Annotated in this window: 54 protein-coding genes, 1 tRNA gene and 1 pseudogene (2 of these 56 only partly in view); 28 read left to right on the top strand and 28 right to left on the bottom strand. The window is 38.8% G+C overall.

Annotation, left to right across the window (positions count from 1 at the left end):
• Positions 1-594, bottom strand: partial view of a signal peptide peptidase SppA gene (gene sppA, locus H5160_RS01325; RefSeq protein ID WP_182736095.1) — the beginning only. It extends 1,272 nt beyond the left edge of the window; 594 of the gene's 1,866 nt are visible here — the first part of the coding sequence; its start codon is at positions 592-594; its stop codon lies off the left edge, out of view.
• 219 nt (positions 595-813) lie between these two features.
• Between sppA and H5160_RS01320 the strand changes: the two genes are divergently transcribed.
• The 7 genes from H5160_RS01320 to H5160_RS01290 all read left to right on the top strand — a co-directional run bounded on the left by H5160_RS01320 (position 814) and on the right by H5160_RS01290 (position 6,176).
• A complete protein-coding gene (locus H5160_RS01320; RefSeq protein WP_182693919.1) occupies positions 814-2,775 on the top strand; it encodes an FAD-dependent oxidoreductase in 1,962 nt (653 codons plus the stop codon).
• Positions 2,776-2,868: 93 nt separating this feature from the next.
• Positions 2,869-3,552 carry a DoxX family protein gene (locus H5160_RS01315; RefSeq protein WP_182693918.1) on the top strand — a complete coding sequence of 228 codons (684 nt, stop codon included), beginning with the start codon at positions 2,869-2,871 and terminating at the stop codon, positions 3,550-3,552.
• Positions 3,553-3,681: 129 nt separating this feature from the next.
• The gene (locus tag H5160_RS01310; RefSeq protein ID WP_182736470.1) at positions 3,682-4,230 is read left to right on the top strand and encodes an NAD(P)H nitroreductase; all 549 of its coding nucleotides are present in this window, start codon (positions 3,682-3,684) and stop codon (positions 4,228-4,230) included.
• Between the two features lie 203 nt (positions 4,231-4,433).
• Positions 4,434-4,811, top strand: a complete 378-nt coding sequence (locus tag H5160_RS01305; protein ID WP_024596649.1) for a hypothetical protein — start codon at positions 4,434-4,436, stop codon at positions 4,809-4,811.
• 144 nt (positions 4,812-4,955) lie between these two features.
• Positions 4,956-5,046: transfer RNA gene (locus H5160_RS01300), tRNA-Ser, on the top strand.
• 53 nt (positions 5,047-5,099) lie between these two features.
• A complete protein-coding gene (locus H5160_RS01295; RefSeq protein WP_182736469.1) occupies positions 5,100-5,486 on the top strand; it encodes a hypothetical protein in 387 nt (128 codons plus the stop codon).
• 69 nt (positions 5,487-5,555) lie between these two features.
• Complete coding sequence (locus H5160_RS01290; protein ID WP_002962890.1) at positions 5,556-6,176, top strand: FKBP-type peptidyl-prolyl cis-trans isomerase; 621 nt, start codon at positions 5,556-5,558, stop codon at positions 6,174-6,176.
• 361 nt (positions 6,177-6,537) lie between these two features.
• Here the strand turns inward: H5160_RS01290 and H5160_RS01285 are convergent, their stop codons facing one another.
• Positions 6,538-8,907: a TonB-dependent receptor domain-containing protein gene (locus H5160_RS01285; RefSeq protein WP_182736468.1), complete on the bottom strand. Its 2,370-nt coding sequence runs from the start codon at positions 8,905-8,907 to the stop codon at positions 6,538-6,540.
• A gap of 215 nt (positions 8,908-9,122) precedes the next feature.
• Entirely contained in the window at positions 9,123-9,512 is a 390-nt protein-coding gene (locus H5160_RS01280) for a YkgJ family cysteine cluster protein (protein ID WP_182736467.1), read from the bottom strand.
• A gap of 280 nt (positions 9,513-9,792) precedes the next feature.
• Between H5160_RS01280 and H5160_RS01275 the strand changes: the two genes are divergently transcribed.
• Positions 9,793-9,972, top strand: coding sequence for a hypothetical protein (locus H5160_RS01275; protein WP_002961145.1), 180 nt, complete (start codon positions 9,793-9,795; stop codon positions 9,970-9,972).
• Positions 9,973-10,171: 199 nt separating this feature from the next.
• Complete coding sequence (locus H5160_RS01270; protein WP_002961147.1) at positions 10,172-10,600, top strand: hypothetical protein; 429 nt, start codon at positions 10,172-10,174, stop codon at positions 10,598-10,600.
• A 258-nt stretch (positions 10,601-10,858) separates the two neighbouring features.
• Here H5160_RS01270 and H5160_RS20350 read toward each other — a convergent pair whose 3' ends face one another.
• The 4 genes from H5160_RS20350 to H5160_RS01260 form a co-directional block, all read right to left on the bottom strand.
• The gene (locus H5160_RS20350) at positions 10,859-11,269 is read right to left on the bottom strand and encodes a hypothetical protein (protein WP_259416312.1); all 411 of its coding nucleotides are present in this window, start codon (positions 11,267-11,269) and stop codon (positions 10,859-10,861) included.
• 96 nt (positions 11,270-11,365) lie between these two features.
• Complete coding sequence (locus H5160_RS20345) at positions 11,366-11,575, bottom strand: alpha/beta fold hydrolase (protein WP_259416310.1); 210 nt, start codon at positions 11,573-11,575, stop codon at positions 11,366-11,368.
• Entirely contained in the window at positions 11,562-11,732 is a 171-nt protein-coding gene (locus tag H5160_RS20340; protein ID WP_259416308.1) for a hypothetical protein, read from the bottom strand. Before H5160_RS20340 ends, H5160_RS20345 begins: the two co-directional genes overlap by 14 nt.
• Positions 11,733-12,293: 561 nt before the next feature.
• The gene (locus H5160_RS01260) at positions 12,294-12,704 is read right to left on the bottom strand and encodes a hypothetical protein (RefSeq protein WP_182736466.1); all 411 of its coding nucleotides are present in this window, start codon (positions 12,702-12,704) and stop codon (positions 12,294-12,296) included.
• A 285-nt stretch (positions 12,705-12,989) separates the two neighbouring features.
• Between H5160_RS01260 and H5160_RS01255 the strand changes: the two genes are divergently transcribed.
• Both H5160_RS01255 and H5160_RS01250 read left to right on the top strand, forming a co-directional pair.
• Complete coding sequence (locus tag H5160_RS01255; RefSeq protein WP_182736465.1) at positions 12,990-13,463, top strand: hypothetical protein; 474 nt, start codon at positions 12,990-12,992, stop codon at positions 13,461-13,463.
• Between the two features lie 27 nt (positions 13,464-13,490).
• Positions 13,491-14,078: a DUF1287 domain-containing protein gene (locus tag H5160_RS01250; RefSeq protein ID WP_182736464.1), complete on the top strand. Its 588-nt coding sequence runs from the start codon at positions 13,491-13,493 to the stop codon at positions 14,076-14,078.
• Between the two features lie 35 nt (positions 14,079-14,113).
• Here H5160_RS01250 and yfaE read toward each other — a convergent pair whose 3' ends face one another.
• The 5 genes from yfaE to ubiG form a co-directional block, all read right to left on the bottom strand.
• Complete coding sequence (gene yfaE / locus H5160_RS01245; RefSeq protein ID WP_182736463.1) at positions 14,114-14,386, bottom strand: class I ribonucleotide reductase maintenance protein YfaE; 273 nt, start codon at positions 14,384-14,386, stop codon at positions 14,114-14,116.
• A complete protein-coding gene (nrdB, locus tag H5160_RS01240; RefSeq protein WP_002961159.1) occupies positions 14,386-15,516 on the bottom strand; it encodes a class Ia ribonucleoside-diphosphate reductase subunit beta in 1,131 nt (376 codons plus the stop codon). The genes yfaE and nrdB overlap by 1 nt, the downstream gene beginning before the upstream one ends.
• Before the next feature lie 65 nt (positions 15,517-15,581).
• Positions 15,582-17,864, bottom strand: coding sequence for a class 1a ribonucleoside-diphosphate reductase subunit alpha (gene nrdA / locus H5160_RS01235; RefSeq protein ID WP_002961160.1), 2,283 nt, complete (start codon positions 17,862-17,864; stop codon positions 15,582-15,584).
• 408 nt (positions 17,865-18,272) lie between these two features.
• Entirely contained in the window at positions 18,273-18,953 is a 681-nt protein-coding gene (locus H5160_RS01230; protein ID WP_182736462.1) for an HAD family hydrolase, read from the bottom strand.
• Positions 18,953-19,663 (bottom strand): bifunctional 2-polyprenyl-6-hydroxyphenol methylase/3-demethylubiquinol 3-O-methyltransferase UbiG, encoded by a 711-nt coding sequence (ubiG, locus tag H5160_RS01225; RefSeq protein ID WP_024597262.1) that lies wholly within the window; start codon positions 19,661-19,663, stop codon positions 18,953-18,955. The genes H5160_RS01230 and ubiG overlap by 1 nt, the downstream gene beginning before the upstream one ends.
• A gap of 176 nt (positions 19,664-19,839) precedes the next feature.
• Here ubiG and gyrA point away from each other — a divergent pair, with 176 nt between their 5' ends.
• From gyrA to H5160_RS01175, 10 genes are all read left to right on the top strand, one after another.
• The gene (gene gyrA, locus H5160_RS01220) at positions 19,840-22,539 is read left to right on the top strand and encodes a DNA topoisomerase (ATP-hydrolyzing) subunit A (RefSeq protein WP_002961163.1); all 2,700 of its coding nucleotides are present in this window, start codon (positions 19,840-19,842) and stop codon (positions 22,537-22,539) included.
• A gap of 158 nt (positions 22,540-22,697) precedes the next feature.
• Positions 22,698-23,780, top strand: a complete 1,083-nt coding sequence (serC, locus tag H5160_RS01215; protein WP_182736460.1) for a 3-phosphoserine/phosphohydroxythreonine transaminase — start codon at positions 22,698-22,700, stop codon at positions 23,778-23,780.
• Positions 23,780-25,057, top strand: a complete 1,278-nt coding sequence (gene aroA / locus H5160_RS01210) for a 3-phosphoshikimate 1-carboxyvinyltransferase (RefSeq protein WP_182736459.1) — start codon at positions 23,780-23,782, stop codon at positions 25,055-25,057. Before serC ends, aroA begins: the two co-directional genes overlap by 1 nt.
• Positions 25,058-25,163: 106 nt before the next feature.
• Positions 25,164-25,874: a (d)CMP kinase gene (gene cmk / locus H5160_RS01205; protein WP_182736458.1), complete on the top strand. Its 711-nt coding sequence runs from the start codon at positions 25,164-25,166 to the stop codon at positions 25,872-25,874.
• 95 nt (positions 25,875-25,969) lie between these two features.
• The gene (gene rpsA / locus H5160_RS01200; protein WP_002961176.1) at positions 25,970-27,637 is read left to right on the top strand and encodes a 30S ribosomal protein S1; all 1,668 of its coding nucleotides are present in this window, start codon (positions 25,970-25,972) and stop codon (positions 27,635-27,637) included.
• 67 nt (positions 27,638-27,704) lie between these two features.
• Positions 27,705-27,992, top strand: coding sequence for an integration host factor subunit beta (gene ihfB, locus H5160_RS01195; RefSeq protein ID WP_002961178.1), 288 nt, complete (start codon positions 27,705-27,707; stop codon positions 27,990-27,992).
• Positions 27,993-28,013: 21 nt separating this feature from the next.
• Positions 28,014-28,295 carry a lipopolysaccharide assembly protein LapA domain-containing protein gene (locus tag H5160_RS01190; protein ID WP_039489780.1) on the top strand — a complete coding sequence of 94 codons (282 nt, stop codon included), beginning with the start codon at positions 28,014-28,016 and terminating at the stop codon, positions 28,293-28,295.
• A 2-nt stretch (positions 28,296-28,297) separates the two neighbouring features.
• Positions 28,298-29,434 carry a lipopolysaccharide assembly protein LapB gene (gene lapB / locus H5160_RS01185; protein WP_002961182.1) on the top strand — a complete coding sequence of 379 codons (1,137 nt, stop codon included), beginning with the start codon at positions 28,298-28,300 and terminating at the stop codon, positions 29,432-29,434.
• A gap of 44 nt (positions 29,435-29,478) precedes the next feature.
• On the top strand, positions 29,479-30,183 hold the full coding sequence (pyrF, locus tag H5160_RS01180) for an orotidine-5'-phosphate decarboxylase (RefSeq protein WP_002961184.1): 705 nt from the start codon (positions 29,479-29,481) through the stop codon (positions 30,181-30,183).
• 93 nt (positions 30,184-30,276) lie between these two features.
• Positions 30,277-30,651 (top strand): hypothetical protein, encoded by a 375-nt coding sequence (locus tag H5160_RS01175; protein WP_039489775.1) that lies wholly within the window; start codon positions 30,277-30,279, stop codon positions 30,649-30,651.
• 39 nt (positions 30,652-30,690) lie between these two features.
• On the opposite strand, the gene H5160_RS01170 is transcribed toward H5160_RS01175, so the two are convergent.
• Entirely contained in the window at positions 30,691-31,524 is an 834-nt protein-coding gene (locus H5160_RS01170; RefSeq protein ID WP_002961188.1) for a S1 RNA-binding domain-containing protein, read from the bottom strand.
• A gap of 2 nt (positions 31,525-31,526) precedes the next feature.
• Positions 31,527-32,855: a DEAD/DEAH box helicase gene (locus H5160_RS01165; protein ID WP_182715358.1), complete on the bottom strand. Its 1,329-nt coding sequence runs from the start codon at positions 32,853-32,855 to the stop codon at positions 31,527-31,529.
• A gap of 208 nt (positions 32,856-33,063) precedes the next feature.
• On the opposite strand from H5160_RS01165, the gene H5160_RS01160 reads away from it, so the two are divergent.
• The 3 genes from H5160_RS01160 to H5160_RS01150 all read left to right on the top strand — a co-directional run bounded on the left by H5160_RS01160 (position 33,064) and on the right by H5160_RS01150 (position 36,829).
• Positions 33,064-34,071, top strand: coding sequence for a rhodanese-related sulfurtransferase (locus H5160_RS01160; protein WP_002961191.1), 1,008 nt, complete (start codon positions 33,064-33,066; stop codon positions 34,069-34,071).
• Positions 34,072-34,219: 148 nt separating this feature from the next.
• Positions 34,220-36,115, top strand: coding sequence for a DUF294 nucleotidyltransferase-like domain-containing protein (locus H5160_RS01155; RefSeq protein WP_182736456.1), 1,896 nt, complete (start codon positions 34,220-34,222; stop codon positions 36,113-36,115).
• Positions 36,116-36,118: 3 nt separating this feature from the next.
• Entirely contained in the window at positions 36,119-36,829 is a 711-nt protein-coding gene (locus H5160_RS01150) for a 3'-5' exonuclease (RefSeq protein ID WP_033039579.1), read from the top strand.
• Between the two features lie 80 nt (positions 36,830-36,909).
• Here the strand turns inward: H5160_RS01150 and H5160_RS01145 are convergent, their stop codons facing one another.
• On the bottom strand, positions 36,910-38,490 hold the full coding sequence (locus H5160_RS01145) for a BCCT family transporter (protein ID WP_002961195.1): 1,581 nt from the start codon (positions 38,488-38,490) through the stop codon (positions 36,910-36,912).
• An 894-nt stretch (positions 38,491-39,384) separates the two neighbouring features.
• Here H5160_RS01145 and egtB point away from each other — a divergent pair.
• Both egtB and egtD read left to right on the top strand, forming a co-directional pair.
• Positions 39,385-40,656 (top strand): ergothioneine biosynthesis protein EgtB, encoded by a 1,272-nt coding sequence (gene egtB, locus H5160_RS01140; protein ID WP_182736455.1) that lies wholly within the window; start codon positions 39,385-39,387, stop codon positions 40,654-40,656.
• The gene (gene egtD, locus H5160_RS01135) at positions 40,653-41,627 is read left to right on the top strand and encodes an L-histidine N(alpha)-methyltransferase (protein WP_182733166.1); all 975 of its coding nucleotides are present in this window, start codon (positions 40,653-40,655) and stop codon (positions 41,625-41,627) included. Before egtB ends, egtD begins: the two co-directional genes overlap by 4 nt.
• A 283-nt stretch (positions 41,628-41,910) precedes the next feature.
• On the opposite strand, the gene H5160_RS01130 is transcribed toward egtD, so the two are convergent.
• The 6 genes and pseudogenes from H5160_RS01130 to pxpB all read right to left on the bottom strand — a co-directional run bounded on the left by H5160_RS01130 (position 41,911) and on the right by pxpB (position 47,171).
• Positions 41,911-42,786 carry a PhzF family phenazine biosynthesis protein gene (locus H5160_RS01130; protein ID WP_182736453.1) on the bottom strand — a complete coding sequence of 292 codons (876 nt, stop codon included), beginning with the start codon at positions 42,784-42,786 and terminating at the stop codon, positions 41,911-41,913.
• Complete coding sequence (asnB, locus tag H5160_RS01125) at positions 42,770-44,443, bottom strand: asparagine synthase B (RefSeq protein WP_182711293.1); 1,674 nt, start codon at positions 44,441-44,443, stop codon at positions 42,770-42,772. Before asnB ends, H5160_RS01130 begins: the two co-directional genes overlap by 17 nt.
• Before the next feature lie 153 nt (positions 44,444-44,596).
• Positions 44,597-45,265: a pyroglutamyl-peptidase I gene (gene pcp / locus H5160_RS01120; protein WP_182736452.1), complete on the bottom strand. Its 669-nt coding sequence runs from the start codon at positions 45,263-45,265 to the stop codon at positions 44,597-44,599.
• Positions 45,258-45,536: pseudogene (locus H5160_RS20565) on the bottom strand (5-oxoproline transporter, DUF979 family subunit); the annotation flags it as partial. The gene pcp and the pseudogene H5160_RS20565, both read right to left, overlap by 8 nt.
• Positions 45,537-45,586: 50 nt before the next feature.
• Complete coding sequence (locus tag H5160_RS01110; protein ID WP_182736451.1) at positions 45,587-46,513, bottom strand: biotin-dependent carboxyltransferase family protein; 927 nt, start codon at positions 46,511-46,513, stop codon at positions 45,587-45,589.
• Positions 46,506-47,171 carry a 5-oxoprolinase subunit PxpB gene (gene pxpB / locus H5160_RS01105; protein WP_182736448.1) on the bottom strand — a complete coding sequence of 222 codons (666 nt, stop codon included), beginning with the start codon at positions 47,169-47,171 and terminating at the stop codon, positions 46,506-46,508. The genes H5160_RS01110 and pxpB overlap by 8 nt, the downstream gene beginning before the upstream one ends.
• Before the next feature lie 248 nt (positions 47,172-47,419).
• Here pxpB and msrA point away from each other — a divergent pair, with 248 nt between their 5' ends.
• Entirely contained in the window at positions 47,420-48,709 is a 1,290-nt protein-coding gene (gene msrA / locus H5160_RS01100) for a peptide-methionine (S)-S-oxide reductase MsrA (RefSeq protein ID WP_182736446.1), read from the top strand.
• A 133-nt stretch (positions 48,710-48,842) separates the two neighbouring features.
• Entirely contained in the window at positions 48,843-49,619 is a 777-nt protein-coding gene (locus tag H5160_RS01095; protein WP_182695013.1) for an amino acid ABC transporter substrate-binding protein, read from the top strand.
• 872 nt (positions 49,620-50,491) lie between these two features.
• On the opposite strand, the gene H5160_RS01090 is transcribed toward H5160_RS01095, so the two are convergent.
• From H5160_RS01090 to H5160_RS01060, 7 genes are all read right to left on the bottom strand, one after another.
• On the bottom strand, positions 50,492-51,373 hold the full coding sequence (locus H5160_RS01090; protein WP_002961883.1) for a LysR family transcriptional regulator: 882 nt from the start codon (positions 51,371-51,373) through the stop codon (positions 50,492-50,494).
• Between the two features lie 334 nt (positions 51,374-51,707).
• Positions 51,708-52,364 carry a CoA transferase subunit B gene (locus H5160_RS01085; RefSeq protein ID WP_039489749.1) on the bottom strand — a complete coding sequence of 219 codons (657 nt, stop codon included), beginning with the start codon at positions 52,362-52,364 and terminating at the stop codon, positions 51,708-51,710.
• A 14-nt stretch (positions 52,365-52,378) separates the two neighbouring features.
• Entirely contained in the window at positions 52,379-53,077 is a 699-nt protein-coding gene (locus H5160_RS01080) for a CoA transferase subunit A (RefSeq protein ID WP_008135270.1), read from the bottom strand.
• Positions 53,078-53,338: 261 nt separating this feature from the next.
• Positions 53,339-54,235, bottom strand: a complete 897-nt coding sequence (locus H5160_RS01075; protein WP_182736445.1) for a hydroxymethylglutaryl-CoA lyase — start codon at positions 54,233-54,235, stop codon at positions 53,339-53,341.
• Complete coding sequence (locus tag H5160_RS01070) at positions 54,235-56,223, bottom strand: acetyl/propionyl/methylcrotonyl-CoA carboxylase subunit alpha (RefSeq protein ID WP_182736443.1); 1,989 nt, start codon at positions 56,221-56,223, stop codon at positions 54,235-54,237. The genes H5160_RS01075 and H5160_RS01070 overlap by 1 nt, the downstream gene beginning before the upstream one ends.
• A gap of 8 nt (positions 56,224-56,231) precedes the next feature.
• On the bottom strand, positions 56,232-57,002 hold the full coding sequence (locus H5160_RS01065; RefSeq protein WP_182197624.1) for an enoyl-CoA hydratase/isomerase family protein: 771 nt from the start codon (positions 57,000-57,002) through the stop codon (positions 56,232-56,234).
• 12 nt (positions 57,003-57,014) lie between these two features.
• Positions 57,015-57,671 carry the 3' end of a carboxyl transferase domain-containing protein gene (locus H5160_RS01060; RefSeq protein ID WP_182736441.1) on the bottom strand. Its footprint extends 951 nt past the window's final position, so 657 of the gene's 1,608 nt are visible here — the last part of the coding sequence; its start codon lies beyond the right edge, outside the window; it ends in the stop codon at positions 57,015-57,017.

Raw genomic sequence — 57,671 nt, 5'->3', positions numbered from 1 at the left:
TGTACCAACACGGAAAATATGCTGCGTTACTTCAAGCTTTTCAAGTGCATCTTTAAAGTAAAGCGGGTACATGCCATAACCTTCAATACCTACGCTGCCGTATGGGTGCATAGCTATTTCGTCAGCATGCGATGCAATATAGTATTGTGCTTGAGTATAGTAATAACCCGATGCAATTACTTTTTTGCCAGCTTGCTTGAAGGCATCAATAGCCTTTGTAATTTGCTTAAGTTTATTTAAATGTGCTTTAGGCATCTCTTGTAAATCAAGCAATATCACCGAGATACGATCGTCTTTAGTCGCTTCGTTTATTACTTCAACAATATCGTCGAGTAATATTTCGCTTGGTGCTTCAGAACCAGAAGTTGCATCACTAATTGCGGCTTCAACTGGGTCTATATATGTTTTCTCTTCAACAATAGGGCCATTTAAGTTAAGCCTGAGTACAGAGCCATTTTCAACTATTATTTGATCATCGTCACTTGAGAGTGACACAAAGAAAACAATTACCAGTAATAAAAACAAAATGTTTAGTATTAAGCGACGAGAAAAATTAATTCCAGCCCAAATACCTTTAAATACCTTTGCTATCAAAATAGCTCCTTAATTTGGTACAGTTAATACATTAGTTCCATCTTAGCCTAGAATAAAAATAAATTTAACTGCTAAATCGTAACGAAGTGTTTATGAACCTATATAAACGTAAGTTTTTACAGCTATTTTTAATTAAATGCATGCACATATTGCTTATTACTTGCCATTAAAGCAGAATTAGCTAATGTATACAGGTTAGACCAGTTAACGGGGCACAAGATGTTAGAACAACAATTACAACTAAAACACACACAATTACGTAACCGCTTGGTTATGGGCTCAATGCATACAGGCCTTGAAGAGGGCTGGCATAACCGCAAACGCTTACGTGCATTTTATGAAGCACGTGCAAAAGGTGGCACCGCGATGTTAATTACAGGCGGATACAGCCCTAATTTACGTGGCAAGCTAACACCTATTTCTTCCTCATTTAATAGTTATTACGATGTGTTTAAGCATCGCGCTTACACAGATGCTGTGCATAAACACGGTGGAAAAATTTGTTTGCAATTATTACATGCTGGACGTTATGCATACCATCCTTTCAATCAAGCACCAAGTGCAATAAAAGCACCTATTAATCCTTATAAACCTAAAGCGATGTCGCTTGGCTCGATTAAAAAAACAATTAAAGACTTTGCGCATTCTGCCTATATGGCTGAAAAAGCCGGCTACGATGGCGTAGAAGTCATGGGTTCTGAAGGGTATTTGATTAATGAGTTTATGGCGCCTCATACCAATAAACGCGATGATGAGTTTGGTGGCAGCTTAGAAAATAGAATGCGACTTGCACTTGAAATAGTTAAAGCTGTAAGAGCAAAAGTATCTGAAAAATTCTTAATTATTTTTAGATTGTCGGTCATTGATTTGATTCCAAACGGTTCAACACCAGAGGAAGTTGTTATTCAGGCTACCGAACTTGAAAAAGCGGGTGTTGATATATTTAACACTGGTATTGGTTGGCACGAAGCGCGTGTACCGACTATTGCGAGTATGGTGCCACCGGGTGCATTTAAAGAAGCATCAAAGCGTTTAAAAGACGTAGTTAATGTCCCTGTGATTGCTGTTAACCGAATTAATACTCCAGAAATTGCTAACGATATTTTAAATGCAGGCGAGGCTGATTTAATTTCGATGGCACGTCCATTATTAGCTGATCCTGAGTTTTTTAATAAGTACGTAAACAATCAATCTAAACAAATCAATATTTGTATTGGCTGTAACCAGGGTTGTCTAGATCACGTATTTAAAAATAAACGTGCTACGTGTTTAGTTAATCCACAAGCTGCATTTGAGCTAGATTACCCGCTAGAGCAAGCAGCTAAAGCTAAAAATGTATTAGTTGTCGGTGCAGGTCCTGCTGGTTTATCAGCAAGTTGTTACTTGGCTCAAAAAGGGCATAACGTCACGTTAATTGATCAAAAATCGCAAATGGGCGGTCAATTTAATTTAGCCATGCAAATACCGGGTAAAGAAGACTTTAACCATACACTTACTTACTTCACTAATGAGCTCGAGCGATTAAAAGTAACTGTGGAGCTTAGTAAAGCTTACGACGATTCAATGCTTAAAGATTATGATGATATTGTTTTTGCAACAGGCGTTAGGCCGCGTGAAGCCTCTATTAAATGTAGTGATGATAAGCGTGTGTTTGCTTATGACGAAGTCATACGCGGCGAAGTAGAACTGGGCAAATCAATCGCTATTTTAGGTGCTGGCGGTATTGGTTTTGATATGGTTGCTTTTTTAAGTGAACATACATCACAATCTATTAGCGAGTTTAAAACGCAATGGGGGATTGAGTGTGATGCACAACCTCATAAAGACGAGCGCCAATTGTATATGTTAAAACGCAGTTCGGGTCGTTTTGGTAGTGAGCTTGGTAAAACCACTGGTTGGATACATCGCCAAGTTGCTAAACAGCATGGTGTTAAACAAATTGCTGACTGCCAATATCAAAGTTTTGATAAGAATGGGTTAACAATTAATGTTGCTGGAGAAGTTCAAGTACTGCCGGTAGATACTGTTATTGCGTGTATTGGTCAGGTTTCTAATAGCGAAGTGCTAGAAGGTTACACAGATAACGCAAAAGTGCATGTGATAGGCGGAGCTAAATTGGCTGCTGCAATTGATGCTAAACGCGCTATTTTTGAAGCTCTACAAGTGGCGAGAAGTATTTAACCTTTGTAAATAAATTGAAATAGTTTATCAATCTATACGGTCTTTTTTGTTTATAGTCTATAACTTAATAAACATTGAACACACAGGATACGCATGAATAAACTAATCAGTTTTTATAACACAATATTGGGTAAACTATCGTTTTTAGATGGTTTACCTGCTTTACTATTTCGCTTAATTTTAGCTCCCGTTATGATCATCGCAGGTTATAACAAACTTGCTATAAGTACTGAAACAGAAGGCTTTCTAAATAACTTTTTAGCATCGCCTGATGTCGTTCAATGGTTTGGTAATAGTGAATGGGGTTTAGGCTTACCGTTTCCTGATTTACTAGCCTTCTTAGCTGGATGGAGTGAATTTTTAGGTGGTTGGTTGTTATTATTTGGCCTTTTAACTCGCTTAGTCAGTATCCCGCTTATGTTCACAATGGTTGTAGCGGCTACTTCAGTACATTGGCATAACGGGTGGTTTGCAATAGCGCCGACTAATCCAGAAACAAGTGCTGCGCAAGTACTTGATTGGTTATCTATCCCAGGTGCAAAAGAAAGCCTCGAAAACTCATTAGAAGTACAAGACAGGATAGGAAAAATTCGAGACTTAGTTGAAGAGCACGGCTTTCCTGATTACCTATACGAAAAAGGTAAACCATCTATTTTAAATAATGGCATAGAATTTTCGGCAATTTATTTTGCTATGCTCTTAAGTTTATTTTTTATGGGCGGTGGGCGTTTTGTTAGTTTTGATTACTGGTTAAAGCGAAACGTTATAAAAAAATAGCGCATTAAATGTATTTTATTAACGGCTGCATAGTTGACCCTTTGCGGCCGTTTTGCATTTTAATTTCTCGGTATTTATTATTTAAGGTTTTAAATGTTACTCTATCGTTTTGAATTTTGAGGAATCGTTATGAACGCTATCGAGCTTTTACTTACTCGCCAATCAGACTCTAAACTAACAGAGCCGGGCCCTACGCCTGAGCAGCTCGACATAATTAAGCAAGCAGCATTACGTGTTCCTGATCATGGCTGTATAGCACCGTGGCAGTTCATCATTGCTCAAGGTGATGCACGCAATAAACTGGGTGAAATTTACCATCAAAGTGCAGTGGCAGAGCAACAGACAGAAAAAGTAATTAACCGTGCTAAAGAGCTTCCCCTTCGTGCGCCTATGATTGTAATCGCAATTGCTAAATATCAAGAACACCCAAAAGTTCCTCGTATCGAGCAGGTACAAAGTGCAGGCTGCAGTGTATTAGCAATGCAACAAGCTGCATTTGCTCAAGGTTTAGGTGGTGTTTGGCGCACAGGTTACTTTGCACAAAGTAGAGCAGTCAAAAAAGCGCTTAACTTACATGAGCAAGATGAAATTGTAGGGTACTTATACATAGGTACTCCTCAAGTTGAGTGTAAAAAGTCACCTCGCCATAAACCAGGACATTATTTTAGTAATTTGTGAAATAGTATGAACTTTATGCAATATGCATAGTCATAATTCATTAAGGTTACTAAGAGTAATATAAAAGAGTTAGTGGTTTGGCTGTGAGAAGCGCTTGGAAGCACAAAAGTTAATAATTCTTCTTCAGTTTGTTTTTTAATCGGTTGTTTTTTGATACATTATGGAAAGTCTTAATAAAAATAACGATAAAGAAGACGAAAACAATGGGAAATTTATTTTTACAGGAAAAAGAAAACTGGCTTGCGTGGTCAATTTGGGGAATTGTTGGTGCTTTTGTAACCTTGTATGTTGCAATGAGTACAAATGCAGCGCATTTTATAGCAGGCTCTGCAATAGGTATGCTAATACTGTTAACTTTGTGGATGCAACAGTCTAAACGTTTTGACTTTGGACGGGCATTTAAAGTGTGTTGTTATGTTTTAGCGCTAAGTGTACTCCCCGCTTTTATGTTTGTAATAGTGCCAAGTGATGATTTAAATCGATTTGACTTAATTTTTCAAAGTGTAACATTCGCGGCATTGAGTTTATTGGCTTGTTTAATTTGTTCTTGGATTGCTCGCAGGCCTAAACAATATTACTGAGTATTGAATTAATAAGCGTGTTGAAGTAATTAGCTTAACAAAAGAGCAATGTGACTTGTTTTTAATCGTTTAATTATTATTTACGATTAATTTATATTTAGCTCTTTACAAGTAACACGTTTAACCATATTATTCGCGCCGTACGGAGAGATGGCAGAGTGGTCGAATGCACCGGTCTTGAAAACCGGCATGGGTTTATAGCCCATCTAGGGTTCAAATCCCTATCTCTCCACCATTATTTAAAAAAACCGCCTTATAGGCGGTTTTTTGCTTTGTGGAGTTTAATTAATGACTAAAGCAACGAACCTATCAACCTCACAGCTATTAATAAAACATCTTTTATTATGGGTGGTATTTGGTTACTGCTATCAAAGTGCTATTAGCTTGTTGGCAAAAATGGCGGTCGACGCACAGCCAGAATATCCATTAATTACCGCTTTTGCTTATGGTCTTGGTTTTAATATTTTGGCTGCCCATCTTATTACTAAATATGATAAACATTGGCCAGTAATTGGCTCTACTTTTATTGGTTTAGTAGGCTTAGTTGCAGTGCCATTTTTATTGTCTGGTGAATCTGGATTATTAGCTATTCCTTTACTTGTTGGAATTTTATTCACTTTACCGCTTTGTAGTTATATTGTTGGCCTAATTAAGCTAAAACTCAGCAAAAACTAGCCCCAAACGGGGTTTATTTTGTGATAGCATATACGTGTCTTTTAACTAACAAAACGTGAAAAACACATTATGTCAGATAATTTTACTACAGATGCTGAAAAAGCAAGTTACGGTATTGGCTTACAAATGGGTGAGCAACTTAAGTCTAATCCTTTTGAAGGCTTAAACCTAAATTCAGTATTTGAAGGCATGAAAGATGCGTACGCTGGTAGCGCATTTCAAGTTGAGATCCCTGAGATTCAAGCTGCATTCGAAAAGATTAACGAAGAGATCCAAGCTCGTCGTGAAGAAGAATCTAAAGTACTTTCTGCCGAAGGTATTGCATTCTTAGAAGAAAACGCAAAACGTCCTGAAATCACAGTAACTGAGTCTGGTCTTCAATATGAAGTACTAGCGACTGGCGAAGGCGAAAAGCCAACAGCTGAGTCTACAGTACGTGTTGATTACCACGGTACACTAATTAACGGTACTGTGTTTGATAGCTCATACGAGCGCGGTCAACCAGCTGAATTTCCAGTTGGTGGCGTGATCAAAGGCTGGACTGAAGCATTACAAATGATGCCTGTAGGTACTAAATGGCGTATCTACGTTCCTCATGAGCTTGCTTATGGTGAACGTGGCGCAGGTGCTGCAATCGCACCTTTCTCAACGCTTGTATTTGACGTTGAACTACACGAAATCATTTCTTAATTTAAATAAATTTTAAAATTAAGAGTTTAAAAAGCCGTATTCAATCTGAATACGGCTTTTTTGTGTCTGTAATCTAAGTGTTTTATACCAATTCGATTAATTAAGTGATCTATTTTGCGCTAAGAAAATAGGGTTGATAACAAGGCAAAAACTTTTTTAACTAATTGTTATCACTAATTGCTCCTGCATTGCTCTACCTTTTGCATCCATGCAGTCGTATATCATAATTTTTTACGCAGTTAGCGCAAAGTTTAATCCCTTGAATTGATCAAGTATTATTGCCGATCGATATTATATATTCTAAAAATAAAAAAACCGCATTAATAAAATGCGGTTTATAAACTAAAACTACTTTTAATTATTAAAAATAGCCACGAACACCAAAGCGGAAGTTTCTGCCTGGTAGTGGGGCTTTATCTTTAATAAATGAGCTATGTACAAAACCTAACTCATCAGTAATGTTATCAACGTTTATATACAGCTGTGCATCGACACTGCCTAAACCTAATTGGTAATTAGCTTGTGCATCAAATAACGTATAGCCATCAGTTTGAGTTTCAAAGGCAGTTACATCGTTTTGATCAAAGTAATGAGTACCCGTTAATGTTAGTTGTAAGTCACCTAAATCGTACTGTAACTCAGAGCCTAATTTATTGGCTGGAATACGCGGTAGGTTACCTTCATCATCTTTAAGTTTTGCACGAGTTGAGTCACCAAATACTTTAACCATAGCGCTTGGTGTTACTTGGTAATGCGCGTCAAACTCAATTCCATAAAGCTCTGCGTCTTTACTTGTAAATTGATAAACCGCAACAGCATCGTCATGTGCACCAATAGCTGATTCTAAACCATCTTCTTCATCGTAAACTAACCCCGTATTTTCTTGAAAATAAAAGTTTTTGATATCGTTATAGAAAAAGTTAACGGTGTAACCAAAATCACCGCTAAAGCGTCTAAAGCTTAAATCTAAGTTTGTTGAAGTTTCCTGCTTGATATTTTCTGGCTCAAAATGCGCTTCATTATCTTCAATATTGTAACCAAGGCCTAGCTCGTAAGTGCCAGTTGCAATGTGTAAACCGTTAGATAAAAGCTCTGCCGAAAGTGGTGCTCGTTCTGAATGAGAAATACTCGTAGCGATACTATGACCCGGCTTGTATTGCCAAATGGCACCAGCAGAGGCACTTAAATTGGTAAAACTTTCATTATACCCAATGGTTTCTTCGTCGCTGTGATCTATTTCTACTTCATCGTGGCTATGCTCGTGTGCCGTGATTTGGCTTTCAATTTTGTAATCTTCAACACGTGCGCCAAGTTCAATTGTAATGTCGCCAAATTCACGCTCTTCTAGTAAATATAATGCGTTAGTTGTAGTTACACTTGCGGGTGTAAAGGCTTCTTCACCAATTGCATCGTAGTCAGAATCGCTGTAGTGATAGCCCATCATTCCGTGCCAATCAGCAAACTTATGCTCTACATTTAAACGTGCTTCAGTCGTTTTATTTTTAAAAGTAGTACCAATTTCGCCATCTTCAATTTCGCTGTGCGAGTAATCTGTGTAGCCAACACGTAGGTTAATGGTTTCAATCCAGTTATTATGAAGGGCGTAACTTACAAGCCCTTGCCAGCGATCTTGCTCTAAATGTGCATAAACCGGCTCTTCAGCTGCTTCGTCTTCATGTTCTGCATGCTCTTCTTCAGTTTCACCTTCGTGATCGTGATGATGCTCATGCCCAGGAATCCCGTAATCGGTATCAATGCTACCGTAAGAAAAACCAACCGTTAGGTGCTCTCCAACATAGCTAGTACCAAAGTTAAGCGTTTCGCTATCAATAAAGGTGTTCTCTACTGAATCTTCTTTTTCGACATCGCCATCATCATCGGTGATAGTAAAGTTTGGTGTTTGGTAATCATCGCCGCTGCGTTTTGTACCATCAAAATGAAAGTTAAAACCCTCATTACCGGTTTCAAGTTTTGCAGCAACTGTATTTGCGTTAGATACAGTATCGTGGCTGTATTCAGCTGCACCTGTAAGCTCGTCGATATTGCTAGTAGGAATACGGTTATCAACCACGTTTACAACGCCACCAATTGCACCAGAGCCATAAAGTAGGGTGCTTGGACCACGTAATACTTCAATTTGTTCTGCCGCTAGGCTGTCGCTTGATGTCGCGTGGTCTGGACCAATACGCGATGCATCGCTGGCATCTAATCCATTTTGTGTGATTTTAACGCGAGGGCCATCTAAACCGCGAATAATCGGGCTTGATGATACTGGGCCAAAGTAACTTGCATTTACGCCGGGTAAACCTTTAAGAGTTTCGCCAAGTGTTGGTTTAGATTTATTTCTTAATTCATCACCTGAGAGCACGCTTACTGGCGATATCATTTCTAAGCTGTTTTTATGAAGTGCAGAGGCATAAACAACCACTGTTTCAACCGATGTTGGTTTAAGTGACACAGACAGGTTGTTTGAAGATTCGGTAACAGCAATACGAGAGTCTATGTAGTTGTCTTTACTAATATGTAATTGGCTGTTTGCATCGATTTCGATAGCAAACTCGCCTAAATCATTACTTTTTACGCTTTGGTTTTTGCCATGAACATGGATAGAGGCATTTTTAATTGGTTGATTTTTATCATCCATTACTTTACCAGTAACAGTTGCAGCCAAAGCTGATTGAGAACATAAAACAGAAAAAATAGCAGAGGAGATTAATGTTAACTTTGTCATGGATATATTGGTTCGTGGTTATTATGTTGTGATATAATATAACACCGCAAAATTAACGAATCAACAATGTTATAGTATAACTTTGTATTTTGCGATGAATAATCTAAAAATGACGATTAAGCCAATACTATAGAAATTCAAATAATAGGTTTGTGAATAGAAAACTTATCCATATGGCCGAATAACTCATAGCCCTAGCTGGTAAATCTATATATTTAATAGCGGCTATCTATCATTATCGCATCTAGTTTATGCTGCGCTCTTGTCTGGTTTGTTATATCTACAGATTCAATCATTTCGCATTCGTCGCGGATCATCTCCGAAATAAGGCTAGGGTAGTGGCGGCAGTCTTCTGGGCGGTCGAGGTAAATGCTGCAGGTATACATGTTTTTAGCGAGAGGATCTTTTTTGGGCGCAATTTCTAAAAATGGGCACACTTGAAGTCTTAAGCCTGTTTTTGGGTCAAACCAAATTTCGTAGTTTTTAACGTACTCATAAATTTCGGGGTTAAAGAGCTCCCATAAATCTATTTCTTCTTTCGTTGCGCTTAAGTCGCCGCCACCATATTTAATACAGCATTTACCACACTGGTTGCACTCTTTCATAATTTGCTAATTTAGTTGGCTGTTAACACATTTAAGTTAGCTATTAGTGTAGCACCAAATTTATTATTAACGCTCTACTGAATTGCCCCATTGTTTGCTTTTTGGGTGTGTAAAAAAGTTAGATACAATAACTTAAGTTAAAACCCCTTGTTACATTTTATATAGTACAGGCTTTATTTAATGCTTTACTCTAAGGTGGCGAAAAATATTATGAAACCTGCTTGGGCAGCTGTGTAGTTATTAAATGTTGCTGAGCGGGATCCCTAAGTAGGATGTAATTATGAAAGAAGCTGTTACTAAGTTAAAAACAGAATTTAATGCAAAGTTATTATATTGGAACAACCTCAAAAGTAGCAAAGCCAAAGCGGCAATCATCTTATTATTTATAGTTGTCATTGCACTTAAAGTGTTTACGACCATCTTTACGTTGGATTGGGTTGCAAGTTTATTCAGTGTGTGAGGTTACTAAGAGTAATTGCGATAAAGTTTAATTACAGTGTGTTTAACGCCTACGCGATGTTCATTATTAATGTATTATTACGCTATACACCAAATTAAATAAATCAGTTGTTTAAATACATTTTATAATGACTGTAATGATACATTTTAGCTAAATTGAGTCAGTAAATTAGTTTAGTTGCACTAAAGGATAACCAGTGATGATGAATACAAAAATATATAAAGCGGTACATGACCTAGCAGAAGATTTAATGGCGGCGGCTAACAAAAATAACCGAGAAAAATTTGAATCTTTATTTGCTCAATTAAAAGCGATTTGTATTGAAAACGAAAATACCTCAAAAGATCACCCAGTACAATGGGAAACTTTGGCTGATTTTACCGAAGAGCTAGAAGAGGCAATCACGACTTATGAAAAAGCATTAGAAAAGTCTGTTGCGATTAATAACAAAGATCACATGTCATCAGTTTCTTTTTCAATGGCTACACTGCAGCTAGAACTTGGTCAAAAAGACGAGGCTATTAAAAATCTTCAAAATGCTAAGGTTAGTGCTAATAAAATTGAAGATAAAGAGCTTAAAGCTGAAATACACGATCTACTAGAGTCACTTATTGAAGAAGAAGGTTAAATACTTAAAATTTACTAGCTCAGACTTGATCTGACAGTTACCCATATTAAATACTATTTCTTTGGATTTAGCTTAAGTTAGTACAATTTAATGAAACGCTGATGGTTTATACCCTCAGCGTTTTTTATTTCCGCTATTTATAGCTTATCCATAAAGTTCACAATGTACTTTGCAATCTCAATTGGTTTTTCTTCAACACTAAAGTGTCCTGAATCGAGTAAATGTATTTCAGTGTTCGGTACATCTTTTAAATATGCTTTAGCGCCTGCGGCTATAACGCAGGGTCGTTTTTACCCATACAATTAATGTTGCTGGTTGGTACTTGCGTAAATAAGCTTGCCATTTAGGGTAGTCGAGAAGGTTATTGTAGTAATCTTGTAGCAATTGTACTTGAATTACTCTATCGGATTTAGTTTGTAAAAAGTGAAGATCGTGCGTCCAGCTATCAGGGCTCATTACTTCTGGGTTACTTTGTACGTCTCGTAAATATTGCTTATTAATAATGGCTTTATTAGACGTGAACGAATAAATTTTATCACTCTGCGCTTGTGATTTGTCCTCATTCGCGGCTTTAAAAAAAGCTTGCCTCGGTAGGGTTAGCCCCTCTAAATACGCATTACCATTTTGTACAATAAGTGCATCAAGTTTATTTGGGTTATTTAACAACATTCTAAAGCCCACAGGAGCTCCAAAGTCCTGTATATAAAGGCTGTAGTGCTTTACTTTAAGTGTTGTTAGTAATCCTTCAACGTATTGAGCTAGAAATTAAAAAGTATATTTTTGAGTTTTTGGGTTTGGGCGTGCGCTATAACCAGAGCCTAAATAATCAGGTGCAATCACATGATAACGACCTGATAAGAGTGGGATGAATTCTCGGTAGCTGTGTGAAGACGACGGATACCCATGTAAAAGTACAATGGTTTGCTTATGCTGCGCGCCAGCTTCTCGGTAAAATATCTTTTTACCATTTACCATTTACATTTGCATATTTGTAAGTGGTTTTTGAAGGCCATACAGCATCAGCGGCATATACTTGAGCGGTAAACGTAGATAATGAAACTAATAAAAACACAATAAATGAGACGATGTGAGCAGGTTTTACTTTAAGGCTTTTTTGTATATCTAGGGGCATAGGTAAACTCGTTATTTTTGGTAATGTCGCTTTATTTACCAGACCTGTTATTTACACATTTATATTCAGATAATAACGCTGTAGTTTCACAGCAAAGAAGTGCACAGCTGGAGTAAGTGCAGCTTCGGACCTTACAAGATACTGATGAGCCAATAGTGGGCTAGGGCGTTAGCTCTTTATTGGCCGCTTTTTTGTATTTGAAATAGCTTATTAAATAAACGGCTATTGGAATCGTTGGGCTTAAAAATATGTGAGGATGGAAATAGATACCACGTTCGTGATACAGAAACATATATAACACGAGCGCAAACGTTGAAGGTAAGGGGAAGGTGATTGCACCGTGCCCAACAGCAGCAAATAGTGTCCACGAGAAAACACTAGGCCAAAGCACAGCTCTGATGTAAGCACCTTTATTAGTCGCTTTAGCCTTTTTAGCGTAATTACGTGAAACAAAATAAGATATTACCGTTGGAAACAAAGTTAAAATGACACTTAACAGTATAAGCATAGTGATTCAATTCCTTTTGATATTATTTGCATAACCCAGTTTTTCACAATGTGTTAATTGGTTTGAGTTAATACCGTTTTTAAAGCAGCAATTTGCTTAATTTCATCAGCTGTTAATGCTTGATATAACCTAGGATAGGGCCAACCATAGCCCCATCTGAAAGTCGATGGTATATAAGGGCTGCCACCAAATCGAACTCCAGCAAGCATAATGTTCGCTATACTCGTTTCGCCGGCTTCAATAACACACTGTTGCAAGGCTTTATCTGCTTCTAAACGTTGCCAATAAGTGCCACCTTGCCAGTAGGCGTAGTCGTGCGCTTTACAACATGCAAGCCACAACTTTTTATCTTTTGTCGTGCCGTCCGGAAAAACACTACAGCCATCTGATGTGAACGGTTTTATATTTTCAGCATTTACTCTATTACTTAATATGACCAGTAAGACAATGGAACTGAAACGCATTATTTTCATACGAAAGAGTGTATTAGTAAAATTATACATGATTTTAAGTGTTACTGTTTTAGTTACAAATAATAACACTTTAAAAAGTATAAAAAAGGTTTTTACTGTTTATAGACCGGTTATGATAATTTTGATTTAGAGCTTTGTGTTTAGATATTCTATGCGTTCTATTTTCTTCGCTAGTTGCGAGGCGTTAATACTAAAAGTGCTGGTTAAAAAATTTACTAAAATATTAGATTAAGGTTTACACATGGTGTGTTGCATTTGTACTTTAGGAGAGAAGCTGTGCTAGAACAAATAGAAAATTGGATTGACGCTACAAATTTAAAATACAGCAGTCAAAAAGTGAGTTGTGATAAATTCAGTAATGAATTTTATGGGTTTTATCCTACCGAATTTTTAGAAAATGTATTTTATGTTGTGGTTGATAAAATCCCAAAACCTGATTTCCCAGTCCTACGAGATATGGGGTTAGGCGATTTTGTAGATATGGATGCAGCAGGTATCACGTATAAAAATACCTATTACCTACTTCCTGAGGTTGCAAAAGATTTGAGGGTTCATTTTCATGAGCTTGTGCATGTAGCGCAGTGGCTTAAACTTGGTCCAGACGCGTTTATGATGCGTTACATTAGTGAAATCCAACATGTAGGATATAACGACGCTCCGCTTGAAAAAATGGCATATGCGCTGGATACGCAATTTGCAAGTAAAGGCAATAAAATAGACGTTCTTAGGCACGTAGCCCAAACGCTGTAACTCAATTTTAGATTTAAAGGAGTTTATATGTACATAATTATTGGGTGTTTACTTACTTTAGCGTGTATTAATAGTAATGCAGCATCGTTTGAAGAAGATATTGTTTCAGCTCTGCTTGAGCGTACAACTCATGATGTGACTTACGACGGCGCTTATCGCTCTATTGGCTACCCTGGTGGGGATGTACCTAAAAATATAGGTGTGTGCACCGATGTAATAATTAGAAGTTACAGAAAGTTAGGTGTTGATTTACAGAAACTCGTGCATGAAGACATGCAAAAAAACTTTGCGCTGTATCCATCTAAACGTATTTGGGGCTTAACTAAGACTGATAAAAATATAGATCACCGACGTGTTCCAAATTTACAAGCTTACTTTGAGCGCCATGCAAACGTATTAAGTAAATCCAACAAAGTGAGTGATTATAAAACCGGTGATATAGTAACGTGGATGTTACCAGGTAATTTACCTCATATAGGTATGGTGATTAATGAGTTATCTCAAGATACGGGTAACCCACTTATTGTGCATAATATAGGGCGTGGTCCGCAAAAAAGCGATATGCTTTTTGATTATAAAATTACTGGACATTACCGGTTCGTTCCACACTATTGATAAGTTTAATAAACGATGGATGTAAGTATTGATTTTTATTTCAGATCAATACTTACATTGCCATTGGGTTTACAGCAGCACAACAGTATTTCGCCTTCGCGTACAAACGCAAGTGGCTCTTCGTTATACTCAACACAGCCTGACACTAACGTTGCTCTACAAGCGCCGCAATAGCCTTCACGGCATTGGAATGCGACGTCTATTTTCATGGATTCTAAGCAGTGTAAAAGAGAAGGGCAGCCAGCGGTAAATTCTATACACTGGCTGTTTTCTGCAAGCGTTATGCTTGCAGTAGACTTGCTACTCATTATAAATCAAAATCACCAAATTCTGATGCATCAACTTGAGAGTCAATTTGACCAACAAGGTATGAGCTTATTTCTGCTTCTTGTGGTGCTACTTGCACGTTATCAGACACTAACCACGAGTTTATCCACGGGATAGGGTTACTGTTATTTTCAAACTGTGCTGGCAAACCAATCGCAGTCATACGTGCATTGGTAATGTATTCAACGTACTGACATAAAATATGTTTATTTAAGCCAATCATCGAACCATCTTTAAATAAGTATTCGGCCCACTCTTTTTCTTGCTCTGCAGCATCAACAAACATTTTAATTGCTTCGTCGCGGCACTGGGCAGCAACAATCGCCATTTCTGGATCGTCCTTACCGTCTTGCATAATGTTTAAAATATGCTGAGTACCAGAAAGGTGAAGTGCTTCATCGCGTGCAATTAGCTTGATGATTTTAGCGTTACCTTCCATTAGCTCGCGCTCAGCAAATGCAAACGAACATGCAAAACTTACGTAAAAGCGAATCGCTTCAAGAATATTTACTGACATCATAGCCAGGTAAAGTTTCTTTTTAAGCTCAAATAAATTAATGATAACTGTTTTACCGTTAATCTCGTGTTTGCCTTCACCGTATAAGTTGTAAAGCGATACAGAGTTAATTAAGTCATCGTAGTATTTAGTTACGGCATCAGCACGTTCGCTAATTTTATCGTTGCTAACAATGTCATCAAAAATAAGCTCAGGTGCTTGTGTTACGTTACGGATAATATGCGTGTATGAGCGGCTGTGAATTGTTTCACTGAACGCCCACGTTTCTATCCATGTTTCAAGCTCTGGTAGCGATACAATTGGAAGTAGAGCCACGTTTGGCGAACGACCTTGTACACTATCAAGCAGTGTTTGGTATTTTAAGTTGCTTAAAAATATATGCTTTTCGTGATCTGGTAATGCTTGAAAGTCTAAACGGTCTTTACTTACATCTACTTCCTCAGGACGCCAAAAGAAAGACAGTTGCTTTTCAATTAACTTTTCAAAAATTGGGTATTTTTGTTGGTCGTAACGAGATACGTTTACAGTTTGGCCAAAAAACATTGGCTCTTGCATTTGGTTATTATGGTTTCGGCTAAAAGTAGTATAAGACATGTTTATCACTCAAAAAACTATCAGAAAAAGCGGGCTAAATGCCCGCTTAAAATAAAAATCAGCAGTTATATTTTACACGCGCCGCCTTCACAATCGTCATCTTCCACCTCTGGAGCATCTTCTTGTGAATCTGAGGCGCCGTCGCGAGTATTGTGGTAATACAAGGTTTTAACACCTAGTTTGTACGCGCTTAGTAAGTCTTTTAATAAGACTTGCATAGGTACTTTACCGCCTTCGAACTTGTTTGGATCATAATTTGTATTTGCAGAAATTGTTTGGTCAACAAATTTTTGCATTATGCCAACAAGTTGTAGATAACCATCGTTTGATGGAATGTCCCATAGTAGCTCGTACTGATCTTTTAAACGCTCATACTCAGGAACAACTTGTTTTAAAATACCGTCTTTACTTGCTTTAACGCTAATATGTCCACGTGGTGGCTCAATACCGTTAGTTGCGTTAGAGATTTGCGACGATGTTTCTGATGGCATTAATGCACTTAGTGTTGAGTTACGCATACCGTGCTCTTTAATACTTGCACGTAGTGTATCCCAATCAAGATGAAGTGGCTCATCACAAATTTTATCTAAATCACGTTTGTACGTATCTGTTGGCATAATACCTTGTGAATACGTTGTTTCGTTAAACTTAGGACATGCGCCACGCTCTTTAGCAAGCTCGTTTGATGCTTTCATTAAGTAATATTGAATAGCTTCAAAGGTTTTATGTGTTAATGCATTAGCGCTGCCATCAGAATAACGTTTACCGTTTTTAGCTAGGTAGTATGCGTAGTTAATTACGCCTATTCCTAGTGTACGACGACCCATAGTTGCATTTTTAGCAGCCGGTACAGGGTAGTCTTGGAAATCAAGTAAGTTATCAAGTGCGCGTACTGCAAGTTCAGCTAGCTCTTCAAGCTCATCAAGTGACTCTATTGCACCTAGGTTAAACGCAGAAAGTGTACAAAGGGCAATTTCGCCTTCTTCGTCATTCACGTTATTAAGTGGCTTAGTTGGCAATGCAATTTCTAAACATAAGTTAGATTGGCGAATTGGCGCAACTTTAGAAATAAATGGGCTGTGTGTATTACAGTGATCCACATTTTGTAAATAAATACGACCAGTACTTGCACGCTCTTGCGCAAACATAGAGAAAAGCTCAATGGCTTTAATGCGTTTTTTACGAATAGACTCGTCTTGTTCGTATTTAACGTAAAGTGCGTCAAACTCAGCTTGGTCTTCAAAAAATGCATCATAAAGGCCAGGCACATCTGATGGGCTAAATAATGTAATGTAATCATCTTTAATTAAACGAGAGTACATTAATTTATTAAACTGTACGCCGTAATCTAGGTGGCGAACGCGGTTGTCATCTACACCACGGTTATTTTTAAGTACAAGTAGGTTCTCTACTTCTAAATGCCAAAGCGGGTAGAATAATGTTGCTGCGCCGCCACGTACACCACCTTGTGAACAACTTTTAACCGCTGTTTGAAAGTGCTTATAAAAAGGGATACAACCTGTGTGATACGCTTCGCCGTTACGAATATGGCTACCTAGCGCACGTATTCTACCTGCATTAATACCAATTCCCGCACGTTGTGAAACGTATTTAACAATAGCTGACGACGTTGCATTGATTGAATCAAGGCTGTCGCCACATTCAATCAATACACATGAGCTAAACTGGCGAGTAGGCGTACGTACACCCGACATAATTGGCGTTGGTAGAGATATTTTAAATAAAGATACTGCATCGTAAAAACGTTTAATGTAATCAGTACGTGTTTCACGTGGGTAATCTGAAAATAAGCTTGCTGCAACTAAAATATATAAAAACTGTGCACTTTCGTATATTTCACCCGATACACGGTTTTGAACGAGATACTTACCTTCAAGTTGCTTTACAGCAGCGTAGCTAAAGTTAAGATCGCGAGAATGATCAAGGTATGCATCAAGCTCATCTAACTCTTGCTCTGTGTAATCTACTAGTAAATGAGCATCATAGCGTTTATCGCCAACCATTTTTGTTACGTGGTCAAATAAACGTGGTGGCTCAAATTGACCGTACGCTTTTTTACGTAAATGGAATACAGCTAAACGTGCAGCTAAGTATTGATAATCAGGCGATTCTTTTGAAATCTGATCCGCTGCTGCTTTAATGATGGTTTCGTGAATGTCTTTAGTACGAATACCGTCGTAAAACTGAATGTGCGACTTTAATTCAACTTGCGAAACCGAAACGTTATTTAAACCTTCGGCGGCCCACTCAATAACGCGATGGATCTTATCCAGATCAAGAGGCTCTTTACGCCCGTCACGTTTGCTTACAGATAACTGTTGGTTCATTTGCCTGTATTCCTTGGGAATTATGTATTTTGACCAATGCTTTATACCTCGCCGGGGCAAGGTATATACTCATTTATTATAAGTTTCGCCATATTTGCGAATTTAATTGAATAACATTTGGCCACAATATCTGGTGTTGTTCAATTTAGAGATCACAAGATAGTGTGGTCTGAGTTGTTTTGCAAGGGACATAATTGCCCCTATTTGTGGATAACTTCGGGATAACGTATTTGTGTTAGTAGATACTCACCTTCGAACAATCATTTAAGTTGAAATATGCAAAAATCAACTAATGATCTGCTAAATTTACGCATTTTAAAAATAAATTTTGACTGCTTTTTTTATCAGCAAGCTTTGCGTAAAAACTAACACAATCACAATATATAGTGTTTATTAATTAACATGGCACTATATATGGTTAAAACCATCAATTGGGCTTTGCCAGTTAAAATCAGCATTCCAGCTGTTGGCTTCATCAATACTTGGTATGTAACCCCAAAGTGCCGTTGCTGTGCGCATACCTGCGGCTTTGCCTGCTTGTATGTCTCGCTGTGCATCACCAATGTACAAACAGCGTTTTGGTTGCACTCCCATAAGCTTTGCACAGTGTAGCAGCGGTAAAGGGGATGGCTTAGCTTCAGCTAAGGTGTCGCCACTTATTACTACACTAGCATTTTTCAATGCGGGAATTGCTGCCACTAAAGGATCAGTTAAAAACCCTGGTTTGTTAGTCATGATCCCCCATTTGATCTTTTTCTGATCAAGGGCAATAAGCAACGATTCAACACCGCTGAAGCAATGCGTGTGATTTGCTATGTTTGCAGCGTATTCGTCAACTAATTGCTTAATAAGCTCGCTTTGAGGTTGTGTGTCCCATAACTCTTTAAAACCAGCCTCTAATAATGCGCCTGCGCCGTTAGATGCCGCAGGACGGTATACATCACTACTAACAGGCTCTATTTTATTATTAATGAGAACTGCATTTAAAGCCGCACCTAAATCATCAGCGGTGTCGAGTAGAGTGCCGTCTAAATCAAATAAAAATGCTTCGTACTCAATAAGGGGGAGGGGGGCTTGAGAGTTAGCCATTAAGCTAACTTCTCGAAGTACAGTATGTAATTTACGCTAACGTCACTATTGAGCGTATATTGTTTTGATAGTGGGTTATAAGAAAGGCCTGTACTTGCACGAACTTTTAAACCCGCTTGCTCTGCCCATGTAATAAGCTGTGCAGGTTTTATAAACTTTTTATGGTCGTGTGTACCTTCAGGCACCATTTTTAAAAGCTTTTCAGCACCAACAATAGCGTATAAATATGCTTTAGGTGTTTTGTTCAGGGTTGAAAAAAACACGTCTGCGCCTGGTTTGGCAAGTGCAGCTACGGCATGAATGATAGATGCTGGGTCGGGAACGTGCTCAAGCATTTCCATACAGGTTATTACATCAAAGCGCTCTGGGTGTTGCGATGCAAACTCTTCTGCTGGCACTTTTATGTAATCTACATTTACGCCAGTTTCTAAACTGTGCAACTTAGCAACAGTTAAAGGCTCTTGCCCCATATCGATGCCAGTTACTTTTGCGCCCATGCGCGCCATGCTTTGGCTTAAAATACCGCCACCACAGCCAACATCGAGTGTTTCTTTATCGAATAAGCCTTGCGTTTTGTTTGCTATAAAGTCTAAACGTAACGGGTTAATTTCGTGAAGAGGTTTGAATTCTCCGTCTAGGTCCCACCAACGCTCGGCGATGGCTTCAAATTTTGCTATTTCTGCGTGATCTACATTTTGATGTTCGGTCATAAAATACTTCCTCGTCAATCTGAGGCCATTATATAGGGCTAAATTGATAAATCGCAAAGTTTTGCGCCTGTAAATTAAAATTAATTGTGATAGCATGGCTGTTAGAAATAATAACAATACTCTTAATACCCAATACCGGGTTGTTGAGAGCTGATACTGAAGGAATGTGATATCAAATGACTGATCTCGCCAATGAAATTCTGCCAGTCAATATTGAAGACGAGTTAAAAAACTCCTACTTAGATTACGCAATGAGCGTAATTGTAGGACGTGCATTACCAGACGTACGTGACGGCTTAAAACCTGTTCATCGCCGCGTTTTGTTTGCAATGAACGAGCTTAGTAATGACTGGAACAAGCCTTACAAAAAATCGGCCCGTGTGGTCGGTGACGTAATCGGTAAATACCACCCACACGGCGACAGTGCAGTTTATGACACGATAGTTCGTATGGCTCAGCCATTCTCACTGCGTTATATGCTAGTAGATGGCCAAGGTAACTTCGGTTCGGTTGATGGTGATTCAGCAGCGGCAATGCGTTATACAGAAGTACGTATGGCTAAAATGTCGCATGAGTTATTAGCCGATCTTGAAAAAGAAACGGTTGATTTCGTTCCTAACTACGATGGCACTGAGTTCATCCCTGATGTTTTACCAACGAAAGTTCCTAATTTATTAGTGAATGGTTCGTCAGGTATTGCAGTAGGTATGGCTACAAATATACCACCACATAACTTAACTGAAGTTGTAAATGGTTGTTTGGCACTTATTCAAAATCCAGATTTAACTATTTTAGAGTTAATGGATTATATCCCTGGTCCTGATTTCCCAACGGCTGCAATTATCAACGGTAAGAAGGGTATTGAACAAGCCTACTTAACTGGCCGTGGTAAAGTGTACATGCGTGCACGCGCCGACATCGAAACCGATGAAAAAACAGGCCGTGAAACAATCATCGTTCACGAAATTCCTTATCAAGTTAATAAAGCTCGTTTAATTGAAAAAATTGCTGAGCTGGTTAAAGATAAGAAAATTGAAGGTATTAGTGCGCTACGTGATGAATCAGATAAAGACGGTATGCGTATCGTTATTGAAATCAAACGTGGTGACGTAGGCGAAGTTATTTTAAACAACTTGTATTCACAAACTCAGTTACAAACTGTGTTTGGTATGAATATGGTTGCGCTAATTAATAACCAACCTAAATGTTTCAATTTAAAAGAAATGTTAGAAGAGTTTATTATTCACCGTCGTGAAGTAGTAACTCGTCGTACAGTATTTGATTTACGCAAAGCCCGTGACCGTGCACACACGCTTGAAGGCTTAGCGATTGCGCTTGCGAACATTGACCCAATTATCGAACTTATTCGTAAATCCCCTACACCTGCTGAAGCTAAAATTGCTTTAACAGCGCGTCCGTGGGAATTAGGTAATGTACAAGGTATGCTTGAAAAAGCAGGTGAAGACAATGTTGCTCGTCCAGATTGGTTAGCAAGCGAACTTGGTATTCGCGATGGTCAATATTATATCTCTGAGCAACAAGCTCAAGCAATTCTTGATTTGCGTTTACATAAGCTAACAGGTCTTGAACACGAAAAAATCTTGACCGAATACCAAGCGTTATTAGAACTAATTGCTGAACTACTTTATATTTTGGCAACTCCTGAGCGTTTAATGGAAGTTATACGTGACGAGCTAGTTGAAATTAAAGAGCAATATGGTGATGAGCGTCGCACTGAAATTAATGCAGCTGCTCACGATATCAGCCTTGAAGACTTAATTACCGAAGAAAACGTAGTAGTAACGCTTTCTCACGAAGGTTATGTGAAGTATCAAGCATTGTCTGATTACGAAGCACAGCGTCGTGGTGGTAAAGGTAAGTCAGCAACGAAGATGAAAGATGAAGATTTCATCGAACGTCTATTAGTTGCAAATACACACGATACTATATTGTGTTTCTCTACGGCCGGTCGTTTATATTGGCTTAAAGTATATCAGTTACCACTAGCGAGTCGTGCAGCGCGCGGTAAGCCAATTGTTAACTTGTTACCACTTGAAGCTGATGAACGTATTACTGCTATATTGCCAGTACGCGAGTACGCAGAAGATAAATACATCTTTATGGCAACAGCATTTGGTACAGTTAAGAAAACACCATTAACGGCTTACAGTCGTCAACGTGCAAGCGGTATTATTGCTGTTAACTTAAATGATGGCGATAGCCTGATTGGTGTTGATATTACCGATGGTAGCAACGAAATTATGTTGTTCACTGATGCAGGTAAAGTTGTACGCTTTAAAGAAGCTGAAGAAACAACAGTTGTTGATGAAAACGGTAACCCAGTATTAGACGAAGAAGGTAACCCTGAGATTCGTTTCAAAGGTGTTCGCCCAATGGGTCGTACTGCTACAGGTGTTCGTGGTATTAAAATGGCCGATGATCAACGCGTAGTATCGTTAATTGTACCAAAAACTGACGGTGCTATTTTAACGGTAACTGAAAATGGTTACGGTAAGCGTACACAACTAGAAGATTACCCATCTAAGAGCCGTGCAACACAGGGTGTTGTATCTATCAAGGTGAGTGAGCGTAACGGTGCTGTTGTTGGCGCTGTACAAGTTGATGATAACGACGAAATCATGATTATTTCAAATCGTGGTACCTTAGTACGTACTCGCGTTAATGAAGTTTCTACGGTTGGACGTAACACCCAAGGTGTTATTTTGATCAGAACTATTGACGAAGAGCAAGTAGTTGGTTTACAACGTATAGAAGAGATTGAAGTTACAGAAAGTGACTTGATTGATATTGAAGACGTTGAAACTGTAGATACGGTTATTGATGAAGTAGCGGATGATAATCCTCCTTCAGAATAATTGATATTGAAAAAGCGGCCTTGGCCGCTTTTTTTAATGTTGTTGAAAAAAATTAATAGGGTGTGAAGTTATATTCATTCACTAAAACTCAAAGGTTTAGTGGGTGGGTATTGAGCATTCATGCTAAGTAGTTAAATTACTGGAATGAGGCAAAGGTAATGAGTAAATATAATTTTTGTGCGGGGCCAGCTATGCTTCCGCAAGCGGTTATGAAAAAAGCACAAAAAGAGTTTCTAGATTGGCAAGATTTAGGTGTGTCTGTGATGGAAATAAGCCATCGTAGCAAAGAGTTTTTAGCCCTTACAGCTAAATGTGAAGCCAGCCTTCGTCGCCTAATGAATATCAGTGATGAATTTGAAGTGCTGTTTATGCATGGTGGTGGTCGTGGTCAGTTTAGTGCTGTGCCATTAAATTTACACCAAGAAGGCAAAGCTGCGGTTTATTGCGAAAACGGCGTGTGGTCAAAAAGTGCAACAGACGAGGCCAACAAGTTTACTCAAGCAACCTCTATTGATGTGCGTAATGATGCCAATGGCGAGTTTTCTATTAAACAGGTTGCTGATTGGGTGTTACCAGAAGATGCATCTTACATTCACTATTGCCCTAACGAAACGGTTGACGGCTTAGAAATTTTTGATGTACCAAGCCACCCAACTGCACCGATCGTTGCTGATATGTCGTCAACTATTTTATCACGCGAAATAGACGTTAATAAATTTGATTTAATTTACGCTGGTGCGCAAAAAAATATCGGCCCGTCGGGCATATCAATCGTTATTGTTCGTAAAACATTACTTGAGCGTGAAGGCTTACCTAAGCCAGGCATTTTAGATTACGCATTAGAAGCAAAACAAGGCAGCATGTTTAACACGCCTCCTACATTTGCTTGGTATTTAGCTGCTGAAGTATTTCAATGGCTTGAAAGTAATGGTGGCGTAAAAGCGATGGAAGTTCAAAATATTGCTAAAGCGCAGCTACTTTATGACTTTATTGATGAATCGAGCTTTTATACCAATAAAGTAGCTAAACATTGCCGTTCACGTATGAATGTTCCGTTTTGGCTTAATGATGAAAGCTTAGATGATAAGTTTGTTGCTCAGTCTAAAGATGCAGGGTTACTCGCTCTTGAAGGCCACAGAATTGTGGGCGGTATGCGCGCAAGTATTTATAACGCAATGCCTATTGAAGGTGTTCAAGCACTTGTAGACTTTATGGCTGCTTTTGCAAAGGAGCACAGCTAATGGAGCAGCTTCGTTTAGAACCTATTTCTAGAGTAAATGGCACAGTAACCCTACCAGGTTCAAAGAGTCTATCGAACAGAATTTTATTATTAGCAGCACTTGCAAGCGGTACTACCGTTGTAGAAAACTTACTTGATAGTGACGATATACGCCATATGCTGGGCGCCTTAAAGTTATTAGGTGTAAATGTAACTTTAAATGATGACCGCACTGTAGCCACCGTAGAGGGTGTTAGTGGTGTGTTTAATACACCGACTGAGCCATTGTTTTTAGGTAATGCGGGTACTGCTTATAGACCTTTAACGGCAGTACTTGCTGCCGTTGCTGGTAAGTACGAGCTAATTGGCGAGCCACGTATGGAAGAGCGCCCGATAGGGCACTTGGTTGACGCGCTGCAAGCATTGGGTGGTGATGTTACTTATACAAAGCACAAAGACTACCCACCACTTAAAATTGTCGGTGGCCAAATAAAAGGCGGTGAGGTTGAAATTGACGGCAGTATTTCAAGTCAATTTCTAACCGCTCTATTAATGGCAGCGCCATTATTTAACGGTGATACAACAATAACTATTAAAGGTACTTTAGTCTCTAAACCTTATATTGATATTACACTTGATGTAATGGCACGTTTTGGGGTTAATGTTGAGCACAGTGATTATGCAACCTTTAAAGTTAAAGGTGGTCAACAGTATCAATCATTAGATCGCATAATGGTTGAAGGCGATGCATCTTCTGCCTCTTACTTTGTTGCTGCGGCTGCAATTGCAGGCGGTGAGATTGAAATTAAGGGCGTGGGTGCCAAATCGGTGCAAGGTGATATAGGCTTTGCCAAAGTAATGGAGCAAGTAGGCGCAAAAATTGATTGGTATGATGAGCGTTTAGTTGTTCGCAAAGGCGAACTAAAAGGCGTGGATATTGACGCCAATGCAATTCCTGATGCAGCCATGACTCTTGCAACTGTTGCTCTTTTTGCCAAAGGCCCAACAGCCATTCGTAACATTTATAACTGGCGAGTAAAAGAGACAGACCGTTTATATGCAATGGCAACTGAGCTTCGTAAAGTAGGCGCACTGGTTGTAGAAGGTGAAGACTTTATAGAGATCACCCCACCTGAAACATTTAATGATGTTGCTGTTGATACTTACGACGATCACCGTATAGCCATGTGTTTTGCAATGGTTGCTGTTGGTGGAAAGCCAATAACAATTAATGATCCAAAGTGTACCTATAAAACATTTCCTACATTTTTCAATGTTTTAGCGTCAGTCAGTGAATAAGCTAATTAGAAGTAATTACAAAAGTTACACACTAATAGCAGATATATTTTAATAACTGACGTATAATGTCGCGGTTTATTTAGGTGTGCATTGCAGGAGGTTTTAAATGCAGGCGTTATTAATGCCCGTGATCACCGTTGATGGCCCAAGTGGTTCAGGTAAAGGAACTGTTTGTCGCTTGTTAGCCGACAAGTTAGGGTGGGATGTATTAGATAGCGGTGCGATTTATCGTGTTTTATCTTTAGCTGCACTTCATCACCAAATTGCATTAGACAATGAAGAAGGGCTTGTCCCGCTTGCTGCAAATTTAGATGTGCAGTTTTTGGTAGATAGCCAAACTAATGCAGGTAAAGTTATTTTAGAAGGCGAAGATGTAACCACTACTATTCGTAATGAAGAAGTAGGCGCTGCGGCTTCAAAAGTTGCAGCATTACCTCGCGTTCGTGAAGCGTTATTACGTCGCCAGCGTGCATTTCGCACTGAAAATGGCTTAATTGCCGATGGCCGTGATATGGGCACTGTGGTTTTTCAAGATGCGCCGTTAAAAATATATTTAACAGCCAGTGCAGAAGAGCGTGCTCGTAGACGCTTTGTTGAGTTGAATACGCGCGGCCTTGATGTTACACTAAGTGGTCTATTAGAGGACATTCAAGCTCGTGACGAGCGCGATATGAATCGCACCGTTGCTCCGCTTGTACCTGCAGAGGATGCTATTGAGATCGATACTAGCGATCTTAATGCACAGCAAGTGTTTGATAAGGTAATAACTTTATTGGATATTGCTATCTCTGAAGGTAAGCTTCCTAAACGAAGCTAAACACATTTTATGCGCCAGCAGGATGCCAGTGCTATTTTAACAACCCCATGCAGCATGGTTGCTTATTGGTATTAATATATGAGACGTATATTCGTATGTCAGAAAATTTTGCGCAGTTATTTGAAGAAAGCTTAAAGGGTTTTGAAGCAGAGCAAGGCTCTATCGTTAAAGGTACAGTAATCTCTATCGAGAATAACATTGTACTTGTAGATGCTGGTCTTAAATCAGAAAGTGCTATCCCTGCAGAGCAGTTCAAAAATGCTGCTGGTGAACTAGAAGTTGCTGTAGGCGACGAAGTAGATGTTGCACTAGATGCAATTGAAGACGGTTTCGGTGAAACTATCCTTTCTCGTGAGAAAGCTAAGCGTCACGAAGCATGGATCCGTCTTGAGAAAGCATGTGAAGAGCAAGAGACTGTTACTGGTGTTATCAACGGTAAAGTTAAAGGCGGTTTCACAGTTGAAGTTGATTCAATCCGTGCTTTCCTACCTGGTTCACTTGTTGATGTTCGTCCAGTACGTGACACAACTCACCTTGAAGGCAAAGAGCTTGAATTTAAAGTAATCAAGCTTGACCAAAAACGTAACAACGTTGTTGTTTCACGTCGTGCAGTTATCGAATCTGAAAACTCACAAGAACGTGAAGAGCTTCTTGCTAACCTTGTTGAAGGCCAAGAAGTTAAAGGTATCGTTAAGAACCTTACTGACTACGGTGCATTCGTTGACCTTGGTGGTGTTGATGGTCTACTACACATTACTGATATGGCTTGGAAGCGTGTTAAGCACCCTTCAGAAATCGTTAATGTTGGCGACGAAATCGCAGTTAAAGTTCTAAAATTCGACAAAGATAAAACTCGTGTTTCTCTAGGCCTTAAACAGCTTGGTGAAGATCCATGGGCAGCTATCGCTGGTCGTTACCCAGAAGGTTCTAAACTTTCTGGTCGTGTTACTAACCTTACAGATTACGGCTGTTTCGTGGAAATCGAAGAAGGCGTTGAAGGTTTAGTACACGTTTCTGAAATGGATTGGACTAACAAGAACATCCATCCTTCAAAAGTTGTAAGCCTTGGCGACACTGTTGAAGTTATGGTTTTAGAAATTGACGAAGAACGTCGTCGTATTTCTCTTGGTCTTAAGCAATGTATTGCTAATCCTTGGCAGGAATTTGCTCGTCTACAAAACAAAGGCGATCAAGTTACTGGTAAGATCAAATCAATCACTGACTTCGGTATCTTTATCGGTCTTGACGGTGGTATTGACGGTCTTGTACACCTTTCAGACATTTCTTGGAATACACCTGGCGAAGAAGCTGTACGTGAATTCAAGAAAGGCGACGAAATCACTGCTATCGTATTGCAAGTTGACCCAGAGCGTGAACGTATCTCTCTAGGTGTTAAGCAAATCGAAGCTGACCCATTCAATAACTACCTTGATGCAAACAAAAAAGGTGCTATTGTTAAAGGTAAAGTGACTGAAGTTGATGCGAAAGGCGCAACTGTTGAACTTATCGAAGGCGTTGAAGGTTACATCCGTGTAGCTGATATCGCTCAAGAGCGCGTTGAAGATGCAACTACTGTTGTTTCTGTAGGCGACGAGATTGAAGTTAAATACGTTGGTGTTGATCGTAAGAACCGCACTTTAAGCTTATCTGTAAAAGCTCTTTTCGAAGCTGAAGAGAAAGAAGTACTAGAGAAGCTTAAGAAAGAAGAGCCAGTGTTTGAAAACGCAATGGCAGCTGCTTTCGCAAATGCACAAAAAGACTAATATATAATTAGTTTTTAGTTGGAAGGGCATTTTTTGCCCTTCCTATATCTCTTTTTAAGGAAACGCTATGACTAAGTCAGAATTGATAGAAATACTTGCGGAACAACACGCACACGTTCCAGTGAAAGATGTTGAGAATGCTGTAAAAGAAATTCTTGAACAAATGGCCGGCTCATTATCTACTTCAGATCGTATTGAGATCAGAGGTTTTGGTAGTTTCTCTTTGCATTTCCGCGCTCCTCGCACAGGTCGTAATCCTAAGACTGGCGATACAGTTGAGCTTGAAGGAAAGCATGTACCTCATTTTAAACCAGGCAAAGAATTACGCGACCGCGTGAATGAAAGCATTGCCTAGTTAACTTAGTGGAGTAGTTACTTGTTCAAGGTATTAAAAATTATTCTGGTTGCACTATGCCTTATCAGTGCATTTGTATTAGGGTCACAAAACCCACAGTTAGTACAAGTAAATTACATTATAGCCAGTAATACACTACCTTTAGCTGTAATAATAAGTATCTGCTTTTTATTAGGTGTTTTGATTGGTTGTTTTATTAGCTTTAAATTGTTTTCGCAATTAAAGTGGCAAAACTACCGCTTAAAAAAGCAATTAGCGCCTGAAAAAGATAAAAAAAAGCTTGCCGCGAATAAAGACACCTAACTATGATTGAGCTTTTGTTTTTACTATTACCTGTTGCCGCTGGTTACGGTTGGATTATGGGTAAAAACAGTGCTAAAAACCAAGCTCATCAACTTAATCGTCAGATCACTTCTGAATATAGCAAAGGCTTAAAATTTCTACTCGATAGAGAAGAAGATCAAGGCTTAGAGCATTTAATCAACTTACTTGAAGTTTCAGCCGACTCTGTTGAACACTATTCTACACTTGCCACCATGTTTCGCCGTAGAGGTGAATTAGACCGCGCAATAAAAATTCACGAACTTCTATTAAAACACCCAAGCTTAAATGAACAACAAGCTGCAACTAGCCGTTTAGAACTAGCCGAAGATTATATAATGGCCGGACTACTAGATAGTGCGGAAGAGCACTTAGTTTGGTTAGTTAAAGCAGGGCATGTAGAAGCGCTGGACCCTATTATCACTTTATATTCGCAAACCCGTGAGTGGGAAAAAGGCATCAACATGTTTGAAGCCCATAGCGAACTATTTTCAAAAGAACAGCAATTTAAAGCAATTGCTAATTTTTATTGTGAGTCAGCTTTAAGTGACAATACACCCCAACTAATGAGAAAAGCGATTAGCTTAAATTATAAAGCCGTGCGTCCGCTTTACGAGTTAGGGTTAGTTGCTTACGCAAAAGAAGATTACGTTAAAGCTATTTATTACTGGCGTGAACTTGTCTCTCAATTTACCTTGTTTGCTCCGTTGTTTATTGATGAGCTTGCACACAGTTATAAACAATTGAATTTGACGCATCAATTTCACGAGTTAGTCAGTGACTTGTTAGAGAAGGGCGGTGTATTAATTAAAATAAAGCATTGCCAAGCATTACTTGAGCAAGGTCACACCAAGCAAGCCTTTGAATTTTTAACTGATAGCTTAAAACGTCAACCTACTATTCGTGGTTTTAGTTTTTTACTGCAATTAATGGGTGACCAAAATAAAAATACTAAAGAAGTACTTAACGAAATTGATAAGCTTGTAACCTCTTATATTGCTACAAAACCAGATTTCCAATGCCAGCATTGTGGTTTTACAAGCTACACCATATATTGGAACTGCCCTTCTTGTAAGCATTGGGAAACCATTGTTCCAAGTCGAGGCTTAGACGGATTTTAATAACCCCATAATTAATAACTTTACTGCCATTCACTAGGATAGTTATGTCTTTCGAACACTCAAAAAAAATTCTTATTGCATTAGATTACGATGATCAAGAAGTTGCTTTAAACTTTGTTAAACAACTTTCTCCTGATACTTGCCGTCTCAAGGTCGGCAAAGAAATGTTTACCTATTTTGGACCTGCATTTGTTAAAGAGTTAATTGATTTAGGTTTTGATGTTTTCTTAGATTTAAAGTTTCATGATATTCCTAATACAGTAGCTAAAGCGGTTACTGCAGCTGCTAAAATGGGGGTGTGGATGGTAAACGTTCATGCTTCTGGTGGCTTTGAAATGATGAGCAAAGCTAAATCGGCTCTAGAGCAATTTGGTGACAAAGCCCCATTACTTATCGCTGTGACTGTATTAACAAGTATGGATGAAACAGAACTTAAGCGTTTAGGTGTTGATAAATCAGCTCAAGAGCAAGTTATCTATTTAGCTAAGCTTGCAAAGGAAGCTGGGCTTGATGGTGTCGTGTGCTCTGCACAAGAAGCAAAAGCTTTAAAAACAGAGTTAGGTGATAGCTTTAAGCTTGTTACGCCTGGTATACGCCCTGAAGGGAGTGATGCGGGTGATCAAAAGCGTATAATGACTCCTAAGCAAGCTATTGATTCAGGAAGTGACTATTTAGTTATAGGCAGACCGATTACTCAAGCAGATAATCCTGTAAAAGTGCTTAGTGATGTTAATAACTCTATAGCTTAATTTAACAATAAGCAGTCATATAGTGCTAAAACCCCTTACCTTATGTGAGTTTTATGTTACATTAATAAAATCAAAATGTAGTAGGGGTTTGTTTTGAAGTTATTTTTTGGTTCTATAATAATTGTTATTGCGGGTTTTTCAGTAAATAAGTACGTTTTTTCTAATAAAGCATACGATGGTGTAACAACCGTTACAGATATAATTCCAACGTACCCAGTCGATATGTTTGATTTTAAAAAAACAATGCAAGATTATGCTCATCATCTGTGTTACAAAAATGAAGATACACTCATATCTCAGCATGTAAGCGTTAGTGAATGTATATCAAAGCTTGATGATAAAAAAACAGAATGTGAAAAAAAGGTTTTTCGTTTGGCACCGCTCAATCTTGAGTCGGAAGTTGAAGTGCTTGATTATTCAAGGCAATATACGCAATGTACATTGCCTTATAAATATATTTTAGGTTAATTACAAACAGGTATTATTAGTAATTACAGCCAATTATAATTAAGATCTTAAGCGAATGGATTTCGCTTCAATATCTATTAACTCTTGTTTAAATAAGCCACCAATTGCTTTTTTATAATTAGCCTTACTTGTAGAAAACATCTTTTTTATTGCTTCAGGATCAGACTTATCACCAAGTGGAATAACACCGCCTTCGTTTTTAAGCTTTTGCATAATAGTTTCACCAAGGTCACTTACTTTTCCCATACCTGGCTTTTCTAGTACAACATCAATTTTTCCGTCGTCACGTACTTTTTGAATATAGCCTTTAAGCTTTTGACCCACAAATAAGCTTTTAAATACCATATTGTAAAAAACAACACCGAAGTGCGACTCTTCAATTAATACTTTGTAGCCAATATCTGTTTTGCCAGCAACAATTAAATCCACTTCTTGTAAGTGAGTATATTGCGGCTCATCTTTTGATAAGAAACGATTAAAATTGTTTGAGGCACAAATACGTTGGCTTGCATTATCAAGATACAGGCGTACTAAATAAGAATGGCCTTCTTGCATGCGTGGCTTTTGTTCATTAAAAGGTGCAAGCACATCTTTCTCAAGCCCCCAATCTAAAAATGCCCCAATACTATTTATTTCTTTAACGCGTAGTAGGGCATACTCGCCAACTTGAGCATGTGGTTTCTTTATTGTTGCTGTGGCTAAATTAGCATTGTCTAAAAAGATAAATACACTAATACTATCGCCCGCTTCAAGCTCATGTTTTATTTCTTGTTTTGGTAAAAATACTTCACCTAAATCATGGCCGTCTAAGTAAGCACCTTCGTTACTCACTTCTTTTACAAATAATGTTTGTGTGGTTCCTAGGTAACTCATAATTATTCCTGCTCAGGCTTTTTTTTACGGCGCATTGGTGTATCGCCATCAATGTTCATCGGTGCTTTAATTGGTGCTGTAGGCTTTTTAGGTTTAGCTTTGCGTTTAAATGCAGGCTTTTTAACAGCGGCGGCTTTTTCTTTAGATTTGTCCCACGCTGCCTCAGGTTTTTTCTCTTTTAAACCTTTAAACTTAGCTTTTAAGCTCTCTATGCTCGCAAATTTTAATTCGTCATTTAAAAATGCTTTAATAGCTAAATAACTTGCCCAATCTTTTGGGCCAACTAATGAAATTGCATTTCCTTTAAAGCCAGCACGTCCTGTACGACCTATGCGGTGTACATATTCTTCAGCGTGTTTTGGTAAATCAAAGTTAATAACGTGCGTTACGCTCAACAAATCTAAACCACGAGATGCAACGTCGGTGGTAATCAATATTTTAAAGTTTTCGCGACTAAACGAATCCATGATATCTAAACGTTTGTTTTGCGTTAAATCACCAGCAAGTGCTACAGATTTGAAGCCTTTAGCATTAAGCGCTTCACTCAAGCGACTCGTGTCAGAACGTGTTGCTGTGAAAATAATACATTGACCAACATCATCTTGGTTTAAAAAGTGCTCTAATAGCGCTTCTTTATGATCAAGGTGATCGGCAAGGTATAACGTTTGTTTAATATCACTATGTTGCTCGTTTGCTGCACTTAGCGTAATTTGCTTTGGTTTTTTTAATAGGTTACGTGATAGTGCATCTACTTGTGCATGGTCAAGTGTTGCAGAAAACAATAACGTTTGACGTAGACGGTGATTAGCTTGCTCGTTAATCATTTTTAACTGCTCGGTAAAGCCTAAATCTAAAATACGATCGGCTTCATCAAAAATAAGCAGTTCTAGTCCACTCAATTGTAATGAACGTTTTGTAATGTGATCAGCTAAACGCCCTGGTGTAGCAACTACGAATTGTGGGTCGTTTCTAAGTGCTTTTATTTGGTCATTAAAGTTTTCGCCACCAAGTATTTTTACGGCCTTAATGGCTGTGCCTGCAATTAATAAACGTAGCTGAGTAAATACTTGCGTAGCAAGCTCACGCGTAGGAGCAACAATAAGTACACGAGGATCGCGTTTGCTGAGTGCTTTTTGTTTCATAACCCTTTGTACAGCAGGTAATAAAAACGCCAAGGTTTTGCCCGACCCAGTTTTAGACTGAGCGAAAATGTCATGCCCTGCAAGTGCGGTAGGCACTGCATGCGCTTGAATATCGGTGGGCTGGGTGATCCCTTGATGTGCTAGTTGTGTTTCAAGGCGTGTATCAATCCCAAGATCAGTAAACTGCAATGTGTGTTTCTCCAAAATGAGCAAATTAACTCTATAAATTTATCAGCGCATTATAGCTTACACAGCTAGGTCGCTAACAGTAAAAACCAATCTATAGCGCTATTTTTTGCAATTAAACTAAAAAAGCGTAAAATACGCGCCCCATATGCGCCGGATTTACGATTCGGTAGACGCCAATATTGGCTAACAAGGCAAAATAGGAAATATAATGACTGTTGTTCATAAAGATAATGTAACGGGCGATCACTTTGTAGTATGTGCGCTGTATAAGTTTGTAGGTTTACCTGAATTTGAAGCTATCCGTAAGCCATTACTAGAAGTTATGGAAGCAAATGAAGTACGCGGTACTTTATTGCTCGCTGCCGAAGGTATAAACGGCACTGTTTCTGCAAAACGTGAAGGGATAGACAACTTATTAGCATGGCTAGATGAGCAACCAAATTTAAAAAACATCGTTACAAAAGAATCTTACGACGATGAATGTCCGTTTTACCGTACTAAAGTAAAACTAAAAAAAGAAATTGTAACGATGGGCGTTGAAGGCGTAGATCCGCTCAAAGTTGTGGGTAGCTATGTAAAGCCAAATGAGTGGAACGCACTTATATCTGACCCTGAAGTAATTTTAATTGATACACGTAATGATTACGAAATTGAAATTGGTACATTTCAAAATGCGGTCGATCCAAATACTAAAACCTTTCGCGAATTTCCACAGTGGGCAAAAGAAAACTTAGACCCTGAAAAACACAAAAAAGTGGCGATGTTTTGTACAGGTGGTATCCGCTGCGAAAAATCGACAGCCTACATGAAAGAGCAAGGTTTTGATGAAGTTTATCACCTTGAAGGCGGTATCTTAAAATACCTAGAAGAAGTGCCAAAAGAAGAAACCATGTGGGAAGGCGAGTGTTTTGTATTTGATAATCGCGTTGCGGTTGATCATGATCTACAAAAAGGCTCTTATGATCAATGCCACGCGTGTCGTATGCCAATTACAGAAGACGAAAAGTTAAAGCCTGAATACATGGAAGGCGTCTCTTGTCATCATTGTATTGAAGAAGTTACGGACGAACAACGCGCACGTTTTGCAGAGCGCCAAAAGCAAATAGAATTAGCGCAAGCGCGTGGTGAGGGCCATATTGGTAATGAAGCACAAGCTGTTTTACAGCAACGTAAAGAAGCTAAAAAAGCCCAAAAAGACGCTCAGCGCGGTAAATAAATTTATACAATAAGTATTACACTTAAAGAGTCTATTTAGGCTCTTTTTTTGTGCCTAAATTTGTACAGTAATTGTTTTCACACCCCGATGATAGTGTTAATCTGCAAAACAGATTTAGTCATTTAAATGCGCATACAGGAAGGGATTTATGCAAGCCGAACAAGTTGAAATCGCACAATTTTTAGCACAACATCCTCCTTTTGATGACTTACCTCAAAAAGCGCTTAATGAGCTAGCTCAACAAGTAGAAGTGGCTTATTTTAGAGCAAAAACAGATATCTTGAGTTTTGGACAAGACATTTCTGATTTGTATGTAATTAGAAGTGGCTCTGTAGAAATGTACCGCCGAAATGGCGAGCTGTATAATCGTTTGGCTACCGCAGGTATATTTGGTCAAATGGGTTTATTGATGAACCGTAAGGTACGTTTTCCTGCAACTGCTCTTGAAGATACGTTAGTATATTGCATAAATGTCGAGCTATTTAATCTTTACTGTGATCAGTTTGATGCGTTTGCTGATTACTTCGAAACAGACGGTAACGTGCGTTTGCATCAAGCTATTGTCGAGCAAGCCGATGGCAATGACCTGACAACCGCGAAGGTAAAATCATTAATTCACAGAGATGTAGTCACCGTAGATGCAACCTCTACGATACAAGATATCGCTAAATTAATGACCGAAGAGGCGGTATCGTCAGTGTTGGTAACCGATGTAAATAAACCCATAAATGATGACCCAGAAGAAGATGATGGACAAGTAGTTGGTATAATAACCGATAGGGATTTACGCACTAAAGTAGTGGCTAAAGGGCTTGCCTTTAACACGCAAGCAAAAGACATTATGTCCACTAACTTAGTACTATTAGATGCTAATGACTATATTTTCGAAGCTGTATTGGCCATGCTTAGAGATAACTTACATCATTTGCCAGTAGTACAGAAAAGACGCCCAATAGGCGTTATCTCCCTCTCTGATATTTTGCGTTATGAATCGCAAAGCAGTTTATTACTTGTACGTGGCATACTGGCTCAACAAACAATAGAGGATTTGGCGCATTATGCACGCCAATTGCCCAATGTGTTTGTTCGTATGGTGAATGAAGATGCAAACTCACACATGGTTGGTACAGCCATGGCTGTTATAGGGCGTACATTTAAACAAAGATTGCTTGTATTAGCTGAAGAAAAGTTTGGTCCACCTCCCGTTCCTTATTGTTTTATTGCACTGGGCTCAATGGCTCGCGACGAGCAACTTATTGTAACTGATCAAGATAACGCATTAATTTTAGATGACAGTTACGAAGACGAAAAACATAATGAATATTTTCAAAATATCTCAGACTTTGTCTGTGATGGCTTAGCACAATGTGGCTATACGTATTGTGATGGAGAAATAATGGCGTCGTTTAAAAAATGGCGTAAAACTCGCTCACAGTGGTTCGATCAATTTGCAGATTGGATCGCGCAGCCAAAACCACAAGCATTGCTTAATAGTTCTATATTTTTTGACTTAGACGGTGTGTGGGGTAAAACCAAGTGGGCCGACGAGCTTAAAATATTTATAGCAAAACAAAGTAAAGTAAATCGCGTATTTTTAGCTAATATGGCAGCAAATGCTAGAAATAGAACACCTCCACTAGGTTTCTTTAAAGGCTTTGTTATGGAGCATAATGGCCAACATAAGCGTTCAATGAACTTAAAGCGAAGAGGGACTGCACCTCTTTCTGATGTTATTCGCGTGCACGCATTGGCTATTGGCTCACGTAAACAAAATTCGTTTGAGCGGCTAGAAGATATTATTGAAGCTAAGCTGTTACCACAGGGTAAAGCGCAAGATTTACGTGACGCACTTGAGTATATTGCCATGATGCGAATTCGCCATCAAGCGTGGCAAATAGAGAAGGGCGAAGAGCCCGATAACGACTTAGATCCACATTTACTTTCTCCGTTCGAGCAACGAAACTTAAAAGAGGCATTTGCCATTTTAGAAAAAGCACAAAGCTATTTAAAATTTAGCTACACAGCAAACTCTGGTGTGAAGTAGCCTATGAATCCGCGTAATCATAAAGCAATTGATTGGCAAGCTAGGTATAACGAGCTTGCCAATAGCACCAAAAATAAACTCTTAAAACACTTTTATGCGGGTGCTTATAATCAAGACAAAGCTGCAATAAAAGACGTGCCTTTTGTAGCAATGGATTTTGAAACAACAGGCTTAAATAGCCAAAACGACGATATAGTGAGTGTTGGTTTAGTGCCGTTCAATTTAGAGCGCATTTATTGTAAGCACAGTCGGCATTGGGTTGTGCAGCCTAGGCGCAACCTTCATGAAGAGTCTATTTTAATACATGGAATAACGCACTCTGAGGTGGACGACGCCCCCGACTTTAATCAAATTATAGAGCCTTTACTTGAAGCGCTCAGTGGTAAAGTTGTCGTGGTGCATTATGCCGCAATAGAACGTCACTTTTTAAATAATGCGTTATTGTTAAGGCTTAAAGAAGGTATTGAGTTTGCACTTGTTGATACAATGGAAATAGAAAAAAGAGCACTAAAAGCAAGGCAGGGTTTATTAGGGCGATTGTTTAACACAAAATTAGGTTCTCTTAGGCTAACAGATTGCCGTGCGCGTTATTCCCTACCAGCATATCAAAATCACAATGCGTTAACGGATGCACTTGCTACAGCAGAACTTTTACAAGCGCAACTGAGTTATCATTATCGTGTAGATACTCCAATCTCAGAGCTGTGGTTCTAGCTTTTAATGACCAAACAAAAAAACGCCGCAAAAATTGCGGCGTTTTCGTTACTAATTAAAAGTGTTACTTACTAAAAGTATTATTTAACTGGGCGAGGCTCAGTTCGTAAACCTAAAACTAAACTTAAACACATAAATAATAATACAATAGTAAATGGCAAGCCTGTAGAGACAGCGCCTGCTTGTAGTGCTTCAATTGCTTGTGTGCCACCAATCCAAAGTAAAGCAGCTGCAATTGCGCCCTCAACCGATGCCCAAAATATACGTTGTGGTACCGGTGCATCAATTTTACCGCCAGCTGTAATTGAATCAATTACTAATGAACCAGAGTCAGATGACGTAATGAAAAATACCAACACTAATAAAATTGCAATAAACGATAAAATATTAGATAAAGGTAATTCATCAAGCATTTGGAACATAGCTAAAGGTACATCAGTTAAACCATTAGTGCCTAACGCACCAACACCATTAACTACTTGATCAATCGCAATACCACCGTAAATAGACATCCATAAAACAGTAACTAGAGTAGGAATAAGTAAAACCGCAATTAAGAATTCACGAATTGTACGACCACGTGATACACGCGCGATAAACATACCTACAAACGGTGACCAGGAAATCCACCAAGCCCAGTAAAACACAGTCCAACCATGCATCCATGTTTCGTCTTCACGACCGTGAGGATTACTCAATGGAATAATATTTTCTACATAGCCCATCACGGTAGTGGGTACATTACCCATTGCTACAGCAAAGCCTACTAAACATACAAACAATAATAATGAAAACGCAATTAGCATATTTACATTACTTAGTAGTTTCACACCACCGTCAATACCACGAACCACAGAGACAATGGCTAAAAGTGTTACACCCGCAATAACTAGAATTTGAGAGCCAATGCCACCTTCTGTACCAAATACATGGTTAATGCCTGCAGAAGCTTGCTGCGCACCTAAACCTAAAGATGTTGCAAGGCCAAATAACGTAGCAAGTACAGCTAAGATATCAATGATATGACCAGGCCAACCCCAAGCTCTATCACCTAATATAGGGTAAAAAATAGAACGAATTGAAAGTGGTAAACCTTTGTTATAGGTAAAAAATGCAAGAGATAAACCAACAACAGCGTAAATAGCCCAAGGGTGAAGACCCCAATGAAACATAGTTGCGCCCATTGCTAATTTTGCAGCTTCTGGTGTATTAGCGGCTACATTAAGCGGTGTTTCGTACCAACCAGTAAAGTAAGCAACTGGTTCAGCAACGCCCCAAAACATAAGGCCGATACCCATACCGGCAGCAAATAACATAGCAAGCCATGAAACGCGAGAGTGAGAAGGTTTCGCGTCATCACCACCAAGGCGAATATTACCGTAAGGAGAAACAATAAGTGCTAAACAAAAGAGTACAAAGAAGTTAGCAGCCCACATAAATAGGGCATCAAAATTATTAATAATATCGGTCTTGATACTATCAAGCGCTGTTTTTGCAGTTTGTGGGTCGGTAACAAGTATGGCGATTAAAAAGATGACAATCAGGCCCGCACTAGTTCCAAAAACAGGGTTGTGAATATCAAACCCCCACTTTTGTACGTTGTCCTGACCTACGGTGTAATCCGTGTTGTCAATACTATATTTGTCATGATTTTCCTTCATGCAATACCTCTTTAGTTGTCCTAACAAGCCAAAATAAATTCGGCGTCATATCGAATTACATTAGTCTTTAAATATTAAGTAAAAAGTAATACCGTAATTATTTGAAGACTAACTAATTTGAAGCGTGATCATACAGCTAGTAGTGTATGAGTTAAATATTAAATGTAAATGAATTTGTATTTAAAACGCTGTTTATATGGCCAAATTCATGATTTTTTCATTTAAAAGCCCTAAATTTAAAAATTCAGTGAACGTTAAAATTTAGTTTGCTATTAAAAGTATTAATTTACTTGGTTAAGTAAAAAAAGATCATTATTAAGTAGCTTAATTAATGCTTAAATATTAGGGCTTGTTAGTCTTTTAGGATTGAAATTTGTTAAGTCTAGTCGCGATTTAATCGCTCCTAGATTTATAGCTTAGCGGTTCGGTAACAGCTTATGCGTTATTTTTCATGCTTGCATGCACGTAAGAATAATCAAAAACCGGCTAGCGAAGAGCAAATTTCTCTTCAAGGCTATTATAAATTTATAAGCCGATAAGCACCTTTAATCAAGTTGTAATATGAATATGATTTAACACAACATTAGGGCATGTTGAATTTTGGCGATTGAATTTACAGTAGTATGTTTGGTTTTTAGGCAAGGCAGAGCCTATGTAGTGTGGTCATTCCCCATAAATAGGCGATAACGCAGCATAAATACCAAACATACACTGCCCTTTGGGTTCTTTCTAGGGACGATTAACTCTTTGTTACTCGGTTTTTACTTAGCCCACTAGGTTACAAACCTCGTGCCGCGATTTAATCGCCCCTAGATTGAACAAATTTCAATCCAAAAAGCTCAGCATGCCCTAAGCTATATTTTATAAATAGATAGGCAAAGGATTAATACTATTATGCGTGAAAGCGTTACAAACGATACCAATCAAAATGTACTTATTAAACGCTTTTGCAGCGTTAGAGACGAAAGCCTAGCTATTATTGAGCCACTCACTGTAGAAGATTGCCAATTACAAGCTATGGCTGATGCCAGTCCTACTAAATGGCATTTAGCGCATACCACGTGGTTTTTTGAAACATTTTTACTTAGTGTTCATTGTAAACAGTACGCAGTGTTTAACCCTCACTATAAAATGCTTTTTAATTCTTACTACAATGGGATTGGAGAGCAATTTAAACGGGCAAACAGAGGAAGCTTATCTAGGCCAGGTTTAGACGAAGTGCTAGCTTACAGAGAACATGTAGATAGCCGCGTGATTGAATTACTTAAGACTGACGTTAACCCGCACATTAAAGATATTATTGAACTTGGGTTACACCACGAGCAACAGCATCAAGAACTAATGCTTATGGACATCAAATATAACTTTTCAGTAAATCCATTATTTCCTCAATATAAAACATCGCTTTTAAATAGCCAAAAAAAATCAGCTGATATTAAACCCCTTAATTTTATCAATTTTGAACAAGCCATTATTAATATTGGCACAAATGCCGACGATGAATTTGCATATGATAACGAGTGCCCCAAACACCAAGTACTAATTCATCCATTCAGTTTTGCTAATAGATTGGTCACTAATGGTGAATATTTAGACTTTATAAATGCCGGTGGATATAGCAATCCACAATATTGGTTAAGCGACGGTTGGGCGCATATTCAAAACACTCGTTTAACGCATCCATTATATTGGCATTACATAAATAACGAATGGTTTGAGTTTACACACTATGGATTGCAGCCTTTAAATTTAAGTGCTCCCATCAGCCATGTTAGTTATTTTGAGGCCAGCGCCTACGCTAATTTTGTAAAGGCTCGCTTGCCTACAGAGTTCGAGTGGGAATATGCAGCTAAAAATACACCTTCAACAGACACTAATAATAACTATCTAACACCACAACAAACAAAAGATGATACTGAAATAAACCAGTTAACGGATTCATGTTGGCAATGGACAAACAGTGCATATTTGCCATACCCCGGTTTTAAGCCTATTGAAGGAGTAGCAGGGGAATACAATGGTAAATTTATGAATAACCAAATGGTGTTACGGGGTGGGTGTGTGTTTACCCCTCAAAACCATTTACGACAAACATACCGAAATTTTTATTACCCACATCAAGCGTGGATGTGCAGCGGGATAAGACTAGCTAAGGATATAGTATGAGCCAAGTAACAGCGATTAAACAAAGTAACATAACCGACACTGAATTTTTAAACGACGTGATAAGCGGATTAACTCAACAACAAAAAACGCTTCCGTGTAAGTATTTTTACGATGATAAAGGTGCTGCATTATTCGAGCAAATAACATCCTTACAAGAGTATTATGTTACACGTACGGAGTTGTCTATTTTAGAGCAATACTCGCAGTCGATTGCTCAAATGCTACCTGAAAACCTCTCTATTATTGAGCCTGGGTGTGGTTCGGGTAAAAAGGTCGCGTATTTATTAGCGCACATGGCAAACGTAAAAACCTTCGTACCGTTTGAAATTTCTGAGGAAATGCTCAGTTATTCACTTGCACATTTATCACCATTATTCCCAGATTTGGCCATTTCGCCATTACTAGGAGACTTTACACATAGCCAAATGGTTAAACAGCTAACCAAAGACACCGCTTTAGATAGTCAAACCAATTTGGTGTATTTTCCAGGCTCTACTCTTGGTAATTTTGCCCCAGTTAAAGCTATAGAAATTATGAATAATTTCCATCGCTTATGTGGTGTAAACGGTTATGTATTAATTGGGATTGATTTAGTAAAAGAGCGCCAAGTGTTACTTGATGCATATAACGATAAAGCGGGAATCACCGCCGCATTTAATAAAAATTTACTACAACGTATTAATAACGAGCTAAACGGCACATTTAATTTAGATAACTTTAGCCACGAGTCACGCTTTAACGAGCAACATAGCCGTATTGAAATGCATTTAGTAAGTAACTGTAATCAAAGCGTGGTTATAAATGATCAGCAAATAGACTTTATTGAAGGCGAAAGTATCCATACAGAAAACTCTCATAAGTACACGCTCGAATCGTTTAAGCAGCTTGCAGCGCAAGCTAATTTAAAGTTAGAGCAAACATGGCAAGACGATAGTAACTATTTTGCATTGTGCTTATTACGACCGCTATAAACGTTTACTTAATATGTTTAGGGCGTGTTGATCTTTGATAGTTGAATTTACAGCAATATGTTTGGTTTTTAGGCAAGGTAGAGCCTATGAAGTGTGGTTATTCCACATAAATAGGCGATAACGCAGCATAAATGCCAAACATGTGCTGCCCTTCGGGTTCTGCCTAGGGGCGATAAACTCTTTGTTGCTCGATTTTTACTTAGCCCACTAGGTTACAAACCTCGCGCCGCGATTTAATCGCCCCTAGATTGAACAAATTTCAATTCGCAAAGATCAACACGCCCTAGTAAATGACAACTTTAGCATTGTTAAACTCATAGTTTAGCAATGCGCCATTATTTGATTGCTGTATAAGCTTAGCTTTATTTAAATCATGTAGTCTAAATAGCAGGGGGGCAATAACAGATACCGCAGAGCCCGTTGCACTGTCCTCATTTACTCCAAACTGGGGTGCAAAATATCTAAAATGCGCTATAGCATTTTTTTTGTCCATATTTTTTATACTAAGCGCTATAACTGCATTTTTGTGGAGTTTACTCAAAGCTTTAAAATCAACGTGTAAGCTTTTTAAATCGTCTTTTTCAACGTCTTTACTAAATCCTTTATTAAATTCTTCATTAAATAATACAACCGTATAACCGTTTTTATCACCGGTACTGTAGGCTACTTTTATTGCGGATGAAAACACACTTTTTAACTCACCTTTAGCTAATTCGCTTTTTTTAGGCTCTATACTTTTTAGTAACAACTGTGCGCGTTGTTTTTTTACTCTTATAGTAAAGCGCTCATTACTCATTGATATAAATACTTCAGGGCAATAACCAAAATACTTTATTAAAAAATTAGCGGCCGCTAAAGTACCATGCCCACAGCGTTTAATTTCACTTGTTTGGTTGAACCAGCGAATATTACAATGGCGTTTAGTTATCTCATTTTGATTTAAAAATACGGTAGCAGGGTGGTTTGATTGTGATGCAATATATTGCATTGTTTTTGATGTTAACCCAATTTTATAAATAACAATTAAAGCACTTGAGCCTTTTAAGTTATTTGCAGGGCTATAAAAAACAGATTCGGTGGAAGTGAGTTTTATAAAGCGAAGCGTAAGCCATTTGGGCTTACGCTTCGTTAAACAAAGAGTGTTATCCTTTGCTTGCATACGCGTCGTTGTGAACGCCCGCAGCACGACCTGATGGATCTGCATTGTTTTGGAACGATGCGTCCCATGCAAGTGCTTCAGGAGTCGAACACGCTACCGATTTACCATGTGGTACACATTTAGCTGATGCATCACCAGGAAAGTGCGATTCAAAAATAGTACGGTAGTAGTAAGCTTCTTTTGAATCTGGCGTATTAATAGGGTATTTAAATTTAGCATTTGCAAGCTCTTGATCGCTCACTTGCTCATTTACAAACTCTTTTAACGTATCAATCCAACTGTAACCAACACCGTCTGAAAATTGCTCTTTTTGGCGCCATAAAACTTCATCAGGCAAGTAGCCATCAAAACCTTCACGTAAAATGTGTTTTTCAATTTTGCCATCTTTACACATTTTGGCTTCAGGGTTGATACGCATAGCAACATCAACAAATTCTTTATCAAGGAACGGTACACGTGCTTCAACGCCCCATGCTGCCATTGATTTATTAGCACGTAAACAATCAAACATATGCAGTTTTGATACTTTACGGTTTAGCTCTTCATGAAACTCTTGTGCGTTAGGGGCTTTATGGAAGTATAAGTAACCACCAAATAGCTCATCAGCACCTTCGCCAGATAACACCATTTTAATGCCCATTGCTTTAATTTGGCGAGCCATTAAGTACATAGGTGTAGAGGCACGAATCGTTGTTACATCATACGTTTCAATGTGGTAAATCACTTCACGCAGAGCATCAATACCTTCTTGAATGGTAAAAATGATAGGGTGGTGAATAGTACCAATCATGTCAGCTACTTTTTGGGCAGCGGCTAAATCAGGTGAACCCTCAAGGCCTACTGAAAAAGAATGCAACTTAGGCCACCATGCATCGCTTTCATCGTTATCTTCAATACGTTTGGCAGCAAAACGCTGGGTAATAGCAGAGATAACCGATGAGTCCAAACCACCAGAAAGTAATACACCGTATGGTACATCACACATTAGCTGGCGTTTAACGGCCGCTTCTAATGCATCTTTAACGTCTTGCGCTTGTGCGCTGTTATCTTTAACTGCATCAAATGTTTCCCAATCACGCTTGTAATAAGGCGTGATTTTGCCATCTTTGCTGTACAGGTAATGCCCTGGTGGAAATTCTTCAATATGCTTACAAATTGGAGAGAGTGCTTTTAGCTCTGAAGCAACGTAAAAGTTACCGTGCTCGTCGTGACCAGTGTAAAGCGGGATAATACCAATATGGTCACGGCCAATTAAGTAAGCGTCATTTTCTTCATCGTATAAACAAAATGCAAAAATGCCATTTAGATCATCTAAAAAGTCAGATCCTTTTTGTTTATAAAGCGCTAAAATAACTTCACAGTCTGATTGAGTTTGAAAAGTAAAATCAACATCTAGCTCTGCTGCAAGTTCTTTATGATTATAAATCTCGCCATTAACCGCTAAAATATTTGTTTTTTCAGGATTGTATAAAGGCTGTGCACCGCTTGATACACCAACAATAGCTAAACGCTCATGTACTAAAATAGCTTTTTCAGATGCATATACACCAGACCAATCTGGGCCACGGTGTCTAAGCAGCTTTGACATTTCAATTGCTTGGGTACGCAATTGAGCGGGATCAGATTTAATATCTAATACCCCAAAAATTGAACACATAGTAACTCCTCATTCCTATTATGTGTGCAGCAAAGCCAATTTGCTGTGCTGCGAAACCTTGTTTTATCAGAAAAAATTACTCAAGTCACATAGCTTTTATAATTAATTAAGAATAATTTATGCACCAAGTTATATGTAACCGCACCAAAGTGGTTAATGCGTAGTGCCTGCTGCTATTTTTACGTCGTTATTATTGTTCAAAGCTTGTGCAATCATCACTTTTAGAGCGTTAATAACAGTGTCTTCACACATGCTTGGTGCGCCATTGTGGTGCACAGCTTGGCTTGGTAAATAAGGAATATGCACAAAGCCACCTTTCATTACAGCGCAATGATCATTTATGTAATGCATAAGGCCATACATAACATGATTGCATACATACGTACCTGCCGTATTGGAAATGGCAGCAGGTATATTGCTGTTGTGCAGTGCTTGTAACATACGCTTTATTGGTAAATTTGTGAAATAGGCATCAGGGCCATTTTTTTCTATTGGTGTATCGACAGGCTGCTTACCTGCATTGTCTTTAATACGTGCATCGTCAACGTTTATTGCAATACGCTCAATTGATATTTCGCTGCGCCCACCGGCTTGGCCTATACATAAAACAACCGCCGGATTATGTGACTCAATGGCGTTTATAAGCTGACTAATAGACGTATTAAACTCATAGGCAAGTTCTAGTGTACATATTTTGTGTTTCATGATGATAGTTTCATCAAGTTTTTGCACTGCTTGCCAAGAAGGATTGATAGTTTCGCTACCAAAAGGCGCAAAGCCGGTAATTAATACACACGCCATAGAAGAAGTTGATTTAGTCATTACACACCAAGCTATACATTAAAATAATATTAACGGCGAGTAAGGTAACTGCCGTCTGAATTTGAACCTTAATTACATAGTACTTATTTTTTAAGTCTAAAAGAGCTGCAGGAAGAATATTAAATTTGCTGCCATAGGCGTCATTAACATACTGCAATAGCCGCTATACATGCCGAGCGCAACTAATGGAGCAGGGCTTGCGCCCATAACCTCCAATTAAAAATGCCATACCTACACAATACAAAACAACCAGCATAAAACGATTATCAGGGCCAAAAATTTAAGTCGAACATAGTTTTCCTATTTATTTTTAGAATATTTTTATAATGTATTTTTAAGTGCAAGGCTCAATTGATGTAGGTGTCCGTCAAGTTTCTGCTTCGCCTTTGCTGCTTCTTCAAACGTTACATATTTAAACTCAACAGTATCTAAAGGTCTAAACTGTGCAAATTGACGTAAGTCGGCTTCAATAACAGTCCCTAGCAGAGGGTAGCCCCCTGTAGTTTGGCCATCATTTAGTAACACAATTGGCTCTCCACTTGGTGGGAGTTGAATACTCCCAGGGCTCACCCCTAATGATGGCAAAGAGTGCGAATGCCCCAAATTATTTTTATGCTCAAGCCTTACACCCATTCGGTTACTATTATTGCTGACTTTAAAAGCGGTAGACACAAAGTTGCTTAGTAAAGGCTCGCCTAATAAGTCGGCATGAGGGCTTGGATGCAGGCGTATAAGCTTGCGCTGGGCGGGAGCAATTGCGCCTACCTTTATAAACTCTCCATAATAAGGAGTAATAGGTATTTCATCACCAGTGGTGAGAGATCTACCTTCAAAACCACCAAAACATGCGTTTAAATCTGTAGATTTAGAACCCATAACCTCAGCATTTTGTATACCGCCTTTCACTGCTAAATAAGCTCTTAAGCCTGCTCTACCAGTAGCAAAACTTAGAACTTGTTTGTTTTTTACTGCGTATGTCCAACCAGGATAAATTGAATATCCATCAAGGGTTGCTTGCAAATCTGCACCATGAAGCGCAATTACTGTGTCGCAGGTAAATTCCAGTTCGCACAAACCCACAGTTATTTCTAAAACGGCATCATTGTCGTTATTGTTAAGTAATCTATTAGCAATGATTTGTGCAATAGGGTCTAAGCTACCCGCTTTGCTTACACCTAAATGGCGGTAGCCCTCACGGCCAAAATCTTGAATTGTAAGTAATACACCACTTTTAAGTACTTTAATCATGATTTGCTCCTTTATTAACGTGCGGAACAAATTCAAGCGTATCGCCTGGTTGAATTAAACAAGGTTGCTCAGAGGTCGAATCAAACAAAGCAGTATCTGTATGACCTATTATATGCCAACCACCTGGGGTATCTGCGGGGTAAATGCCGGTTTGTGCAGCACCTATCGCAACAGAGCCTTTAGGAACTTTAATGCGTGGCTCATCACGTCTTGGTGTATTTAATTGCTCATTTAAGCCATGTAGGTAAGCAAAACCGGGCTGAAAGCCTAAAAATAAAACGTGGTACTTGGTTTTACTATGAATATTAATAACTTCATCGGCACTTAAATTATGATAGCGAGCCACGTAATTAATGTCCTCACCCTTGTATGTGGTTTTGATTAAGTGATGCTGCCCCTTAAAAGTACTCGTTTTAATATCATTCCACAGCGAAGGTAGCACTTGTAACCACTTATTTAAGTGTTTATCTGATTTTAAATAAAGAGTGAGCGAGTTCATGGCCGGCACCAAATCGCTAAATTCATCAGTGCTTTTACAGTGGCTAGCTAAAGCCCAAATTTTCTTTTGAATAGAGAGTCTATCTGTAGCGTCTAAATGCGATGCATCAAACAGTAAACTACTGTTTGTTAATGCATAAATATGAGGAGCTGGCTTCATTAAATAAACCTATTTGTACAACATAATTTAAACGTAACACAGTTTTATTAATTTATTTACACCATTGCGACTAAGTGGTTATGTTTATTGCCCAACTTACTTTAAGAGTAGTTTTATATTCAATTAATCGTATTTAACTTATTGAAGACCAAAACTTAATACGCTTCGTACTAAATAAGTAATTAGGTTGAAATGAAAATTAGGATAAGGAGGTCTTAGTTAGCACGCACTTGTTTAAGAGGTACTTTATGAAACACCAGCATTTATTATATTTATCAGGCGCTGCTATTATATTTAGCGCAGGCAGCTTTGCTTTATCTATGGAAAAGGTTGAGCACAGTAATGTAGAAGCCACCATGCATGTAGAAACCATTGTACTTGGATCGGGTTGTTTTTGGGGAGCCGAAAAACGCTACGAAGCGCTTAATGGCGTTATTGATGCTGAATCGGGGTACGCTGACGGCAATGGCTTTAAAGCTACCTACAGAAACATTACTGATCAGTCTCGTCGTTTTGACGAGAACAATTATGCTGAAGTTGTACAAGTTATGTATAACAGCAATATAATTTCAGCAGAAGATCTCTTAAAAAACTATTTTGAAAGTCACGACCCTACGCAAAAAAATCGCCAAGGTAACGACATTGGTACGCAATACCGCTCAATTGTATTAACGACCACTGATGCGCAAGCTAAAGTAGCTGAGCAAGTTAAATCGCAATATCAGCAGCTTTTAACTGATGCGAGCTATGGCAAAATTGAAACAGTTATTAAACCGCTTCAAGGTTTTGTAACGGCAGAAGAGTATCATCAAAATTATTTAGAAAAGAACCCTAATGGCTATTGCCCAGATCACTCTACCGGTGTTGTTTTTAATAAAACACCTGTAGAAAAAGTAGATAACACGGCTTTATTATCAGGAAAGCAAATAGTGGTACTTGATTCACGTGAATACTGCCCATACTGTGAAAAGTTTAAAAAAGCAGTCGCAAATGATTACAAAGGAACAATACCAATGTCGTTTCGCCATGCTGACCAACTTGATGATTTAACTATTAAGTCAGCCACGTGGGCGACACCAACCATTTTGTTTTTAGAAAATGGCGTTGAGGTATATGGTCGTCAAGGTTACGCAACGCCCGAAGAGTTTTATAAAGCATTAGGCGCTTTTAAATTAGGTAACAGTGATGCTTATAAAGTTGCATTTGATGCACGAACAGATAGACCTTACTGTAAAGAGTACAAAGAGTTTAAAAACACACCTGACGGTACTTTTGTTGATAAATTAAGTGGCGAGCCACTATTTGATACAAGCGATAGGTTTAACTCAGGTACTGGTTGGTTGTCCTTTACTCATCCTGTAAAAAACAACGTAACACAGCACGACGATAGCAGCTGGGGCATGACACGCATTGAGCTTCGCTCTAAAAGTACAGGCATACACTTAGGGCATTTATTTCCAGGTGAAGGTCCAAGAGGTCGCGATCGTTACTGTATTAATGCAACAGTCCTTGATTTTGTACCGAGAGATAAAAGCTAAACACTTTCTTTACTAAGCCTGATTTTAATCAGGCTTTTTTTTGCATAAAACAAAATAGGCTTATCATAATCTTTGCAAATTTGTTAAAATTAAAGCGTGCAGCTAATTGTCAATAATATTACTTAGGTTATTAATGAATCAATTTATAAAAATAGCAACGCAGTTAATATATTTGCCATTCGCTTTACTGCTTTTAATAAACAACGCTAAATCAGCGACTCATTACGTAGTAGGCGTAGAGAATATAGAATACCTTCCATACTACGATGGTAGTGGGGCTGATAACCGCGACTATTATGGTTTTAGTCAAAAGTTACTTACCTTGTTTGCCCAGCAGCATGACTTTAAGTTTGAGTTTTACACACTACCTATTAATCGACTTTACAAAGAATTTGTGGAACATCGCCATGTCGACTTTAAGTATCCAGATAACCCTAGCTGGAAACCAAGCTACAAAGCTTCATTTATTGATGTAAATAAAATTATTTATTCGCAGCCAACCGTTGTGACTAAAACGGGCATTGCGAGTTTAAATAAAAATATCACTATTGATGAATGCATTAGTTTTGCAACGGTAAGAGGGTTTACGCCTCAAAGCTTTAAACCGTTAATGAATAATGAAAACGTTGAGTTAATAGAAACAGCTAACGTAATTGAATTAATAGAGTTGCTTTTAAAAGAGCGAGTGGAGTGTATTTACATATCTAACGATGTATTAAATTATAACCTCCAAAAATACTTTAAATTAACCCGACCTGTTTATTTTCAAAACGAATTGCCGACAGATTTACAAGCCTTTTTATTATCGTCGATTGACTACCCTGACATAATCAAGAAATTTAATACCTTCTTGATTTCACATAAAGTGCAAATAAGTAAATTAAAAAAAGAATATCAAATTAAAAATTAACTAAAAAAGCCCCGTAAGTTATAACTTACGGGGCTTTTAAAAGTATTAAACTTATATTGCATATCATGTGGTTTGCGCCAAAAATAAAAACAGTTCAAGCTAAGTCACCACCTAACTTGAACCATTTTTCACACTGACAACATCTTCACACACAATATAAAGATTCTGTTTGCTACGCTTAAGTAGCTTTGTTTTACATATCATGTGGTTTGAGCCAAGAATAAAAACAGTTCAAGCTAAGTTACCACCTAACTTGAACCATTTTTCACACTGACAACATCTTCACACACAATATAAAGATTCTGTTTGCTACACTTAAGTAGCTTTGTATTACATATCGTATGGTTTGAGCCAAGAATAAAAACAGTTCAAGCTAAGTCACCACCTAACTTGAACCATTTTTCACACTGACAACATCTTCACACACAATATAAAGATTCTGTTTGCTACACTTTGGTAGCTTTATATTACATATCATGTGGTTTGAGCCAAAAATAAAAACAGTTCAAGCTAAGTCACCACCTAACTTGAACCGCTTTTCACACTGACAACATCTTCACACACAATATAAAGATTTTTTACTGCTACTTATGAGTTACTAAAACTCAAAAGGTTGCATTTATTGCTCTTAAGAAACAATTTAACTAAGTTGTTTTGAGCTGATAAAACAACTTTAATATTTAACTTTATTTTCGACAAACGATAAAAACAAAACCAATGAGTGAAAAAAATTAAACTATAGACTTTAGTCTAATGCATGGTGATAAGTTTATGTATTTAATTAAAAAATTATTTGAATTTGCAGAGAGGTTTAGACGAGTTCAGTAATACAACATAGAGTAGGTTGTATTACTGAACTCGCCTAATAGGGATTATTCTTGGATTTTTCTAAACGTATTTACAACCCACTTTGCAAATAAATCAAGCGGGTGATTAGGGGTACTTGATTCGTGCTGCACTAAATAATATTTATCTTTAGTGGTTAAAGGCTGTTCAAATAATTTATACAACCATTGCTCATCTAACCAACTTTGGCTAATTGGCAGTGGAATAAGGGCAATTCCCATACCTTGCTGCGCTGCACGGGCTACGCCAAACATGCTATCTATTTGAATAATCTGCGAGGGAGAAAAGTCATCAATACCTGCTTTTTCAGCCCATTGGTGCCATGCCCAAGGACGAGCTTTGTGGAGGATCAGCGGGACTTGGTTAAGCGCTTGACGATGATCGTCCCTCCACTGATCGAGCAATTTTTTATTACATGCAGGAATATATTCAAGGTTAAACAACTCAGTCGCTAACCCTTCAGTAGGTTTACCAGAGGACAATACAATAGATAAATCGCTATGACGCGTTAATTCTTTGCGTGTTTTAAGCGTGTCCATTTGCAGGTTTATATTAGGGTGTTCTGAGGTCCACTCACTTAATTTAGGCATGAGTAGTTCGCTGGCAAAAAATTCAGGCAAGGTAATCGTCAAATTTGTATTTTGCTGCATCTGACTAAATTCATTAATGGTGCTCTCTAACATTGTGATGATAGGAGACACAGCATCAAAAAAGTTTTTACCCGCTGTGGTTAAGCTAATTGAACGCGTTTTACGTTGAAAAAGCTCAATACCAAGTTGTTCTTCAAGTTGTTTTATTTGATGGCTTACCGCAGACGGCGTTAAGTACAGCTCATTAGCTGCATGCTTAAAACTTAGGCTTCTTGCGGCAAAGCAAAAAGAGCGAAGGCCACGAATAGGAGTTTGCATGTTTTCCAGAATTATTTAATTTATTGAGACGCCTTACTTAGGCAAAATTTAAACCAACTATTTAATGTTTAAATATCAGTAGGTTAAAAATAAAATTAACGCTAGTTCACAAAAAGGGTGCAGGCTATCCACAAAATAGTGCAAAGAATCTAAGCGCTTACATTTAATTTATATTTGTATTATAGATAAAATTTACTACAGATGTATGAATGACGGTAAAAATAATGACAAAAGATAAAAAAAATCCCTCGTAAGAGGGATTTTGGGTAACTCAGCGCCATTGGCACTGGGAATGAGGTCGGTACAGGGTAAAGCGTTATTTTTAAGCTAGAGCCTAAAAAACCATTTCTGGAACTTCACCGTCAACAAGTAATTTACCTGCTGTTTTACTAATGATTTCATCAACAGATACGCCCGGAGCACGTTCTAATAGATGAAATGCGCCGTCTTTAACTTCTAATACGGCTAAATCTGTTACTATTTTTTTTACGCAATTAACGCCAGTAAGCGGTAAAGAGCAGGCTTCTAATAGTTTAGAGTCACCATGCTTACTTGCATGGGTCATAGTAACAATAATATTTTTCGCGCCAGCGACTAAATCCATCGCGCCACCCATGCCTTTAATCAGCTTTTTAGGGATCATCCACGATGCGATGTTGCCGTTCTGGTCAACTTCAAATGCACCCAGAACGGTTAAGTCTACATGACCACCCCGTATCATGGCAAAACTATCTGCACTATTAAATATGGCTGCACCTGTGGCTGCTGTCACGGTTTCTTTACCCGCGTTAATCATATCGGCGTCTAGCTCTGCTTTAGTTGGGTACGGGCCCATGCCTAAAAGGCCATTTTCGGACTGTAACATAACTTCAATATCATCTGGTACATAGTTTGCGACGAGTGTCGGAATTCCTATGCCCAAATTTACGTAGTAACCATCTTGAAGTTCTTGTGCAACGCGCATTGCAACTTGTTCACGTGATAATGCCATAATTTTGCTCCTGCTTAATCTCGTGTTGTTACACGTTCAATGCGTTTTTCAAAGCTGCCTTTAATAACGCGATTTACAAAAATACCCGGGGTATGAATTTGGCTTGGTTCAAGCTCACCCGGCTCTACAATTTCTTCTACTTCGGCAACGGTAATTTTGCCCGCTGTTGCCGCCATTGGATTAAAGTTCATGGCGGTGTGTCTAAACACTAAATTACCAAAGCGGTCGGCTTTCCACGCTTTAACAATAGCAAATTCACCCGTTATAGATTCTTCTAAAATATACGGGCGACCATTAAACTCTTTTACGTCTTTACCCTCAGCCACAGGAGTACCGTAACCGGTTGCGGTGTAAAACGCAGGTATACCCGCGCCACCAGCACGCATTTTTTCAGCTAGTGTACCTTGAGGCGTAAGCTCTACATCAATTTCGCCACTTAATAACTGCTGCTCGAATAGGGCATTTTCGCCAACGTACGAGGCAACTACTTTTTTAATTTGTTTGTCTTGTAATAAAATACCTAAACCAAAGTCATCAACACCACAGTTATTAGATACTACGGTTAAGTTTTTTGTTTGCATGTGCTTAATTTGTTTAATTAAGCCCTCAGGAATACCACATAAACCAAAACCACCGGCAATAATGGTATCGCCGTCTTTTAATCCTTCCATTGCAGCTTCGTAACTAGAAACTACCTTATCAAAACCGGCCATGAGTCTCTCCTCATTGTGTGCTATTTGTTGTTAACTATCTTTAATCATCATTTCATAAGATAGCTATTTAACCTGAACTCTGGTTAATAGATTTACTAACATATGAATCAGGGTGATATTTAAATTTATTTTCTCTAGCCAGAGATTTTCAGTGAAAACAAGGCGAATTTACGCGTCAATAGCTGGCCTATTGCAAGTAAATTCAACGCAGTTAATGCTGAAAATAGCTGCTCGAGATAGATTTATTATCCAGAGCTCAGGTTATTTTGTGTGCAGTGCCACAGATACTTTGCTCACAGGTTGCTTACCAAGTGCTTTGGTTATCTCCCAGCCAGCGTCACTTAACCTTCGTAAATCAATTGAGTGTTCAATGCCAAGCCCTTGCAGTAAGTAAACTACATCTTCGGTGGCAACATTTCCTGACGCCCCCTTAGCATAAGGACAGCCACCAAGGCCCGCAACTGCCGCGTCAACCGTTGCAATACCTAGGCTTAAAGCTGCGTAAATATTTGTGAGCGCTTGGCCGTATGTATCATGAAAATGCACGGCCAACTTGGCTTTATCAATGTGCGTTAAAAGTAACTCGATTAATTGCGTTACTTTTTTTGCGGTGCCAACACCTATGGTATCGCCAAGGCTTACTTCGTAACAGCCTAAATCTAATAGCTTTTGCGATACACTTAGTACTGCTTGCGGGTCAATATCACCCTCATAGGGGCAACCGAGTACACAGCTTACATAACCACGTACACGAATATTATTAGCTTTAGCAAACGCCATTACTTCGCTAAAACGTTCAATACTTTGCTCAATTGAGCAGTTGATATTTTTTTGACAAAACGACTCACTTGCAGCGGTAAATATAGCAAACTCTTTAATGCCAACAGCGTGCGCTGCTTGTGCACCTTTTAAGTTAGGTGTAAGGGCGCTTAAATTTACATTGGGTAAATCAAGGGCTGATATTACATCCGCTGAGTCTGCCATTTGTGGCACCCACTTAGGGGAGACAAACGCGCCAGCTTCAATATCTTTTAAGCCAGCAGCACTTAGGGCGTTAATAAGCGCTACTTTATCGGCTGTGCTTACTGTTTTTTCGTTTTGTAGGCCGTCTCGCGCGCCAACTTCAACAATACGTACTTTACTTGGAAAGGCACTCATTATGCACCTTCCTCAGTTGTATCTTCGACAATAGCAAGTAAGGCTCCATGCGTTACTAATTCGCCTTCACCAAAACAGTAGCTTTTTAAAATGCCGTCATGCGGTGCGTTTAGCGTGTATTCCATTTTCATGGCTTCGATAATAACAACCGCATCGCCTTTGGTAATTGTGCTACCAATGTCGATTAAGTGCTTAACTACTGTGCCATTAAGCGGCGCCGCAAGTGGCAGTGCTTCACTTTCGTGCGAACTAATATAATGTTTATCAACTAGCTCAAGCTTAGTTTGCAGTGCTTTATTCATCACTGTCACACTATTGCCTACCGTAGTTACGTGCGCGCTATGTTTTTCACCGTTGATAAAAACAGTGCACAGATTATTATTTAATGTGCCTTGTAGTTTAAATACATGCTCGTTATGCGTAATACTATAACCCGCTGCTGTTTTTATAGCGCTTAGCTGTAAATCGGCAAAAGGGACTTTAATTACTTGTGGTGCATTGAGTGTAAAACCACTCAGCTGTTGCCACGGGCTTGCACTGCTTTGCGTATTTTGGGTATTAGTTAACGATTCTAAATACGCAAAAGCACCAATAAGCTGACTTGCTTGTAATAACGATTCGTTAACCGCAACTAACGAATCACCTTGCTCTGCAATAAAGTGTGTACTTGGCGCACCTTGTTTAAACGTAGGGTGGCTTGCTAAATTATGTAAAAAGCCAATGTTAGTGCTAAAACCTGCTAAATGAAATTGCTCAAGAGCGTGTTGTAAACGGCTCAGTGCTTGTTCGCGATTGTCGTCGTGCACAATAAGTTTTGCAATCATCGGGTCGTAAAACGGGCTGATTTCGTCGCCTTGTGCAATGCCTGTATCAATGCGTACAAATTCACTGTTAAGCGGTGTGTGTAGTGCTTCAATAGTGCCCGAACACGGGATAAAGTCGTTAGCTGGATCTTCTGCGTATATTCGCGCTTCAAAGCTATGACCCTGCAATTGAATATCACTTTGTGTCAGTGGCAATGTTTGCCCACCCGCAATATTAATTTGCCAATTGACTAAATCTACACCCGTTACCATTTCGGTCACAGGGTGTTCTACTTGAAGGCGCGTATTCATTTCCATAAAGAAAAATTCATCGCCACACAGTAAAAACTCAACCGTACCTGCGCCTCTATAATTTATAGCCAGAGCACAACGTACAGCCGCTTCGCCCATTTCTTTGCGTAGTGCGTCAGATAAACCCGGAGCAGGGGCTTCTTCAATTACTTTTTGATGACGACGTTGCAAAGAACAATCACGATCGCCTAAATAAACACAGTTGCCATGGTTATCTGCAAATACTTGCACTTCTACATGGCGAGGTTGGTTTACATAGCGCTCTAATAACACTAAGTCGTTACCAAAACCGGCAATCGCTTCACGTTGCGCACCTTGTAGTGCGCTCATAAAGTCTTGTGCTTTTTCAACCACACGCATGCCTTTACCACCGCCACCAAAGGCCGCTTTAATGAGTACAGGGTAGCCAATTTTTTCAGCTTCACTTTGTAAAAAAGCAGGGTCTTGCTTATCACCGTAATAACCAGGCACTAACGGTACATTAGCAGCTGCCATTATTTCTTTAGCGCGGGTTTTAGACCCCATTGCTTCAATGCTACTTGCTGGTGGCCCTATAAAAGCAATGTTATTAGCTTCGCAGGCTTTAGCAAATTCGCTGTTCTCAGATAAAAAACCATAGCCTGGGTGAATACAGTCAGCGCCGCAGTCTTTGGCAACTTGTAAAATTTTGTCTGCTACTAAATACGAATCTTTACTTGGCGCGGCACCAATATGGTAAGCCTCGTCAGCCATTTTTACGTGCTGGGCATGTTTGTCTGCATCAGAGTAAACCGCGACCGTGGTTAAGCCCATTTGTTTTGCGCTGCGCATTACACGGCACGCAATTTCTCCACGATTGGCAATCAGTATTTTTTGTAATCGTTGTGTGTTCATAATCAATCCTACAGTTGCCAAGCGGGTGGGCGTTTATCAAAAAAAGCACTTAGCCCTTCTTGACCTTCTTCAGATACGCGAATTTTTGCAATACGCTCTGCGGTAAGCTCAATGAGTTCATCGGTTATTGGTTTATTTGCTACATCGTTAATTAATGCTTTTGCGGCTTTTACTGCAACAGGTCCGTTATCAATCAGTGTTTGCAGCATATTATCGAGCGCACAGTCTAAATTACCGGTTACTTGATGAATTAAGCCAAGTTGCTTAGCAGTATGTGCATCAAACACTTCAGCCGTTAAAAAGTACCTGCGAGCAGCGCGCTCACCAATAGCTTTAATAACGTATGGACTAATAACCGCCGGAATAAGACCCAGTTTTACTTCACTTAAACAAAATTGTGCATCGTCTTTACTAAGGGCTATGTCGCAACAGGCTATTAAGCCCAGAGCACCACCAAAAGCGGCACCTTGCACAGCACAAATTGTAGGATGCGGGGAGCTTGCCAATACCTGCATTAATTTAGCTAATTGCATTGAATCAGCTAGGTTATCGGTGTAATTGTTATCAGCCATTGATTTCATCCAGGCTAAATCGGCACCGGCTGAAAAGTGTTTACCTTCTGTTTTTAAAACCAAAGCACGAATATCAAGCGTATTTGCATGTTCAATACACTGAATAAGTTCGTGTATTACTTCACTGTTAAATGCGTTTCTTTTTTCTGGGCGACTTAACACAAGTACAGCCACATTAGATTTTGTTATTTGTAGTGTTACTGACATTTTGCGCTCCGGTTACATTCTAAATACGCCAAATTTCGAATCACGTTTTGGTGCGTTATTCGCAGCCGTTAACGCAAGCCCTAATACATTACGCGTATCGGCAGGGTCTATAATGCCGTCATCCCACAAGCGTGCGCTTGCGTAATACGGATGACCTTGCTCTTCGTACTGTTCAATAATTGGCTTTTTAAAATCACTGATTTCTGGCTCGCTCATGGTTTGGCCTTTGCGTGCTAAACCATCTTGTTTAACTTGCGCCATTACACCAGCTGCTTGCTCGCCGCCCATTACCGAAATACGGGCATTAGGCCACATCCACATCATGGTTGGTTCAAATGCACGGCCACACATACCGTAGTTACCTGCGCCGTATGAGCCGCCAATAAGTACTGTGAATTTAGGCACATCAGCACACGAAACCGCCATCACCATTTTAGCGCCGTGCTTAGCAATACCTTCGGCTTCGTATTTTTTACCCACCATAAAGCCGGTAATATTTTGTAAAAATACTAAAGGAATATTGCGCTGAGCACACAGTTGAATAAAGTGCGCGCCTTTTTGCGCCGACTCACTAAATAAAATACCGTTATTAGCCACTATGCCAACAGGATTGCCGTAAATACTGGCAAAACCGGTGACCAGCGTTTCACCAAAGTAACGTTTAAATTC

This window comes from Pseudoalteromonas sp. SG43-4 (assembly GCF_014164325.1).
Taxonomy (GTDB): domain Bacteria; phylum Pseudomonadota; class Gammaproteobacteria; order Enterobacterales; family Alteromonadaceae; genus Pseudoalteromonas; species Pseudoalteromonas distincta.
This window is presented reverse-complemented; position numbering and strand designations above follow the sequence as displayed.

What these genes read in the sequence shown, in the direction of transcription:
- H5160_RS01065 (WP_182197624.1), bottom strand. Translation starts at nt 57,002, where the DNA reads ATGTCAGTAACACTACAAATAACAAAATCTAATGTGGCTGTACTTGTG.
- H5160_RS01160 (WP_002961191.1), top strand. Translation starts at nt 33,064, where the DNA reads ATGACTGTTGTTCATAAAGATAATGTAACGGGCGATCACTTTGTAGTA.
- H5160_RS01155 (WP_182736456.1), top strand. Translation starts at nt 34,220, where the DNA reads ATGCAAGCCGAACAAGTTGAAATCGCACAATTTTTAGCACAACATCCT.
- msrA (WP_182736446.1), top strand. Translation starts at nt 47,420, where the DNA reads ATGAAACACCAGCATTTATTATATTTATCAGGCGCTGCTATTATATTT.
- H5160_RS01130 (WP_182736453.1), bottom strand. Translation starts at nt 42,786, where the DNA reads ATGCAAGCAAAGGATAACACTCTTTGTTTAACGAAGCGTAAGCCCAAA.
- H5160_RS20345 (WP_259416310.1), bottom strand. Translation starts at nt 11,575, where the DNA reads ATGGTAAATGGTAAAAAGATATTTTACCGAGAAGCTGGCGCGCAGCAT.
- ubiG (WP_024597262.1), bottom strand. Translation starts at nt 19,663, where the DNA reads ATGACCGAACATCAAAATGTAGATCACGCAGAAATAGCAAAATTTGAA.
- rpsA (WP_002961176.1), top strand. Translation starts at nt 25,970, where the DNA reads ATGTCAGAAAATTTTGCGCAGTTATTTGAAGAAAGCTTAAAGGGTTTT.
- nrdB (WP_002961159.1), bottom strand. Translation starts at nt 15,516, where the DNA reads ATGTCTTATACTACTTTTAGCCGAAACCATAATAACCAAATGCAAGAG.
- H5160_RS01170 (WP_002961188.1), bottom strand. Translation starts at nt 31,524, where the DNA reads ATGAGTTACCTAGGAACCACACAAACATTATTTGTAAAAGAAGTGAGT.
- H5160_RS01290 (WP_002962890.1), top strand. Translation starts at nt 5,556, where the DNA reads ATGTCAGATAATTTTACTACAGATGCTGAAAAAGCAAGTTACGGTATT.
- H5160_RS01295 (WP_182736469.1), top strand. Translation starts at nt 5,100, where the DNA reads ATGACTAAAGCAACGAACCTATCAACCTCACAGCTATTAATAAAACAT.
- H5160_RS01310 (WP_182736470.1), top strand. Translation starts at nt 3,682, where the DNA reads ATGAACGCTATCGAGCTTTTACTTACTCGCCAATCAGACTCTAAACTA.
- H5160_RS01320 (WP_182693919.1), top strand. Translation starts at nt 814, where the DNA reads ATGTTAGAACAACAATTACAACTAAAACACACACAATTACGTAACCGC.
- serC (WP_182736460.1), top strand. Translation starts at nt 22,698, where the DNA reads ATGAGTAAATATAATTTTTGTGCGGGGCCAGCTATGCTTCCGCAAGCG.
- H5160_RS01145 (WP_002961195.1), bottom strand. Translation starts at nt 38,490, where the DNA reads ATGAAGGAAAATCATGACAAATATAGTATTGACAACACGGATTACACC.
- H5160_RS01110 (WP_182736451.1), bottom strand. Translation starts at nt 46,513, where the DNA reads ATGATTAAAGTACTTAAAAGTGGTGTATTACTTACAATTCAAGATTTT.
- H5160_RS01150 (WP_033039579.1), top strand. Translation starts at nt 36,119, where the DNA reads ATGAATCCGCGTAATCATAAAGCAATTGATTGGCAAGCTAGGTATAAC.
- H5160_RS01070 (WP_182736443.1), bottom strand. Translation starts at nt 56,223, where the DNA reads ATGAACACACAACGATTACAAAAAATACTGATTGCCAATCGTGGAGAA.
- H5160_RS01230 (WP_182736462.1), bottom strand. Translation starts at nt 18,953, where the DNA reads ATGGCTAACTCTCAAGCCCCCCTCCCCCTTATTGAGTACGAAGCATTT.
- H5160_RS01095 (WP_182695013.1), top strand. Translation starts at nt 48,843, where the DNA reads ATGAATCAATTTATAAAAATAGCAACGCAGTTAATATATTTGCCATTC.
- gyrA (WP_002961163.1), top strand. Translation starts at nt 19,840, where the DNA reads ATGACTGATCTCGCCAATGAAATTCTGCCAGTCAATATTGAAGACGAG.
- pyrF (WP_002961184.1), top strand. Translation starts at nt 29,479, where the DNA reads ATGTCTTTCGAACACTCAAAAAAAATTCTTATTGCATTAGATTACGAT.
- lapB (WP_002961182.1), top strand. Translation starts at nt 28,298, where the DNA reads ATGATTGAGCTTTTGTTTTTACTATTACCTGTTGCCGCTGGTTACGGT.
- H5160_RS01075 (WP_182736445.1), bottom strand. Translation starts at nt 54,235, where the DNA reads ATGAGTGCCTTTCCAAGTAAAGTACGTATTGTTGAAGTTGGCGCGCGA.
- nrdA (WP_002961160.1), bottom strand. Translation starts at nt 17,864, where the DNA reads ATGAACCAACAGTTATCTGTAAGCAAACGTGACGGGCGTAAAGAGCCT.
- H5160_RS01280 (WP_182736467.1), bottom strand. Translation starts at nt 9,512, where the DNA reads ATGAAAGAGTGCAACCAGTGTGGTAAATGCTGTATTAAATATGGTGGC.
- H5160_RS01270 (WP_002961147.1), top strand. Translation starts at nt 10,172, where the DNA reads ATGATGAATACAAAAATATATAAAGCGGTACATGACCTAGCAGAAGAT.
- H5160_RS20350 (WP_259416312.1), bottom strand. Translation starts at nt 11,269, where the DNA reads ATGTTGTTAAATAACCCAAATAAACTTGATGCACTTATTGTACAAAAT.
- H5160_RS01250 (WP_182736464.1), top strand. Translation starts at nt 13,491, where the DNA reads ATGTACATAATTATTGGGTGTTTACTTACTTTAGCGTGTATTAATAGT.
- H5160_RS01285 (WP_182736468.1), bottom strand. Translation starts at nt 8,907, where the DNA reads ATGACAAAGTTAACATTAATCTCCTCTGCTATTTTTTCTGTTTTATGT.
- H5160_RS20340 (WP_259416308.1), bottom strand. Translation starts at nt 11,732, where the DNA reads ATGCCCCTAGATATACAAAAAAGCCTTAAAGTAAAACCTGCTCACATC.
- egtB (WP_182736455.1), top strand. Translation starts at nt 39,385, where the DNA reads ATGCGTGAAAGCGTTACAAACGATACCAATCAAAATGTACTTATTAAA.
- egtD (WP_182733166.1), top strand. Translation starts at nt 40,653, where the DNA reads ATGAGCCAAGTAACAGCGATTAAACAAAGTAACATAACCGACACTGAA.
- yfaE (WP_182736463.1), bottom strand. Translation starts at nt 14,386, where the DNA reads ATGAGTAGCAAGTCTACTGCAAGCATAACGCTTGCAGAAAACAGCCAG.
- H5160_RS01080 (WP_008135270.1), bottom strand. Translation starts at nt 53,077, where the DNA reads ATGGCCGGTTTTGATAAGGTAGTTTCTAGTTACGAAGCTGCAATGGAA.
- pxpB (WP_182736448.1), bottom strand. Translation starts at nt 47,171, where the DNA reads ATGAAGCCAGCTCCTCATATTTATGCATTAACAAACAGTAGTTTACTG.
- H5160_RS01085 (WP_039489749.1), bottom strand. Translation starts at nt 52,364, where the DNA reads ATGGCATTATCACGTGAACAAGTTGCAATGCGCGTTGCACAAGAACTT.
- ihfB (WP_002961178.1), top strand. Translation starts at nt 27,705, where the DNA reads ATGACTAAGTCAGAATTGATAGAAATACTTGCGGAACAACACGCACAC.
- asnB (WP_182711293.1), bottom strand. Translation starts at nt 44,443, where the DNA reads ATGTGTTCAATTTTTGGGGTATTAGATATTAAATCTGATCCCGCTCAA.
- H5160_RS01305 (WP_024596649.1), top strand. Translation starts at nt 4,434, where the DNA reads ATGGGAAATTTATTTTTACAGGAAAAAGAAAACTGGCTTGCGTGGTCA.
- cmk (WP_182736458.1), top strand. Translation starts at nt 25,164, where the DNA reads ATGCAGGCGTTATTAATGCCCGTGATCACCGTTGATGGCCCAAGTGGT.
- H5160_RS01090 (WP_002961883.1), bottom strand. Translation starts at nt 51,373, where the DNA reads ATGCAAACTCCTATTCGTGGCCTTCGCTCTTTTTGCTTTGCCGCAAGA.
- H5160_RS01275 (WP_002961145.1), top strand. Translation starts at nt 9,793, where the DNA reads ATGAAAGAAGCTGTTACTAAGTTAAAAACAGAATTTAATGCAAAGTTA.
- H5160_RS01260 (WP_182736466.1), bottom strand. Translation starts at nt 12,704, where the DNA reads ATGCGTTTCAGTTCCATTGTCTTACTGGTCATATTAAGTAATAGAGTA.
- aroA (WP_182736459.1), top strand. Translation starts at nt 23,780, where the DNA reads ATGGAGCAGCTTCGTTTAGAACCTATTTCTAGAGTAAATGGCACAGTA.
- H5160_RS01315 (WP_182693918.1), top strand. Translation starts at nt 2,869, where the DNA reads ATGAATAAACTAATCAGTTTTTATAACACAATATTGGGTAAACTATCG.
- pcp (WP_182736452.1), bottom strand. Translation starts at nt 45,265, where the DNA reads ATGACTAAATCAACTTCTTCTATGGCGTGTGTATTAATTACCGGCTTT.